This window comes from Parafrankia sp. FMc2 (assembly GCF_041008525.1).
In the GTDB taxonomy this organism is placed as follows: Bacteria; Actinomycetota; Actinomycetes; order Frankiales; family Frankiaceae; genus Parafrankia.
Window position 1 is genome coordinate 1 of record NZ_JBFLUG010000050.1, and the last position, 54,162, is coordinate 54,162.

General features: G+C 72.3%; 38 protein-coding genes and 3 tRNA genes. 8 read left to right on the forward strand and 33 right to left on the reverse strand.

What is annotated here, in order from left to right:
* Window positions 1–120 precede the first annotated feature (120 nt).
* Window positions 121–3,039, reverse strand: a complete 2,919-nt coding sequence (mbhE, locus tag AB1460_RS18375; protein ID WP_368962781.1) for a hydrogen gas-evolving membrane-bound hydrogenase subunit E — start codon at window positions 3,037–3,039, stop codon at window positions 121–123.
* A gap of 810 nt (window positions 3,040–3,849) precedes the next feature.
* On the opposite strand from mbhE, the gene AB1460_RS18380 reads away from it, so the two are divergent.
* Window positions 3,850–4,572 carry a hypothetical protein gene (locus AB1460_RS18380; RefSeq protein ID WP_368962783.1) on the forward strand — a complete coding sequence of 241 codons (723 nt, stop codon included), beginning with the start codon at window positions 3,850–3,852 and terminating at the stop codon, window positions 4,570–4,572.
* 250 nt (window positions 4,573–4,822) lie between these two features.
* Window positions 4,823–6,631: a serine/threonine-protein kinase gene (locus AB1460_RS18385; protein WP_368962784.1), complete on the forward strand. Its 1,809-nt coding sequence runs from the start codon at window positions 4,823–4,825 to the stop codon at window positions 6,629–6,631.
* A gap of 48 nt (window positions 6,632–6,679) precedes the next feature.
* On the opposite strand, the gene AB1460_RS18390 is transcribed toward AB1460_RS18385, so the two are convergent.
* From AB1460_RS18390 to AB1460_RS18405, 4 genes are all read right to left on the reverse strand, one after another.
* Complete coding sequence (locus AB1460_RS18390; protein ID WP_368962786.1) at window positions 6,680–7,942, reverse strand: nucleotide disphospho-sugar-binding domain-containing protein; 1,263 nt, start codon at window positions 7,940–7,942, stop codon at window positions 6,680–6,682.
* A 141-nt stretch (window positions 7,943–8,083) separates the two neighbouring features.
* Window positions 8,084–8,746: a TetR/AcrR family transcriptional regulator gene (locus tag AB1460_RS18395; RefSeq protein ID WP_368962787.1), complete on the reverse strand. Its 663-nt coding sequence runs from the start codon at window positions 8,744–8,746 to the stop codon at window positions 8,084–8,086.
* Between the two features lie 118 nt (window positions 8,747–8,864).
* Window positions 8,865–9,389, reverse strand: a complete 525-nt coding sequence (locus tag AB1460_RS18400; protein WP_368962789.1) for a DinB family protein — start codon at window positions 9,387–9,389, stop codon at window positions 8,865–8,867.
* Window positions 9,390–9,551: 162 nt separating this feature from the next.
* On the reverse strand, window positions 9,552–12,119 hold the full coding sequence (locus AB1460_RS18405; protein ID WP_368962790.1) for a SulP family inorganic anion transporter: 2,568 nt from the start codon (window positions 12,117–12,119) through the stop codon (window positions 9,552–9,554).
* A gap of 747 nt (window positions 12,120–12,866) precedes the next feature.
* Between AB1460_RS18405 and AB1460_RS18410 the strand changes: the two genes are divergently transcribed.
* Window positions 12,867–15,167, forward strand: coding sequence for an MMPL family transporter (locus tag AB1460_RS18410; protein ID WP_368962792.1), 2,301 nt, complete (start codon window positions 12,867–12,869; stop codon window positions 15,165–15,167).
* A gap of 245 nt (window positions 15,168–15,412) precedes the next feature.
* Here AB1460_RS18410 and AB1460_RS18415 read toward each other — a convergent pair whose 3' ends face one another.
* On the reverse strand, window positions 15,413–16,210 hold the full coding sequence (locus tag AB1460_RS18415; RefSeq protein ID WP_368962793.1) for a hypothetical protein: 798 nt from the start codon (window positions 16,208–16,210) through the stop codon (window positions 15,413–15,415).
* Between the two features lie 260 nt (window positions 16,211–16,470).
* On the opposite strand from AB1460_RS18415, the gene AB1460_RS18420 reads away from it, so the two are divergent.
* Window positions 16,471–17,376, forward strand: a complete 906-nt coding sequence (locus tag AB1460_RS18420; RefSeq protein WP_368962795.1) for an MBL fold metallo-hydrolase — start codon at window positions 16,471–16,473, stop codon at window positions 17,374–17,376.
* Window positions 17,377–17,566: 190 nt separating this feature from the next.
* Window positions 17,567–17,836, forward strand: coding sequence for a hypothetical protein (locus AB1460_RS18425; RefSeq protein ID WP_368962796.1), 270 nt, complete (start codon window positions 17,567–17,569; stop codon window positions 17,834–17,836).
* A 202-nt stretch (window positions 17,837–18,038) separates the two neighbouring features.
* On the opposite strand, the gene AB1460_RS18430 is transcribed toward AB1460_RS18425, so the two are convergent.
* The 4 genes from AB1460_RS18430 to nadD all read right to left on the reverse strand — a co-directional run bounded on the left by AB1460_RS18430 (window position 18,039) and on the right by nadD (window position 20,163).
* A tRNA-Ala gene (locus AB1460_RS18430) sits at window positions 18,039–18,112 on the reverse strand.
* A 51-nt stretch (window positions 18,113–18,163) separates the two neighbouring features.
* Window positions 18,164–18,931 (reverse strand): histidine phosphatase family protein, encoded by a 768-nt coding sequence (locus AB1460_RS18435; protein WP_368962798.1) that lies wholly within the window; start codon window positions 18,929–18,931, stop codon window positions 18,164–18,166.
* On the reverse strand, window positions 18,928–19,323 hold the full coding sequence (gene rsfS, locus AB1460_RS18440; RefSeq protein ID WP_071084534.1) for a ribosome silencing factor: 396 nt from the start codon (window positions 19,321–19,323) through the stop codon (window positions 18,928–18,930). The genes AB1460_RS18435 and rsfS overlap by 4 nt, the downstream gene beginning before the upstream one ends.
* A gap of 237 nt (window positions 19,324–19,560) precedes the next feature.
* Entirely contained in the window at window positions 19,561–20,163 is a 603-nt protein-coding gene (gene nadD / locus AB1460_RS18445) for a nicotinate-nucleotide adenylyltransferase (RefSeq protein ID WP_420497308.1), read from the reverse strand.
* Between the two features lie 282 nt (window positions 20,164–20,445).
* Here nadD and pgm point away from each other — a divergent pair, with 282 nt between their 5' ends.
* Complete coding sequence (gene pgm / locus AB1460_RS18450; RefSeq protein WP_368962800.1) at window positions 20,446–22,128, forward strand: phosphoglucomutase (alpha-D-glucose-1,6-bisphosphate-dependent); 1,683 nt, start codon at window positions 20,446–20,448, stop codon at window positions 22,126–22,128.
* A 25-nt stretch (window positions 22,129–22,153) separates the two neighbouring features.
* Here pgm and AB1460_RS18455 read toward each other — a convergent pair whose 3' ends face one another.
* The 8 genes from AB1460_RS18455 to rplU all read right to left on the reverse strand — a co-directional run bounded on the left by AB1460_RS18455 (window position 22,154) and on the right by rplU (window position 31,470).
* A complete protein-coding gene (locus AB1460_RS18455) occupies window positions 22,154–23,521 on the reverse strand; it encodes a DUF4349 domain-containing protein (protein ID WP_368962801.1) in 1,368 nt (455 codons plus the stop codon).
* 153 nt (window positions 23,522–23,674) lie between these two features.
* Complete coding sequence (locus tag AB1460_RS18460; RefSeq protein WP_368962803.1) at window positions 23,675–25,102, reverse strand: vWA domain-containing protein; 1,428 nt, start codon at window positions 25,100–25,102, stop codon at window positions 23,675–23,677.
* A 174-nt stretch (window positions 25,103–25,276) separates the two neighbouring features.
* Complete coding sequence (locus tag AB1460_RS18465; RefSeq protein WP_368962804.1) at window positions 25,277–26,209, reverse strand: AAA family ATPase; 933 nt, start codon at window positions 26,207–26,209, stop codon at window positions 25,277–25,279.
* A gap of 212 nt (window positions 26,210–26,421) precedes the next feature.
* Window positions 26,422–27,678, reverse strand: coding sequence for a glutamate-5-semialdehyde dehydrogenase (locus AB1460_RS18470; protein WP_368962805.1), 1,257 nt, complete (start codon window positions 27,676–27,678; stop codon window positions 26,422–26,424).
* Between the two features lie 141 nt (window positions 27,679–27,819).
* The gene (gene proB, locus AB1460_RS18475) at window positions 27,820–28,935 is read right to left on the reverse strand and encodes a glutamate 5-kinase (RefSeq protein ID WP_368962806.1); all 1,116 of its coding nucleotides are present in this window, start codon (window positions 28,933–28,935) and stop codon (window positions 27,820–27,822) included.
* Window positions 28,936–28,938: 3 nt separating this feature from the next.
* Entirely contained in the window at window positions 28,939–30,606 is a 1,668-nt protein-coding gene (gene obgE, locus AB1460_RS18480) for a GTPase ObgE (RefSeq protein ID WP_368962807.1), read from the reverse strand.
* Window positions 30,607–30,851: 245 nt separating this feature from the next.
* Complete coding sequence (gene rpmA, locus AB1460_RS18485) at window positions 30,852–31,148, reverse strand: 50S ribosomal protein L27 (RefSeq protein WP_071084547.1); 297 nt, start codon at window positions 31,146–31,148, stop codon at window positions 30,852–30,854.
* A 4-nt stretch (window positions 31,149–31,152) separates the two neighbouring features.
* Window positions 31,153–31,470, reverse strand: coding sequence for a 50S ribosomal protein L21 (gene rplU / locus AB1460_RS18490; protein ID WP_018634864.1), 318 nt, complete (start codon window positions 31,468–31,470; stop codon window positions 31,153–31,155).
* A gap of 559 nt (window positions 31,471–32,029) precedes the next feature.
* Between rplU and AB1460_RS18495 the strand changes: the two genes are divergently transcribed.
* Window positions 32,030–32,668 carry an MFS transporter gene (locus AB1460_RS18495; protein ID WP_368962808.1) on the forward strand — a complete coding sequence of 213 codons (639 nt, stop codon included), beginning with the start codon at window positions 32,030–32,032 and terminating at the stop codon, window positions 32,666–32,668.
* A gap of 205 nt (window positions 32,669–32,873) precedes the next feature.
* Here the strand turns inward: AB1460_RS18495 and AB1460_RS18500 are convergent, their stop codons facing one another.
* From AB1460_RS18500 to AB1460_RS18570, 15 genes are all read right to left on the reverse strand, one after another.
* Window positions 32,874–36,368, reverse strand: coding sequence for an Rne/Rng family ribonuclease (locus AB1460_RS18500; RefSeq protein ID WP_420497307.1), 3,495 nt, complete (start codon window positions 36,366–36,368; stop codon window positions 32,874–32,876).
* 442 nt (window positions 36,369–36,810) lie between these two features.
* Window positions 36,811–37,524, reverse strand: a complete 714-nt coding sequence (locus tag AB1460_RS18505) for a TIGR03936 family radical SAM-associated protein (protein WP_420497309.1) — start codon at window positions 37,522–37,524, stop codon at window positions 36,811–36,813.
* Window positions 37,525–37,555: 31 nt separating this feature from the next.
* Window positions 37,556–39,688, reverse strand: a complete 2,133-nt coding sequence (locus AB1460_RS18510; RefSeq protein WP_368962811.1) for a TIGR03960 family B12-binding radical SAM protein — start codon at window positions 39,686–39,688, stop codon at window positions 37,556–37,558.
* Window positions 39,689–39,748: 60 nt separating this feature from the next.
* Entirely contained in the window at window positions 39,749–40,984 is a 1,236-nt protein-coding gene (gene rodA, locus AB1460_RS18515) for a rod shape-determining protein RodA (RefSeq protein WP_368962812.1), read from the reverse strand.
* Window positions 40,985–41,130: 146 nt separating this feature from the next.
* On the reverse strand, window positions 41,131–43,488 hold the full coding sequence (gene mrdA, locus AB1460_RS18520) for a penicillin-binding protein 2 (protein WP_368962814.1): 2,358 nt from the start codon (window positions 43,486–43,488) through the stop codon (window positions 41,131–41,133).
* Complete coding sequence (gene mreD / locus AB1460_RS18525) at window positions 43,485–44,021, reverse strand: rod shape-determining protein MreD (protein ID WP_368962815.1); 537 nt, start codon at window positions 44,019–44,021, stop codon at window positions 43,485–43,487. Before mreD ends, mrdA begins: the two co-directional genes overlap by 4 nt.
* A gap of 6 nt (window positions 44,022–44,027) precedes the next feature.
* A complete protein-coding gene (gene mreC, locus AB1460_RS18530; protein WP_368962816.1) occupies window positions 44,028–45,077 on the reverse strand; it encodes a rod shape-determining protein MreC in 1,050 nt (349 codons plus the stop codon).
* Window positions 45,078–45,239: 162 nt separating this feature from the next.
* A complete protein-coding gene (locus tag AB1460_RS18535) occupies window positions 45,240–46,271 on the reverse strand; it encodes a rod shape-determining protein (RefSeq protein ID WP_020462738.1) in 1,032 nt (343 codons plus the stop codon).
* Window positions 46,272–46,832: 561 nt separating this feature from the next.
* On the reverse strand, window positions 46,833–47,246 hold the full coding sequence (ndk, locus tag AB1460_RS18540; protein WP_018634853.1) for a nucleoside-diphosphate kinase: 414 nt from the start codon (window positions 47,244–47,246) through the stop codon (window positions 46,833–46,835).
* Between the two features lie 209 nt (window positions 47,247–47,455).
* On the reverse strand, window positions 47,456–48,805 hold the full coding sequence (locus AB1460_RS18545; protein ID WP_368962818.1) for a bifunctional folylpolyglutamate synthase/dihydrofolate synthase: 1,350 nt from the start codon (window positions 48,803–48,805) through the stop codon (window positions 47,456–47,458).
* A 100-nt stretch (window positions 48,806–48,905) separates the two neighbouring features.
* Window positions 48,906–50,198 (reverse strand): ATP-dependent Clp protease ATP-binding subunit ClpX, encoded by a 1,293-nt coding sequence (gene clpX / locus AB1460_RS18550; RefSeq protein ID WP_018634851.1) that lies wholly within the window; start codon window positions 50,196–50,198, stop codon window positions 48,906–48,908.
* Between the two features lie 485 nt (window positions 50,199–50,683).
* A complete protein-coding gene (locus tag AB1460_RS18555; protein ID WP_018634850.1) occupies window positions 50,684–51,328 on the reverse strand; it encodes an ATP-dependent Clp protease proteolytic subunit in 645 nt (214 codons plus the stop codon).
* 62 nt (window positions 51,329–51,390) lie between these two features.
* On the reverse strand, window positions 51,391–52,032 hold the full coding sequence (locus AB1460_RS18560) for an ATP-dependent Clp protease proteolytic subunit (RefSeq protein WP_026310572.1): 642 nt from the start codon (window positions 52,030–52,032) through the stop codon (window positions 51,391–51,393).
* Between the two features lie 308 nt (window positions 52,033–52,340).
* On the reverse strand, window positions 52,341–53,837 hold the full coding sequence (gene tig, locus AB1460_RS18565; RefSeq protein ID WP_368962819.1) for a trigger factor: 1,497 nt from the start codon (window positions 53,835–53,837) through the stop codon (window positions 52,341–52,343).
* A gap of 55 nt (window positions 53,838–53,892) precedes the next feature.
* Window positions 53,893–53,965 (reverse strand) — tRNA-Pro (locus AB1460_RS18570).
* Window positions 53,966–54,013: 48 nt separating this feature from the next.
* On the opposite strand from AB1460_RS18570, the gene AB1460_RS18575 reads away from it, so the two are divergent.
* Window positions 54,014–54,084 (forward strand) — tRNA-Gly (locus AB1460_RS18575).
* Window positions 54,085–54,162: the final 78 nt, after the last annotated feature.

The following is a 54,162-nucleotide window of genomic DNA, read 5'->3' on the forward strand; positions in this document are numbered from 1 at the left end:
CTGGCAGGACGGCGTCCCCTACGACCCCACCGCCCACGGCGCACTCCAGACAGTCCTCAAACAAGACCAAAGAACGGTCGCCGATCAAGCTCGGCAAGTGGCGGCTTGACACAGGGCAACTCATGCCACCTCACTGCCCGCGGCCCGGCCGGATCCGGCCATCTGCGGCGGTGACGTCCGGGCCGCGCGCTCGGCGTCGGCCTCCTTGTCCACAGCGGTTCCCAGCGTGCGCAACAGCTCCAGCACCACCCCGATGATCAGAAGATAGACACCCATGTCGAAGAACACGCTGGTCACGAGCTCAACATGGCCCAGGATCGGCAGGTCCCCCTTGAACACGAAGCTGTCCAGCGCGGGATCGCCGGCGAGGGCCGGGGCCAGGCCCGCGGTGGCCGCCACCACCAGTCCGGTGCCGATGACCGCCGTCGGGACCACCGGCACGGCGGCGCCCACCTTGCGCCGGCGCCCGGCCACATACCGCAGCACGAAGGCGAGCCCGGCGACCAGCCCGCCGGAGAACCCGCCGCCGGTCCGGGTGTGCCCGGCGAACAGCAGGTAGGCGGAGAAGACCAGGACGACCGGGAAGACGGCCCGGGTGGTGACCTCCAGCAGCACGGACCGCGGGGGCATCGGGCCGGGGTCGACGCCGGGCGCGCTGTCGCCGGGCGGGTCGGCCGCACTTCCCGCGGGCGGGCGGGCGAGGAGCAACAGCGAGGCGACGCCGAGCGCCGCGACGGCGAGCACCGCGATCTCGCCGAGGGTGTCGAAGGCCCGGAAATCCACCACGATCGCGTTCACCACGTTCGTCGCCCCGGTCTCCTCCGGCGAGCGCGCGATGTACTCGCGGCTGACCTCCACCGAGGCGGCCCGTGAGCCGCTCGTCGCGATCGCCAGGCCCGCGACGAACGCGCCGACCGACAGTGCCGCGGCGATCCGCGCCAGCCGCAGCGGCGCGGAGCGGTCGGCCGTCGAGAAGCGGGCGGGCATCCGGCGCAGCACGAACACGAACGCGACCAGCGAGAGCGTCTCGACGAGGAACTGGGCGAGAGCGAGGTCCGGGGCGCCCTCCACGACGTACAGCGCACCGATGCCGTACCCGACCGCGCCCAGCAGCAGGGTCGCGGTGAGCCGGCCCGATGCCCGTACCACCGCCAGCGAGGCCAGGACGACGCCGGCCGCGAGCGGAAGCTGGATCCGGTAGTCCCACCAGGGCAGGTGCTCGGGCCACGAGGACGCCGTGACCAGCGCGCCACCCGGCACGGCCAGCACCGTGACCAGGATGACGCCCAGATAGACGGGCAGCGAGCCCGCCTGCAGCCGGCCGGTGACGGCCACCGACAGCCGGTCCAGCGCCCAGACTCCACGCTCGTACGCCCGCTGGGCGTCCAGGGCGCGGGGCAGCTGCGGGACCGGCGGCCAGGGCCGAAGTCCCGCTGCGAACACCAGTAGTCCCCCGGCGAGCGCGACCCCGGCAGCCGCGAGCGGCCAGCCCACGCCGTGCCAGAGCGCCAGGTGGTAGGCCTCGCCGTGCACCGGGAACCCGTCGGCGTAGGCGGCGACGAGCCGGTCGACGGCCGGGTAGGCGATGCCGAGCACGAGCCCGGCGATCGCCGGTACCGCCGCCGGCGCCACGAACACCGCCGCGGGCCTGGCCACCGCCCGCGGCGACGCCCCCCGCCGGGTACCGAAGCCACCCCACAGGAACCTCAGGGTGTACGCGGTCGTCAGCACCGCCCCCACCACGAGGACGGCGAGCAGTACCAGGTCGGCGACCCCGCCGTCGAGGAGCGCCTCGAAGGCCGCCTCCTTGCCGAGGAACCCCAGGAACGGCGGCAGACCGATCATGGACGCCGCCGCGAGCGCGGCGACCGCGCAGGTGCCGGGCAGGGCGCGCCACAGGCCCGACAGCTCGCGGACGTCCCGGGTACCGGCCTGGTGGTCGATGATGCCGACCACCATGAACAGCGCCGACTTGAAGAGCGCGTGCGCGATGATCAGCGTGGCGCCGGCGATCGCCGCCGTCCGCGACCCGAAGCCCACCAGCGCGGTGAGGAAACCGAGCTGGCTGATCGTGCCGAAGGCCAGCAGGCGTTTGAGATCGGTCTGGACCAGCGCGCGGATTCCGCCGAGAAGCATCGTCGCCGTCCCGAGGAGCACCGCCGGCACGCGCCAGCCCGCCACCTCGGCGAACGCCGGGGTGATGGTGGCGACGAGAAAGACGCCGGCCTTCACCATCGCCGCCGCGTGCAGATACGCGCTCACCGGCGTGGGCGCGACCATCGCGGACGGCAGCCAGGAATGGAAGGGAATCTGCGCCGACTTCGCCAGCGCGCCGACGAGAACGAGAACGAGAGCGACCACCACGGCCGGGCCCTCGGGAGGCGCCGCCAGAATGGCCGAGATCCGGTAGGTGCCGGCGGCCTGGCCGAGCAGCACGAACCCGAGGAGCATCGGCAGGCCGCCGGTCGAGGTCATCAGCAGGGCCTGCACCGCGGAACGCCGGTCGGCCGCACCCGCCCCACGCTGCCCGATCAGCAGAAACGACAGAACGGTCGTGAGTTCCCAGAAAACATAAAGGGTGAGCAGGTCATCGGACAGGACGAGGCCGAGCATCGCCCCCGCGAAGGCCAGCAGGGCGGCGCTCGGCCCGCCGTGCGGCGAGGCCGGCCCGTCCTCGTGGTTGTGATGGTGATAGGTGAACGAATAGAGCATCACCATGGCGCCGACGCCGGTGACAAGCAGCGCCATCAGCAGCGCCAGCGGCGACAGCCGGAGCGCCAGCTCCAGGTCGACCGTGCTCGCCCAGGTGACGACCTCGGAGAACCCGTTCTGGGCTGCCGAGGCCGCGTTCGCCGCTGTGGCACCTTCGGCGTGGGCGGCGCCCGCGCCGTCGAGGACCGCGGGAACGCGACTGGCCAGCCATCCGAAGGTGGCAGCCGGCGCCAGGGCGGCGATCAGGTAGGTGGCGCGCCCCAGCCGGGCGCCCAGCGCGGGCAGGGCCGCGGCGAGGACGATATGGGCGACTAGGGCGACGAACACACAGCACTCCGCTCATGCCGGCTCTCGGACCGTGTCATCGATCTGGCCATCGGTTCGCATCCCCAGATGTCGAGTTGTCAAGGTGTCACGTTGTGCCTGGCAGAGCTCCGCCAGCACGCCGGCCGCCGGAGCGTCTCGTACGTGCGGCGGCGGCGGCTGCAGGCCCCCGCCCGGACGTCCGGACGGGGCACGCCCAGAGGCGGACCAGGGCACTGATGCCCTGCCCGGCAGGCTCGGGCACGCGGCGCCTGCCGCATCCGCGTTGGCGCGGCGACCCGTGGACGGAGCAGCCGACCCGGTACGTCGGCATCGCCGCGGCCCCCCACAGCCCCCGCACGCCGCGGCGCCGCCGGGCGACTGGCCAGGGCTCGGACGCCCCGAGAGCCGCGCCACAATTCTCACGCACAGTGAGCAACCTGGGGTGGACCTTGAGCGTCTTACCTGCCGAAACCGCCTCGACGTGCTGCCATCCGACCATACACGAACGTATCCACCGATTACAGCGATAACAGTGCGTAACAGGCGGACCGCCGCGACGGGCGTCCACACCCGGCGTACACCGCGGACCGGACCACCGACACGGCTCTCTCCGCACCCTGCCAGGAATTTGCCCGCCAGCAAGAATCGGACAGATGAAATGCGCAGCAACCGAAAAGATTACGATCTTGGCACCGACGGGCTACCATCCCACCAGGTAATGCGATGTATTGTGATTCCCGCCCAACTGGGGTACCCGGGCGGTACGGGGCCATGCGGGCACTGCGCGACGACACCATTCGGTCTGTCCCACCGACCCCCGGAGCCGCAGGCATGACCGCGACCGCGATCGCATCCGCCAAAGCCGTCAGGAAACCACGACGGCGGGTCACCCGTCAGCTCCTGCTCACCGCCCACGTACTCGTGAGTGTCGGATGGAACGGCGTCGCGCTCGGCCAGCTGGCTCTCGCCGTGACCGCCGCGCTCGAGAGCGAGATCAGGCATCCGGCCTACGAGCTCATGCACGTGTTCGACCGGGCGCTCAACATCCCGCTCGCCCTGCTCACCCTGGTGACCGGAATTCTGATCTCCGTCCGCACTCCATGGGGCCTGTTACGCCACTGGTGGGTGGTGGCGAAGCTGGCAATCACCGTCATCGCGGTCATCTTCGCCGCCGCCTTCATGCGCACACTGATCGTGCGTGCCGGCCACGCGACCGCGGACGGAGAAGTCCATTACGGCGGCCCGGCAGCTGCCATCATCACGGGCGCGTGCCTGATGAACGCGCTGTTCATCACCGCCACGTTCCTGTCGACCCTGAAGCCCTGGGGACGCACCCGGCGTGGGCTGCGGGCCGTCCGCGCCCCGTCCCCCTCCAGCCAGCCGGCGGCGGGCACACGGGGTCCCGCGCACCCGACCGCGGTCGGCGGTACCAGCAGCGACAGCGAGCCGGCGGCAGCGACGGCAGCCCGGAACGCACCGCCTTCTCCGGAAGCTCCTACGGCGACCGATCAGGCAGTGACCGATCAGGCAGCGGAGGTCGCGCGCCTGCCATAGCAGGGCAGCCCGGGCAGGCATTCGCCGCCCGTTGTCGCTGTCAGAAACACGCCAACTCCGATGCGCAACATTCCGGCGGCGTAACGCCCACCTGCTGGCAGGATCCCGGCCAGCACCGACGGCGCCGTCCGGTCAACCGCGCCCGCGCGCCCGCGCACCGGAGGAGGACCGACAGACCGTGCGAGGACACGACGACTCCGCGGGTCCGCCGGGTCCACCAGGCTCACCGGGTCCACCAGGCTCACCGGGTGTGGTCACGCCCGGGCCGACCCGGGCGCCGGCCCCGGAGGAGTTCCTCTCCCCGCTGTGGTCCGACGACCCCTGTCGGGTCGGGCCGTTCCTGCTGCGCGGGCGCCTCGGCGCCGGCGGCATGGGCACGGTGTACCTCGGCCACGCGCACGACCGGCAACCCGTCGCGGTCAAGGTCATCCGTGCGGACATGGCCTCCGATCCCGACTTCCGCCGCCGCTTCGAACGCGAGGTGGCCGCGATGCGGCGGGTCGAGAGCCGGTTCACCGCGCCCCTGATCACCGCGGACGTCGGCGCGCCCCGGCCCTGGCTCGCCACCGCCTACGTGCACGGTCCGACGCTGCGCGCGAGCGTGGAGCGAAACGGGCCGCTTCCGGCCGAGAGTGTGCTCATGCTGGCCGCCGGGGTCGCGGAGGCGTTGCTCGCCATCCACGGCGCAGGCGTCATCCACCGTGATCTGAAACCGGCGAACGTCCTCCTGACGCTGGACGGCCCGCGGGTGATCGACTTCGGGATCGCACGGGCGGCCGACCACTCCGGCAGCACGACGACCGGACGGATCATCGGCTCACCCGCCTACATGTCGCCCGAGCAGGCCCGCGGCGAACGGGTGGATGCCGCCTCCGACGTCTTCGCCCTCGGCTCGGTCCTCGCCTTCGCCGCCACCGGGCGCAACGCCTTCGGCGAGGGCAACACCGCCGATGTCATCTACCGGATTGTCCGCGAGAAACCGGTCCTCACCGGCGTCGGCGGCGACCTGCGCGGGCTGATCGAGGCCTGTCTGGCCAAGGTCGCGGACCAGCGGCCAGGGCCCGCCGAGGTTCTCGCCCGCTGCCTGGCCGAGCCGTCCACCGTCGCGCAGACGACAACCTGGCTCCCGGTACCCGTGCTGGCAGAGATCAGCCAACGACAAAGGCACCCGGATGTCGCCGTCACGCCCCCGGCCCTCCCTGCGCCCAGGGCGCCGACGGGTCCCGGAACGCCCGAGAAGCCTGCACCGGCGGCGGCGTTCGTAACGCCGCCCCCACCGCCCGCACCGCCCGTGACGGCGGCGCGGCGTCCACCGCGGACTGCCGTCGCCGCGGTCTGCGTGCTGGCGGCCTGCGCGCTGGCCGGCGCGCTCACGGCGACTCCGGCGCGCACGATCCTCCGGCCCTGGGAGCTACTGCCCGGACGCGGCGACGGAAGCGAGGCACCGGCCGACCCGTCCTCCCCGTTCTCGCCTGCCGGATCAGGCAGCACGGCCGTGCCGGAGCGGCTCCCCGGCGCAGGCCCCGACCCCCGACCGGCCGACGGTGCCACCGCCGGAGCGCCCACGTCGTCGCCCGACCCGGCCGCGGGCGGCCCGGCCCCGGCCCCAAACGCGGGCGCGGACGCGGACACGGACGACCGGGACGACCGGGACGGCCTCCCTGCTGACGGAGACCGCCAGCCTCCCCCGGAGGGTCAGCGCCAGACCGCGCCGCCGGGCCATCAGGACCAGCCCTCGGCCTTTCCCTGGCCCCAGGTTCCGAGCCCGGACCGCGATCCGGACCCTCCGGCAGAGAATCCGAGCCCGCGTCCCACCACAGCGGCGCCCACCGCCGTTCAGGTCTCACCGACGCCGGAGGAAGGCTCCGGGACGGCCCCGCCCCAGCCTTCGCCTCCGCCGTCATCGCATCCGGCACCGTCACGGTCCGCCGCCCCGGCGGAGCCGACCGAGCTGCCGGCACCGACCACGGCCCCGGACGATGGTGACAGTGGCGGCGGCGATCCGCCGTCCCAGGACATCCCGCCCGATCCGTCAGCGCACGCCGGCCCGCAGCCCTGAGCTGACCGGACAGCCGGGCCCGGCCACCCGGCTGCCCGGCTGCCCGGATCAGGCCGCGTGGCGGCTGGCCGCCGCGCCGGAAGCCCGCTGAGCGGCCAGTTCCTCCGCCACCGCCGCGAAGCTCTCCCCGCCGCCGTGCTCATGGATGCGGCGCGAGGCGCTCAACGCCCCGGCACGCCCGTCCATCGCGGTGCGGACGGCGGCCCGGAGGCGCTCGGCGGTCAGCCGCTTCGCCGGCAGCAGCACACCTGCGCCGGCCTCCGCCACGCGCCGGGCGACCTCCGGCTGGTCCCTCCCGAACGGCACCGCGACGATCGGCACCCCGGCGGCGACCGCCTTCTGCACGATCCCCATCCCGCTGTGGCAGACGACGGCGGCCGCGCGTTCGAGGACCGGCCCGTGCGGGACGAACCGCTCCACCCGGACGTTCGCCGCCGCCGGCAGCTCGACCCGCCCGTAGGCGTCGGCCAGGGTGACCACCACGCGGACCGGCTCGTCCCGCAGCGCCTCGACCGCCGCCTGGGCGAGACGCTCGTCCCCCTGGTAGTCCGTCGACGTCGTGACGAGCACCCAGGGGTCGCCGTCCTCCGTCAGCCAGGACGGAGTCTCCCCCGGCGGGTCGTAGATCTGGGCGCCGACAAACCGCACCTGCGGGGGCGCGTCCGAACGCGGGTACTCCAGCGGCGCGCCGGTGAGCACCAGGAGACGGTCGGCTTCCTGGAAGTAGTCGAGGGGGCTGGTCAGCGGGGCGAGCCCGGCGTCGGCCCGCATCGCGTTCAGGCCGGGCAGCATCGCCGCGCCGAACTGGCGGATGACCAGCGGCCACAGCACTCGGTCCCGCAGCCGGCCCACGGGGCCGCGGGCCGGTGCGAGCCCGATCCCGTACGGCGGTATGCCCTTGCCGCGCAGCGGGACAAGGGACGGGAGGAGGATCCCCCATGGCCGGCCAGAGGCCCGTGCGGCGACCGCGGCGCCGTATGCGTTGGTGTCGACGAGGATCACGTCCGGGTCGACCTCCGCGACCGCCCGCTCGAGGTCGGCCCCTTCCAGGGGGCCGCGCGCCATCAGCCCGGACAGTGCGCGCCGCAGCTGGGCGGGGCCCGTCCCGGTCGCGTCCGCCTTGACCTCGATCTCGTCGATCCGCGGATCCGTGGGCGCTGTGCGCAGGCCTTCGGCCCAGGGGCCGTCCACCAGCCTGGCTCCGATCCTTACGTGGACCTCGTGGCCGCGGTCCCGCAGGGCGCGAAGACCCGGGACGAGCGGGAACAGGTGACCGGGCGCGGTGGTGCAGTAGACGAGAAAGCGGGCCATGGGTGCGCTCCTTGGGCAGGGCGAATCACCACCCGGCACCGGTGGCGCGGGCGGGACACAGCGGGTCCGAACAGTCGGACGAGAGACGAGACACGCCGAGACGAGACGAGACGCGCCGGGACGGGACGGCGCCGGCAGCGGTCAGAAGGTCGCCGCGGGCGCCGCACCCGCACCGTCGGTCGAGCCCGCGGGAGAGGCGGCAGGCGAGACAGCGGCCGCAAGGCACGCCGCGATGAGATCGGCGACCGCGGCCTGCGCGGCCGCCACGGACAGCCCCTGGTCGCGGCGCAGCACCAGCCACAGCTCGACGCCGCACACCGCGGTGAGCCGGCCGAGGAGATCATGGCGGCGCGCCGGTGGCAGGCGGTCGAGGTCGGTGGCGAAGGCGGTGGCCGTCCAGTCGCGGTGGGATCGCCGGCCGGCGTCCGCCACCTCCGCCAGGGCCGGCGATGTGTCGCGCTCGCGGATCGCGCGGTCGGTCACCGTCCCCCACCGCTCGTACTGCTGGGCGATGCGCGCCGCGACCGCGGCCGGGTCCGACGTGGTCGGCGCTCCGCGGGTCGCCTCGATCTGCGGAGCCAGCCAGGCACCGACGGCACGGATCAGGCCGTCCTTCGTACCGACCCTCCTGATGACCGTCTGCACGCCGACGCCGGCGCGTTCCGCCACCGCGGCGAGGGTGATCTGGTCGATCGACCGCCCGGCGAACATCTCGGCGCCGGCTTCGAGAATGCGCTCGGTGTTCGCGTCGGCGGCCTGTGCCCGCTGACGCTGCTGGTAGCCGCGCACCGTGTCCGCTTTCACGGTATTTACGTTACCGCGAAATGGAGGGTGCGGACGGCGCGCCCGCTGTCGCCCGCCCGACCGCCGCGAGCCGGCACAGCGCCCTGCCGGCGCCGGCATCACGGTGGTCCGACCGGCGTCAGCCCATGGTGCGGCTGCCGTCCAGGGCCTCGCGGATGATGTCGGCGTGGCCGGCGTGCTGCGACGTCTCGGCGATCAGGTGGAGCAGGACCCGGCGGTACGACCAGCGCGCACCGGGCTCGAACCACGGCGCTTCCGGCAGCGGCCGCGACTCGCTGAGCTCCGGCAGCGCGCTGAAGACCGCGGTGGTCCGCTCGGCGGTCTGGTCGTAGGCGGCGAGCAGCCCGGCCAGGGTCTCGCCGGGCAGGACCTCGAACTGCCCGGCCCACTGTTCGGGCGAGGCCTCCTTCTGGTCGCCCAGGACGAAGGCGACCCACGACTGCTCGACCGCCGTCACATGCTTGATCAGCCCGCCCAGGCACAGCGCACTGACGGTGGTGCGCTCGGCCGCCTGCCCGTCAGTGAGGTCGCGGGTCGTGTAGCGCAGGAAGTGCCGGTGCTGCGCCAGGGTCGCCAGCAGGTCGTCCTGCTCGGTGACCGTCTGCGTCCCGGCGCTGTCCGCGATGTCGACCGTGCTGCTCATGGTGCTGCCTCCGAGGTCCGGGACCCGCCGCCGCGCACTCGTGAGGTGCGGGCTCGGCGGGTCGCTGTGGACGTCACGGTAGGCACGATTGCGGACAGGTCCGTTCCGCAATGACCGGAGCGGGCAGGCGGTGTCGCCCGCTCCGGGGCCGCGCTCAGGCGCTCAGTGCCCGACGGCGTCCGCCAGGCGCTGGCCGCTCTCCAGCGCGGGCAGCAGGCTGCCCGGCGGGATCTCGAACCGGTCGGTGGCCTCGTCCAGGACGATGGCGCGGGCCGTCGCGATGTCGAACCACATGCCGACCAGGTGCAGCTGGCCGGCGGCCTCGGCGCGGCGCACCACGGAGAGCCCGCGCAGGGCGACCAGCTGCTGGGCGACGCTGATCCGGCTGAGCTCGTCGGCATCTGCCGGCAGGCCGCCCGTCTCCCGTTCGGCGCGGGCGAGGGCCGGCTCGCCGTGGCGCAGCCATGCCTCCAGATGGCGCAGCGGGGCGGGGCCCCGCCCCGAACCGTGGCCCTTGCCGTGGTCCGGATCGTGGCTGTGCTCGCTCCGGGTGAACAGCGCGTTCACGGCACCGCATCCGGAGTGCCCGCAGACGGCGATCGTGCGCACGCCGAGGATCTCGACCGCGTACTCGATCGCGGCCAGCGTCGAGTCGCCGACCGCGTGCGGGCCGGGAACGAACGCACCCGGCGTCCGCACCGTGAACAGGTCGCCCGGGCCGCTGCTGGTGATGACATTCGGCACCAGCCGGGAGTCGCTGCAGGTGATGAACAGGGTGGACGGGCGCTGACCCGCCTGCAGCTCGGTCAGGTAGGGCTCGAGCATCGGCGCGGTCCGGCGGTGGAACTCGTCCACACCGTTGAGCAGCCGCTGCTGGTCGTGGAGCTGATCGTGCTGCCAGGACGACCAGGGCGCCAGCCAGCGCGGCGTCCGCGGCGGGCGGGCGTGGTGGCGGCCGGACCGACCGCCGAGCAGGTTCGCCAGGACCCGCTGGTTCCGCGGCCGGGTCGGCGCGGACGGCAACGCCATCGGGACGTAACCGACCGGGTCGACGGTCACCGTGACGCCGGCCCGGAGCCGCTCGGCGATCCAGTCGTCCAGCATCTTGTGCGCGCCGTGGTCGAGGTAGTCGACCGCCAGGTCGAGCCGGACGGGCGCTCCCGGCGGCACCTCGGCCAGCCGGCGTGCGAGCCGGGGCAGCGAGAGGAAGGTCAGCGCCCCCTCGACGACCACCCGCCACGGCGAGCCCGGCCCGGTCGGGGGGTGGACGTTGACGGGCGCGACCAGCGTGCGGCGCAACGCGAGCAGCAGTGCCGTCGCGATGCCGATCAGGACGCCTTCCAGCAGGTTGAGCAGCACCACGCCGATGACGGTCGTCAGGTAGATGGCGAGCTCGCCGTGGCGGGCGATGGCGCGGATGTGCGCCAGGTCGACCAGCCGGAGACCTATGACGACGAGCAGCCCGGCGAGCACCGCCAGCGGGATCTTCCCGACCAGGGGCGCCATCAGCAGCGCGAAGCCGGCCATCCACAGGCCGTGCAGGATCGCGGACCGCCGGCTGCGCGCGCCCGCCCGGACGTTGGTCGAGCTGCGCACGATGACACCGGTGACGGGCAGGCCGCCCAGCAGGCCGGAGACGGTGTTGGCCGCACCCTGCCCGAGCAGCTCGCGGTCCAGGTCGCCGCGCGGCCCGGAGTGCATCGCCTCCACGGCGACCGCGGACAGCAGCGACTCGATGCTCGCGACGAGGGCGACAGTCAGCACCGCCAGCGCGACGGCTCCCCACTCCCCGCTCGCCGGCACCGCCGGCAGCGCGATCGCGCCCAGCAGGTCGTCCGGCAGGGCGACCCGCGGGACGTCGAAGGCCAGCGAGGCGACGGTCGCGGCGGACACCGCCGCCAGCGGCGCCGGGACGGCGGACAGCGGCCGCGGCAGCCGCGGCCACAGCACGGTGAGCGCGATCGTGATCAGGCCGAGCAGCGCGGCGGCGGGCACCGCCGGCGAGGCCAGCTCACCGGGCAGAACCACGAGGTTGTCCCAGGCCGCCGAACCGGCGGTACCGCCCAGCACGACGTGGACCTGGCCGATGACGATCGTCAGCCCGATGCCGGCGAGCATGCCGTGCACGACGGCGGGTGAGATCGCGAGGGCTGCCCGGGCGACCCGGCTCAGCCCGAACAGGATCTGCACGACGCCCGCGGCGGCGGTGACAAAACAGGCCACCCGCCAGCCATGGGTGATGACGATCTCCGCCACGACCGCGGTGAGGCCGGCCGCGGGCCCGGACACCTGCAGCGGGACCCCGCCGAGCGCACCAGCCACGACACCGCCGACGACCGCGGCGATGATGCCGGCGACCACCGGTGCGCCCGAGGCGACAGCAATACCCAGCGAGAGCGGAAGCGCCACGAGGAAGACCACGACGGACGCTTCGAGATCGTGACGCCAGACCCCGCGGGGCGCACCGTCGGTCGGCCCACCGGCGGAATCGCCGGTGGGGTCGTCGGTCGGGCCCGCGGCGGGGTCGGCGCTGTCGGGAGTTGGGTCCGGCGCGCCCGCGCCTCGGCGGGCTCGGCGCCATGGGGCACGCGGAAGTGCCCGGCGCGGCCCAGTTTCGGTGGGGACGGCAGTACCGACCCCGGTGGCGGTCTCGGACGGATATGGCAGCGCGGTCGGGAAGGGCGTCACCGACGGCGGCCGGCTTCTTGGCTCGTGGTGCTCGGCGTGCACGATCGTCTCCTCGGCGAGGGCGCAACGTCAGCGTCAGGCCATCAGATCTCGATGTTGAGTAGTACAGGTTCGAACACGTTACGTGATGTGAAGTGGTAACTCCCGCCTTGACCACTACTCCGTGGTAGGCGCGATGTAGCTACCCGGCAAGATACCCAGTCGGGCAACCAGAAATGGACGCTGAGAGCGTCCTCCCAAAATCTTAGGGTAGCCATCTCAGGCAACCTGGGAGTAAAGGTCTCAGCGCCTGGCTACCTGCGTCCCGCCCGCGTCCGGGGCTTTCGGCCCGCCCCACCCCGCCAGGTGACGACGAGCACTGCCCGGGATACAGAAAGCGCTGGTCCGGGCGCCACGGGCTCCACGAAGCGGGCAGGTCGATCATTATGTGGGCATGCCGGATCACCGTGCGTTGCCGGGACCTGCCGAAGCGGCGGCTTCTGCCGAGGCGGCGGTCTGCGCCGGGCGACGCGCAGCGGGCCGCAGCTGGCAGACCGGGGGGATCCGTACCCCGCCCCGCGACTGTTCCCCGGACGGGCCGACCAGTGCGCGACAGGGGAGTCAGCGATGCGACGCGCGGTGCCGGTCTGCCCGTCACCGGCCCGACAGATCCCGACGGAGATCGGTGTCAGTGTCGGACAGGCCGCGAACGCAGTGGTCCGGCCAGCCGGCCGAGCGCTGCGGGACCGCAGCGCACCGCCGTGTGATCGGCACGAGGTGGCCGCCGTGGCCACGCATCGAGGAGGAGTGATGTCCGGGTTCCTGTACCGGGTGGGGTGGCTGGCTGCGGGCCGGCCGTGGCGTGTGATCGCCGTCTGGGTCGCCGGGCTGGTGGTGGCGACCGGGCTTGCCATGGCCCTCGGCGGTGAGCCCCACGACAACTACGACGCCCCGGGGACGCCCTCCCAGCGCGGCACCGACCTGCTGCGCGCCGAGTTCCCGGCGCTCGCCGAGGCCCAGGCCCGGGTGGTGCTGCACGATCCCGACGGCGCCCGCGTCGGGACGGACATCACGACCGAGGTCGCCCGGCGGCTGGGTGAGGTCCCGTCCGTCGCCATCGTCAGCCCGCCGCGGCTGTCCACCGACGGCGACACCGCGCTGTTCACACTGAACTACGACCAGCCGGTCACCGACCTCGGCGGCGCCGAGGCGATCGACCATCTCGTCGAGGCCGCCTCCCCCGCGGAGCGGGCGGGCCTGACCACCGAGTTCGGCGGCCAGGTCGCCGAGAACATCCAGGAGGTCAACGGCCGCGCCGAGGCGGTCGGCATCGGGTTCGCGCTGATCATCCTGCTCGTCGCCTTCGGCTCCATCACGGCCGCCGGTGTGCCGCTGGCCGTCGCCCTCGTCGGCCTGGGGATCGGCACCGCCGGCATCACCCTCATCGCGGCCGGCACCGACGTCAGCACGATCGCGCCGACCCTCGCCTCGATGGTCGGCATCGGCGTCGGCATCGACTACGCCCTCCTGCTCGTCACCCGGCACGTCGAGGGCCTGCGGAGCGGGCTGACCGTGCGGGAGGCCGCCGCCCGTGCCAACAGCACCGCCGGTGTGTCCGTGCTGTTCGCCGGCGTGACCGTCGTGCTGTCGCTGATGGGCCTGCGACTGGTCGGCCTGAACACCTACGTCACCACCGGTTTCACCACGGCGGCGGTCGTCGTGACCATCGTGATCACCGCGCTCACGCTGGTCCCGGCGCTGTGCGGCCTGGCGGGCACCCGGCTGCTCGGCCGCCGCGCCCGGGCTGCCCTGACCACGGGCGGGGACACCGCGGGCGCACCCGACACGGGCGCCGTGCCGGTGGCGGCCGGTGCGCGCCCGGAGCCTCGGCAGACTCTGACCGCCGTCTGGGCCGGGCGCATCGGCCGTCGGCCGCTGCCGTGGGCGATCGGCGCCCTGCTGCTCCTGCTGCTGCTCGCCGCGCCCGTCCTCGGCATGCGCACCTGGCCGCAGGACGCGGGAAGCCAGCCGGACTCCACCTACCAGCGGCGCGCCTACGACCTGATCGCCGCCGAGTACGGCCCTGGCGCCAACGGCCCACTGATCATCGCCGCTGACCTGCAGAAGGTCGCCGCCGCCGACCTCGAGGGCATCGTCAACCGCATCAGGGCGACCCCGGACGTCGCCGCCGTCCAGCCGCCGATCGTCGCGCCGAGCGGCAACGCCGCGGTCATCATCGTCACGCCCACCGTCGCCCCGAGCGACGCGCGCGCCGCCGAGCTGGTGCACCACCTGCGCGAGGACGTCCTGCCCGCGGGCGTCGAGATCACCGGCCTGACCGCCGTCTTCACCGACCTGGCCAGCTGGATGTCGGACCGGTTGTGGTGGGTGGTCGGCTTCGTCGTCGGTGTGTCGCTGCTGCTGCTGACCCTGGTGTTCCGCTCGCCGGTGGTCGCTCTGAAGGCCGCGGTGATGAACCTGCTCTCGATCGCGGCCGCCTACGGTGTCGTCACCGCGGTCTTCCAGTGGGGCTGGGGCACCGAGCTGCTCGGCCTGCCACACAGCATCCCGATGTCGAGCTGGCTGCCCGTGCTGATGTTCACCGTCCTGTTCGGCCTGAGCATGGACTACGAGGTGTTCCTCCTCTCGCGCATCCGCGAGGACTACCTTGCGACCGGCGACGCGCACGGCAGCGTCGTGCGCGGGCTCGCCGCCACCGGCCGGGTGATCAGCTCCGCCGCCCTGATCATGATCGCGGTGTTCGCCGGCTTCGCCCTCGACCCGGACGTCACGGTCAAGATGGTCGGCGTCGGCATGGCGGTCGCGGTCCTGGTCGACGCCACGATCATCCGCATGGTCCTGGTACCGGCCACGATGGCACTGCTCGGCCGGGCGAACTGGTGGCTTCCCGGCTGGCTCGACCGGATCATGCCCCACGTGGACGTCCATGGTGCCGCGGTGGCCACGCCCGCCACGATCACGACCCCGACGGTTCCCCCGACCACGGATGCCGTCGTGGCCACGACGGCCCCGGGCACGGCGACCACCCCGAGTACCGCGGACGCTTTGGCCGAGCCCAGGACCGCGGAAGGAACAACCCAGCCCGTCTGACTCATCCACCGGCAGCGCAGCACACCCACCGGCGCCGCCACCGCCACCGGCGCCGCCACCGCCACCGGCGCCGGGCCGCGGAACGCGGGCACGGCGTCACGGGAACCGGCTCGACCAGCTGGCGCCGGGACGCCCTGCCGTGCCTGTCAACGTGTTCCTGCCGCTCAACGTGCTCCTGCCGCGGCGTGCAGGGCGGCGACCCGGTTCGCCGCCCGCAGGAGGAGACGATCCGCGGATCTGGCGGGTCAGATCTCCCGGCCGCGGAGCCGCAGGGTGACGGTGCCGGCGGCGAGCAGCCAGACCGGGGCGAGGATCCCGGCCGAGTAGGGCAGGCCGACGGCCACCGTCGCCGTGATGGAGATGCCGGCGAGAACAGCGCTGACGATGCCGAACCAGGTCGGCAGAACCCGGTGCCGGAGCGACACCACCGCGACGCAGGCTGCCGCCGCGATGACGCCCCACCAGGCGGCGTACTGCATCTGGCTGACCACCACGGCGAGCACCTCGACGTCCGTCTTCGTGTAGAAGGAGTTGTCGATGCCGCCCGGGACACCGCCGGCCAGAACGTGCTTGAGGCCGAAGCTGAACATCAGCCCGCCGAGCGCTGCCGCAAAGGCGAGTTTCGCGGCCGGTACCGCGAGACTGTCCGGCGCTCGGCGCTCCAGAAGGCGTGTCAGCCCGGCCGCGAAGCCGAGCAGCAGCAGAACGGCGACGAAGCCGATCGAGCCGCCCAGCCAGAGGGCGACGCGGTGGTCACCGGCGGCCTGGTAGATCGCGTCGGTGCCGTCCCGGGTGATCGACTCGTCCGGGTCCCAGCCGAGTATGAACGAGCCGACGGGTGCCAGCACGGCCGCGGCGAGGCCGGCCAGTGGCCACCGCGAGCGGGCCGGTCTGCCGGCGTCCTCGGCGCTCGGGCCGGGGCCGGTGCCGGGCCGGGCGTCAGGCGTGTGGCGCGCGTCAGGGCTGTGGCGGTGCCGGGCCTGCACCGGCCGGTTATCGGCGCCCGAGTAGCCGTAGGCGTCGTAGGAACCGGTAACAGTCATCTGGGCTCTCCTGTTCGTGGCCAGGAGGCTGCCTTGCGGGCCGGCAGCACTCGGCGATGACCGAAACAATGCGGCGCGACGCCATGAACCAGCCACGGTGGCACCCGGCGCTTTCACGGGGAGGGCACCACCACCACCACCGCCGCGGACGGGTCAGCCTGTACACGCGCCCCGTCCGGTGCGCAGGTCCGGCACGGCTGCGCATCGTCGCCCCATCGTTTCTAGAGCCGGGCTTGAGCGCGGACCGTGACCGTCTGCGCATGCCGACATTCACGGGCGACCCGCGCCTCGACGAAGTGGCCGATGGCGTGCACGCGTTCCTGCAGCCCGACGGGGGATGGTGCCTGAACAACGCCGGGGTCCTGGCGGGGCGGGGAAAGTCGCTGCTCATCGACACTGCGGCGACCGAGAAACGGGCCAGGTTGCTGCGCGCGTTCACCGACAGGTTCGCCCCGCCGCGGGCGATCGTCACCACCCACGCGCACGGTGACCACACGTTCGGGAACTTCGTCTTCCCGGAGGCACTCGTGATCGGCCACGAGCGGACCAGACGGGAGGCGGAACGGGCCGGCCTGCACCTGACCACGCTGTGGCCGGAGGTCGACTGGGGCGGCATCGAGCTGATGCTGCCGGAGCTGACCTTCACCGAGCCGGTGGCGATGTCGCTCGGCGGGCACGACATCGAGCTGCACTCGTTCGGGCCGGCCCACAGCGGCTGCGACACGGTCGTCTGGCTGCCCCGCCAGCGCGTTCTTTTCGCGGGCGACCTGCTCATGTCCGGCGTGACGCCGTTCGTGCTGACCGGGTCGGTGCGCGGGCTGCAGAGCGCTGTGGCGCGACTGCGGTCGTTCGGCGCGGAGACCATCATCCCGGGGCACGGGCCGGTCGGCGGGCCGGAGCTGCTCGACGTGAGCGAGGGGTACCTCACCTGGCTCACCGACCTGGCACGGGCCGGCCTGGCGCAGGGAGTCCCCCCGTTGCAGGCCGCCCGGGACGCCGACCTGGGAAGGTTCGCGGGCCTTCTCGACAGTGAGCGACTGGCGCCGAACCTGTACCGTGCCTACGACGAGTTCCGCGGCGAGAGCCATGACGGTATCTCGGACGTCGACCAGCTTTTCGCCGCGATGGTGGAGCTGCACGGCGGGATTCCCACCTGCCGTGCCTGACGCACCCCGCCTTCCACCACCTCGATGCCCGAGTCCTCTCATCGGGATTCGATGCGGAGGCGATTCCGGGACCGTCCGGGATACCCGCACGGACGGCCACCGAAAGCCGTAGCAGACCCGCAGGGGCGCACCCCGCGGACAGGATCCGCAGGGTGCGCAGGCGAGCGGAACGCGGGTGCCGGTGGCCTGGTTGTCGGATTCAGCCAGCTGCTCGCGCGGTGCCGAGAGCGCTGGCTCCTCTCCCGGCAGCGGGCCGTTTCGCGCGGCCGGGCAGGGAACGGATCGTCACGCCACCGGCCGCCCGATCTCCCCCGCACCTGCCCTGCGCGGCACCACATCCGCGGGCAGGGCAGTGGATCACGCCGCGCTGCGCAACGCGATCGTCATGGTCATCCCCGACCCGGAAAGCACACTCGTCACGACCTGGCCCGAGGACGCCCGACCCCGAGAACCTCCGTGATCGACCCACAAGGACGACAACCGCACTTGTCCCGACAGATTCGCGAGGTGGAGGAGGAAGCCCCTGAGCCGGATAAAAGCCCGACCCCACAACAAGAAAAAACCAAACCCGGATACAACTCCCGGGGGGTCTCGGAGGGCTCGACCCCCCGGAAAAACAACAAACAATCAAACCGGCGAAGCAAGCAAAGCCAGATTGTTTGTGGAGCTGAGGGGATTCGAACCCCTGACCCTCACACTGCCAGTGTGATGCGCTACCAGACTGCGCCACAGCCCCATATTAAGTTCAGCTGCCCGTACTGTACCGGACGAACTCTGATCATGCTGTTCAGCCGCTTGTCGGCCGCGTCTGCAAGTGTACAGGTTCCGTGTCAGCTGTTGTCGGCCCGTCCTGCGTCGGCAACAAGGCCTCCGACAGTGGGTTCGGGGCTGAGCGCCTTGATCCGACGCTGCGCTCCGGCCCGACGTTGTCGACCTTATCAGGCGCCGGGACGGCCGTGGTGAGGGGGCCACTGTTGTGCTCCGCAAGTCGGAAGCCGCCGTGCTCCCGCCGGAGCACGGACCACCGACAGTTGCGCAGGGGCCCGAACACCCACCAGTTCTCCGGGGGTACGCCGAGCACCCGCCCGATGAGCGCCCGCGCGGTGCCGCCGTGCAGCACGAAGACGATCAGGCCGGCGGGGTCGGCCGGTCCGCCCTCGCCCAGGATCTCCTGCAGGAGCGCGTACGCCCGCTCCGCGACCTCCTCGTAGGTCTCACCGCCGCCGCGGCGGATGTCCTCACCGCGGCGCCAGGCGGCGTCCTCGGCGGGGAACCGCACCGCCGCCTCGGCCCCGGTCAGGCCGGACCAGGCACCGAGGTCGATCTCACGCAGCCGGGGGTCGGTCCGCACGGGCAGCCCGATCCGGGCGGCGGTCTGCTGACAGCGCAGCAGATCCGAAGAGACCACGAGCTCGGGGCGCAGCGCCCTGATCACCGGCCCGACCGCGTCGGCCTGCCGGGCGCCGGTCTCGTCCAGGGGCACGTCCGCCTGCCCCTGGAAGCGGCCGGCGTTGTTCCAGGACGTCTGGCCGTGGCGCCAGAGGAGCAGCCTCACCGGGTTTCTGCCGCACCGACACCGACAGCTGCGTCGGCGTCGGTGAAGGGGATGACCGGGCAGTCCTTCCAGAGCCGCTCGAGGCTGTAGTAGGTGCGCTCCTCGGCGCGCTGCACGTGCACGACGATGTCGGCGAAGTCGAGGAGGACCCAGCGGCCGTCACGTTCGCCCTCGCGGCGCAGGGGCTTCGCGCCCATGGCCCGCAGCTTCTCCTCGACCTCGTCGACGATGCCCTTCACCTGGCGCTCGTTCTCGGCCGACGCGATGACGAAGCAGTCGGTGATCGTGAGTCGCTCGCTGACGTCGAGGACGAGGATGTCCTGGCCGATCTTGTCTGCGGCGGCCTGGGCGGCGGCGAGGGCGAGCTCGGTGGCTCGCGGCGAAGCGGTCACGCTCGTGGGTCTCCAGAAGGTTCGGGGCCACGCGGCCGCCGGCTGCCCGCCGCGCGCCGGTGCCGCTGTCGGTGCCGGCACCACGTGCTCGGGGCATCCCGCAGGACGCGCCGGCCACCCGCGGATCGGGCGACCGTATCCAGCGTGACACACCGACGCGCGGATCGGCGACCATGTTCTCCGCCATCGGGTCGAATGTTCTCCCGCGCCGGACCCGCCGGGGCAGCGCCGCCCGGACTACCCGCTCCCGCCCGGCTCCCGCTCGAGGGGCGGGAGCGGGTCGTACAGCCCCCGTTTCACGATGTAGCGGACGACGCCGTCCGGAGTCAGATACCAGATGGGCGCGGCCCTGGCGACCCGCAGGCGGATGTCGGACGAGGAGATCGCCAACGCGGGCACCTCGAGCAGGCTGACCGCCTCGTCGGGCAGGCTGGCATGGCGGCGCAGGTGATAGCCCGGGCGGGTCACGCCGATGAAGTGGGCCAGGCCGAAGAGCTCGGTGTGGTCCCGCCAGGTGAAGATCTGCGCGAGCGCGTCGGCGCCGGTGATGAAGAACAGCTCGTCGGCGGGCCGCAGCCGGCGCAGGTGCCGCAGCGTGTCGATGGTGTAGGTCGGGCCGCTGCGTTCGATGTCGATCCGGCTGACGGTGAACCGGGGGTTCTCGGCCGTGGCGAGGAAGGTCATCAGATAGCGGTCCTCGGCGGCGGAGACCTCGCGGTCGACCTTCTGCCACGGTTGCCCGCTGGGCACGAAGACGACCTCGTCCAGGTCGAACAGCGCCGCGACCTCGCTGGCCGCGACCAGGTGCCCGTTGTGGACGGGATCGAACGTCCCACCCATCACGCCCAGTCGCACGTGGGGACCCTAACCCCCCGCAAACGCCTCGCGCCCCCGTCACGGCACCGCCCGCGGGATGTCCTTCGTCACGAGACCCGAGGGCGGGGCGGCCCGGACGGCTGTCGCCGGGCGGCAAGGCGGCCCAGCGGCCGGCTGCGCGTGCCGGCCGGGCCGAAACCTGTCGGTCACGGCACTAGGCTGGCCGGGAGCCGGACGACATCACGGACGACACCACGGACGGCATCCCAGGACACGCCGTGGGACGACATCCAGGGGGATCAGCCCATGCCGACCAGCCCGCGCGCGGGGCAGCCCGCCGCTCCCGACGAGCTCGTAGATGTGGGCGCGCTGCTGGACGCCTACCAGGACGTCCATCCCGACCCGGCCGACCCGGCGCAGCTGGTCGCGTTCGGGACGTCCGGCCACCGCGGCAGCGCGCTGCGCGCCTCCTTCAACGAGGACCACATCCTGGCCACCACCCAGGCGATCTGCGAGTACCGGGCGGCCGCAGGCACGACCGGCCCCCTGTTCATCGGGATGGACACCCACGCCCTGTCGGCGCCCGCCCTGGCGAGCGCGCTCGAGGTGCTGGTCGCGAACGGGGTGGACGTGCGGGTGGCTCCCGCCGGTGAGGCGACACCCACCCCGGTGGTCTCGCACGCCATCCTCGGCCACAACGGCCGCGGCGCGGGGGCGAGAGCGGGCGCGGCACCGGCCCCGACCGCGGTGGCCGGTGGGGTCGCCGACGGGATCGTCGTGACGCCGTCGCACAACCCGCCGGCCGACGGCGGCTTCAAGTACAACCCACCGCACGGCGGCCCGGCGGACACCGCCGCGACGACGGCGATCCAGAACCGGGCGAACGACCTGCTCCGGGCGGGCCTCGCCGGCGTCGCCCGCGTCCCCTACCACCAGGCGCTGACAGCGGCGACCGTGCACGACTTCGTCGGCGCCTACGTGGCGGACCTGCCGAACGTCGTCGATCTCGACGCGATCCGCGCGGCAGGCGTCCGGATCGGCGTCGACCCGCTCGGCGGCGCGAGCGTCCGCTACTGGCAGGAGATCGCCGAGCGACACAAGCTCGACATCGAGGTGGTCAACCCCGCCGTCGACCCGGCGTTCGGGTTCATGACCCTGGACTGGGACGGCCGGATCCGGATGGACCCGTCCTCGCCGTACGCGATGGCCTCCCTGCTGCGGCTGGCGGCCTCGTTCGACGTCGCGCTGGCGAACGACGCCGACGCCGACCGGCACGGCATTGTCACTCCGGGCGCCGGGCTGCTCAACCCGAACCACTTCCTCGCCGCCGCGATCTCCTACCTGTTCGCGCACCGCCCGGGCTGGCCCGCCGGCGCCGCCATCGGCAAGACACTGGTCAGTTCGGCGATGATCGACCGCGTCGCCGTCGGCGTCGGGCGCCGGCTGCACGAGGTGCCCGTCGGTTTCAAGTGGTTCGTCGACGGGCTGCTCGACGGCTCCCTCGGCTTCGGCGGCGAGGAGAGCGCGGGCGCCTCGTTCCTGCGCCGTGACGGCGGTGTCTGGACCACCGACAAGGACGGCATCATCGCCTGCCTGCTCGCCGCCGAGATGACGGCGAGCACCGGACGCGATCCCGGACAGCTCTACGCGGCACTGACCGAACGCCACGGCTCTCCCGCCTACCGCCGGGTGGACGCCGCGGCGACACCGGCGCAGAAGAAGGTTCTCGCCGCGCTGACCCCGGCGGCGCTCGGCGCCACCGCACTCGCCGGAAGCCCGGTCACGGCGGCGATGACGACCGCGCCGGGCAACGGCGCGCCGATCGGGGGCGCCAAGGTGGCGACGGCGGACGCCTGGTTCGCCGCCCGCCCCTCCGGCACCGAGGACGTCTACAAGATCTACGCCGAGAGCTTCCTCGGCGCCGACCATCTCACCGAGGTGCTCGGCGAGGCCCAGACGATCGTCGACGCCGCGCTGGCCCGCGGGTAGCCGGGCCCCGCGCGGCGGGGGTCGGTCATCGGGTCGGGCCGTCTGCGTCTGCTGCTCCGTTCCCGCCCGACGGAGCCGGCGGTGCCCCCGATCCGGTCTCCCGCGGGTCGACGGCCGGCGCCGCGGGGCGGCGTAGCCGGCGGGCGAGGCGCACCGCCGCGTAGGTGACACCGGCGAGCAGGCCGACGAGCACCAGCGGACCGACCAACGCGATGATCACCTCGATACCGCGGACGAACCGGTCCCAGGAGCGGCTGGCGGCATCGCCCAACCCGGACGACTCGTCGTCGGGAGCGGGGCCGGAGCCGGCGTCGGCCTCCGTGATCCGCACACTGAGCGTCGCCAGATCGCTGGCGTCGGCGAGCACCATCCGCTGGCCCTCGAGCTGCTCGATCTGGATCTGCACCCCGTCAATCGCCTGCTGCACGGAGAGTGTCTCCCCCACCGTCGTCGCCTTGGCGAGCAGCCCCAGGTAGGCGGCGCGGGACGCCTCCAGCGCACGCTTGCGGGCCTCGATGTCGACGTACTCACCCGTGACATCCCGCGAGGAGGTCGTGGCGGACGAGATCTCACCCAGCTCACCCAGTCCGGAGCGGAGCCGCTCGAACGAGGCGGTCGGCACGCGGAGGTTCACGGTGGCGTACTGGTAGTCGTCATCGGTCGTGGACGAGGTGCCGCTGACCTCGCTCGACTCGACGTAGCCGTCGAGCCCGGTGACCGTCGCCGAAAGTTCCTGGACGGTTCGGTCCACCTGCCCGACCGGCACGAGCAGGGTGGTCGTGCCGTTGCGGACGATGCGTGGCTCGACGCCCGCCGGCCGCGCCGGCTCACCGCCGGCGCCTCCCGGCTGCCCCGGAACGGTCGAGCTCCGCGCGGGGGTGTCACGGGCCACACCCGGGCTGGGCGGCGCCGCTCCCACGCCGGATGACAGGTCGGAATCCGTCTCCCGCAGGCCTCTCCCCTGGGGCAGGCCCGCGCCGGACGAGCCGGCCGAGTCCGCCTGGACCGCGGCCGGAGCGGGCTCGGCCGCCCCGAAGGACGATGTGTCGATCGACCCGTCGTCCAACTCGTCGACGACGGCACCGAGAGCCACCCCGCCGAGCAACACCCCGGCCAGGACGAGGGCGCCGACGATGATCCGCCGGCGGCGGCGTGCCGCCGGCGCCAACACCGGACCCGTCTCCCCCGTCCCGCCCGTTTCGGTCGACCCGCCGGCCCGGTCCTCGCCGGCGGCGGCCCGGTCCTCGTCACCGGTGGTCCGGTCGCGGGCGGCGTCGGTCTCGGCGTCGGCGCGCGGGCGGGCGGCGTCCAGGCGATCCGGCGTGGTCCTCCCGGGGGACGTCGGTTCCCCGGTATCCCGGGTCGCCCCGGGGGTCGTCGTACTGGTCGCCATGCGGCACCCCTGTCGTCCGACCACCCTGGTGAACCCCACGGACGTCCCGCCGGGCCACTGGTGGATGACACGGCGGACGCACCGCGCGTCAGCCGTCGAAGGGTTGGACGCAGCCACCCGGCAAACGGTTCACTCTGGAACAGAGCGGATTTCTCAGGTGGGCAGCAGCCGCTCGATGAAGTGCTGGAGCTGCTCGACGTTGCGGCACTCGACCATCTCGTCGACGAAGTCGGCATAGGCGCCGGTGGCGGAGTCGCCCGAGCCCCAGTAGCTGCGCGGCTCCGGGTTCAGCCAGTAGGAGTGCCGGGCCTGCGCGCACAGCCGGCGGAACACCGCCGCCGAGGTCGCCCGGTAGTTGTTCCGGGCGTCGCCGAGCACGAGCAGCGAGGTCCGCGGGCCGACGGCGTCGGGGTACCTCTCGGCGAAGACGTCGATGGCGTGGCCGTAGTCGCTGTGGCCGTCGAACCAGACCAGGTCGGCCTCGGTGGCGATGCGGGCCATCATGTCGCCCAGGTCGAGGCCACGCAGGAAGCGGGTGACCTCGTCCGTCGTGTCGATGAAGGCGAAGGCGCGGACCTTGGAGAACTGCTCGCGCAGCGCGTGGGTGAGCATGAGGGTGAAGTGGGCGAAGGAGGACACCGATCCGGACACGTCGCACAGCACGACCAGTTCGGGCTTGTGCGGCTTGTGCGGCCGGTGCTTCGTCTCCATCGGGACGCCGCCGGTGGCCAGCGAGGCCCGTACCGTGCGGCGGAAGTCCAGCCGCCCGGACCGGCCGAGGCGGCGTCGCGCGGTCAGCCTGGTCGCGAGCCGGCGGGCCAGCGGGTAGACCTGCCGACGCAGCTCGACGAGATCGCGCTGGGAGGCGCGGAGGAAGTCGACCTGGTCCGCGAGCGGCTTGACCGCGGACTTCTCGACGGCCTCGATGCCGCGCTCCTCCGCCATCCGGCGGCGCACCTCGGAGGACACCATGTCCTCGAAGGCCTTGATCCGGTCGGCGATCGTCTGGCGGGCGATCCGCTCGCCGAGGCCGCCGCGCTCGTCCTCCCCGAGCATGGCCGCGAGCAGGTCGGCGATGAGCGTCTCCGGGGACATGGCCCGCAGCACCCGGTAGATGAAGTAGCTGCGCTGCCCCGGCCCGTTCTGCGCGGCGCCGAACGCGCTGACCGACCGGCGGGCCAGGTCACGGAGCCGTTCGTCGTCACCGTCGAGCAGGGCGTCGCGAAGCATGTCGCGCATGGCGCGGCGCAGCTCCTCCAGCTCCTGCGGGGTCAGCTCGGGAGCGTCGCCGGCCGGCCCGTCGGAGGCGAGCGCCGGGCCGCCGACGCCGTCCGCGTCCGCCAGCGCGACACCGTCGCCGATGCGCGGCGGGAAGTAGAGGTCGAACAGCGAGTCGAACGCGTTCCGGTACAGCGGCCGCTTGCACATGGTGGCGGCGAACGCGGACCGGACAGCGTTCCGGTCGGCCCACCCGACGGCGCCGACCGCGCGGACGGCGTCCACCGTCTCGGCGCTGCTCACCGGGACGTTCGCACGGCGCAGCGCGGCCGTGAACGCCACGGTGCGGTCAAGCAGGTTCATCGGGACCTCCGGGTCCTGGGCCTGGGCCTGGGGCTCGCCTGGCCTTGCCTCGGGCGGGCCGAGGCCGGGCGGGGCGGGGCCCGCCGGGCCCGGCCGGCTCTCGGCCCGGCAGCCGCCGGCTCCGTGCCGGCGCCGTGGGGTGGCGCCGGCAGCCGGCGCCGGTGGTTCGTGCCGTCAGTTGGCGCCGAGCTTGAGCTGGCTGATCGCGCGGGCCTGGTCACTGGCGTGCTTGAGGACCACGCCGAGGGTCGAGGTGACGGCCGCGTCGTCCATCGAGTCGAAGCCCAGCGCGAGGACCGTCTGGCCCCAGTCGATGGTTTCGGCGATCGACGGCGCCTTCTTCAGCTCCATCGCCCGCAGCGCCCGGACGATCCGTACCAGCGACTCCGCCATCTTCTCGGGGAGCTCCGGCACCCGGGACAGGACGATCTCCTTCTCCCGGGCCGCGGAAGGGTAGTCGAGATTGAGATAGAGGCAGCGGCGCTTGAGCGCCTCCGACAGCTCCCGGGTGGCGTTCGAGGTGAGGATGACGAACGGGCGGCGGGTCGCCTTCACCGTGCCCAGCTCGGGAATCGTCACCTGGAAGTCCGACAGCACCTCCAGGAGCAGGCCCTCCACCTCGACGTCGGCCTTGTCGGTCTCGTCGATGAGCAGGACGGTCGGCTCGTCACGCCGGATCGCGGTGAGCAGCGGCCGGGAGAGGAGGAACTCCTCGCTGAAGATGTCGTCGTGGGTCTGCTGCCAGGTGCCCGCGCCCGCTGGCGCGCTCCCGGCCACGCCCTCGGGACCGGTGGCGGCCTCGGGGGCCGCGCCGGCTGCCTGGATCCGCAGCAGCTGCTTCTTGTAGTTCCACTCGTAGAGGGCGCGGGCCTCGTCCAGCCCCTCGTAGCACTGCAGCCGGATCAGCTCGGCACCGACCGCGCTGGTCAGTGCCTTGGCCAGTTCGGTCTTGCCGACACCGGCCGGCCCTTCGACCAGCAGCGGCTTACCGAGCCGGTCCGCGAGGAAGACCGTGGTGGCGATCGCCTCGTCGGCGAGATAACCCGTCTCCCGGAGCCGCTCCCGCACATCCGCGACATCAGCGAACGCGTATCCCTGCGACGACATGGCCACCTTCCGATCCGGTGCCTGGTAGTACCCCACCGTCCATAGTGCCAGTGGTTGGCAGCACATGACGGATTGACGAGGAATGAGGGCCTCGCGGAATGCTCCGCACCGCACCCACGGGCCACCTTTGCGCCAGCGCCACCCGCATTGTCACCAGCGGAAACAACCAGGTCACCGGCCGTCGCGCAATCCGCGAGGTACCAGCCCCGGTTCTACACCAGATGACCGTCCCCGATACCGAGCCAGGTCGTCGATGTCAGCTCGGCAAGCCCCATCGGCCCACGGGCGTGCAGCTTCTGGGTGGAAATCCCGATCTCGGCGCCCATCCCGAAACGCTCGCCGTCGGTGAAGCGCGTCGAGGCGTTCACCATCACCGCGGCGCTGTCGCAGGATGAGGTGAACCGGCGGCTCGCCGCCAGCGAACGGGTGATGATCGCCTCGGTGTGGCCGCTGCTCCAGCGCCGGATGTGCTCGACCGCCTCGTCCAGGGAGCCGACGACCCCGACCGCCATGTCCAGCGACAGGTACTCGGTGGCCCAGTCCTCGTCGGTGACCGGCACCGCTGACGGGTCGACGGCCCGCACGGTCTCGTCGCCGTGGATGGTCACGCCCGCGTCCCGCAGCGCGGCCAGCACCCGGGGCAGGAACTCCGCGGCGACACCGGCGTGGACGAGCAACGTCTCCGCGGAGTTGCAGACCGAGACCTTCTGGGTCTTCGCGTTCACCGTGACGGCCAGCGCGATGTCCAGGTCGGCGTCGGCGTCCACGTACACGTGGCAGTTACCCACCCCGGTCTCGATCACCGGCACCGTCGACTCCTCGACGACCGTGCGGATCAGGCCGGCGCCACCGCGCGGGATGAGCACGTCGACCAGCCCGCGCAGCCGCATGAGGTGCTTCACCGACTCGTGGTCTGCCCCCGGCACGAGCTGCACGGCATCCGCCGGCAGCCCGGCCGCCTCCGCGGCCTCCCGCAGCACGTCGACCAGCACCCGGTTGGAGTGCAGCGCGGACGCGCTGCCACGCAGCAGCACCGCGTTCCCGCTCTTCAGGCACAGGCCCGCCGCGTCCACCGTGACGTTGGGCCGCGCCTCGTAGATGATCCCGACGACGCCGAGCGGCACCCGCACCTGGCGCAGCTCCAGCCCGTTGGCGAGAACCCGGCCGCGGACGACCTCGCCGACCGGATCCTCGAGCGCCGCCACCTGGCGCAGCCCACCGGCCATCGCCTCGATCCGGGCCGGGGTCAGCGTCAGCCGGTCGACCAGTGCGTCGGACATGCCGCCTGCCCGGGCGGCTGCGGTGTCGACCGCGTTCGCGGCGAGGATGTCGGCCGTCCGGTCGAGGAGCGCCGTGGCCATGCCGAGCAGGGCGGTGTCCTTCGCCGCCCGCGGCAGCGGCGCGAGCACACCGGCGGCTCGCCGGGCTCGCACCGCGCTGGCTCGGACGTCCTCCGCCGACGTGTTCATGACCGCAATCCCTCCGACTGTCCGCGACCTCCGGCGCGGGCCCCGGGCCGGCATCGCCGGCGCGGTCGCGCCGCGCACGACCTTCTCGAGGCTACCGGCGTCCGGTACCCGCGGGCCCGCGACCGGAGCAACTCGCCCCGTTCAGCGGCGGGTGAGCAGCAGGACGAGGTCGTCCCGATGGACGACCTCACGCTCGTAGAACGGGCCGCGCTCGGCCGCCAGCTCCATCGTCGACCGGCCGAGCATGCCCGGAAGCTCGGCCGAGTCGAACTCGACCAGGCCACGGGCCACCGGCCGGCCCCGCGGGTCGACCAGGTCGACCGGGTCGCCGGCGGAGAACTCCCCCTCGATCCGGGTCACGCCGGCGGGCAGCAGGGAGGCACGGCGGTCGACGACAGCGGTGACCGCGCCGTCGTCCAGGTACAGCCGCCCCTCGGGGGCGGTCGCGTAGGCGAGCCACAGCAGACGGGACGCCCGTCGCGGATCGGTCGGGTGGAACACCGTCCCGACCTCGTCACCGGCGAGTGCCGCCGCCGCGAGCGACGCCGAGGTCACGACGGTGGGGACGCCACCCGCCGCCGCGATCCGCGCCGCGTCGATCTTCGTCGCCATGCCGCCGACGCCGACACCGGCCGCACCGGTGCCGCGGGCGGTGAGCCCGTCGAGGTCGGCGTCCGACCGGACGTCCCGCAGCATCCGGGCCGGGCCGAGGCGCGGGTTCGACTCATAGACACCGTCGACGTCCGAGAGCAGCACGAGCAGGTCCGCGGACACCAGATGGGCCACGATCGCGGCGAGCCGGTCGTTGTCACCGAACCGGATCTCCTGGGTGGCGACCGCGTCGTTCTCGTTCACGACCGGCACCACGCCCAGGGCCAGCAGCCGCTCCAGCGTCGTGCGTGCGTTGCGGTAGTGGGTCCGGCGGATCACATCGGTCTCGGTCAGCAGGACCTGGCCGACCCGGTGCCCAGCCCGACCGAACGCCTCGGCGTAGCGGTGGACGAGCTCGCTCTGCCCGACACTCGCCGCGGCCTGCAGCGTGGCCAGGTCGCGGGGCCGCCGGGCCAGGCCGAGCGGGGCGAGCCCGGCGGCGATCGCCCCGGACGACACCAGCACCAGCCCACCTGCCCGGCTGACCACCGCGGCGACGAGTGCCTCGACCCGCGCGGTGTCCAGCCCGCCGGCGGCGCTGGTCAGCGAAGAGGAACCGACCTTGACGACGACGCGGGTCGCCTCGGTGACGAAGGACCGTGCCACGGGCTAGCCACGCTCACCCGGGCTGCCACCGGTGGCGTCGCCGCCAGCAGCGGGCTCGTCGTGGCCGTCGAACTCGTCGAAGCCGCCCACACCGTCGCGGCGTGCCGCCCGCTCCGCCCGGGTCGGTCGCCTGGACGTCCGGAACCGCTGGTCGGTGCCCCGCGGACCCATCGGGATGTCCGCCACGGCCCCGGCCCGGATGCCGGACCGGCCGGCTCCCGGCATCCCACCGGACCCGCCGACGGTCGCGACCGTCGGCAGGGGCACCGGACGGACCACGCCGTAGCCGTCCCCGTCGCCCTCCCCGCCGGCTCCGTTGCCGCCCGAACCGTTCCCGCTCCCGCTGCCGTGGGCGGCTTCGAGGATCAGGGCGTCGCGGCCTGACAGGGTCGGCTCCCAGTCGAAGGTCACGGCGCCGATGGTGACCTCCACGCCGGGGACGGCGCCTTGGCGCGCCAGCTCCTTCTCCACCCCGAGCCGGGCGAGCCGGTCGGCCAGGTAGCCGATCGCCTCCTCGTTGGCGAAGTCGGTCTGGCGCACCCACCGCAGCGGCTTCGGCCCGCCGACGACGAATCCCTCCCCCTCCGGCCGCACCGTGAAGTCAGGTTCGTTGACCGCCCGCGGGCGCAGAACCACCCGCGGGACGCTCCGGCTCGGTGCCGCGGCCCGCAGGTTCGCGACCAGCTCGGCCAAGGCGAGCGACAGGGCGCGCACCCCCTGATGGCTGGCCGTGCTCACCGCGTGGACGGGCAGCCCGCGGGCCAGCAGGTCCGCGGTGACCAGCTCGGCGAGCTCGGCGGCGTCCGGAACGTCGATCTTGTTCAGCACGACGAGGCGGGGCCGGTCGGACAGGTCGGTCGTGTAGGCCGCCAGCTCCGCCTCGATCACGTCGAGGTCGGTCAGCGGGTCACGGCCCGGTTCGAGCGTGGCGCAGTCCAGCACGTGCACGATCAGCGAGCAGCGCTCGATGTGGCGCAGGAACTCCAGGCCCAGCCCGCGCCCCTGGCTCGCTCCCGGGATCAGCCCCGGCACATCCGCCACCGTGTAGGGCGGATGATCGCCGGCCCGGACGACCCCCAGGTTCGGCACCAGCGTCGTGAACGGGTAGTCGGCGATCTTGGGGCGGGCGGCGCTGAGTACCGAGACCAGCGACGACTTGCCCGCGCTGGGGAAGCCGACGAGGGCGACGTCGGCGACGCTCTTCAGCTCCAGGACGGCGTCCAGCTGCTCCCCCGGCTCGCCGAGCTCGGCGAAACCGGGCGCCTTGCGGCGGGTGGAGGCCAGCGACGCGTTGCCGCGCCCGCCACGGCCGCCGTGCGCGAGGACGTAGGTGGTGCCCGGACCGATCAGATCGACGATCTCCTCGCCGTCCGGCGAGATCACGACCGTCCCGTCCGGGACGGCGAGGACCAGGTCGTCCCCGTCGGCGCCGTGCCGGTTGGAGCCCTGGCCGGGCCGGCCGCTGCCGGCCTTCTGATGAGGATGGAAGTGGAAGTCGAGCAGGGTCGTGACCCCGTTGTCGACGCGCAGCAGCACATCGCCGCCACGCCCGCCGTTGCCGCCGTCCGGGCCGCCGAGGGGCTTGAACTTCTCCCGGTGGATCGAGCAGCAGCCGTGGCCGCCATCGCCTGCAGCGGCGTGCAGAACCACCCTGTCGACGAACGTCGCCATGGTCGGCCACCTCTTTCCTGCTCGTGTCGTGCCGCGCCTACCTGGCACGCACCTGCCCGGGCCCAGCCCAGCTCCCCGGCCCCGCCGCCGCGGTCCGCGGCCGACGGCAGGGGACACACAAGAGCGCCGCGCATGCCACCGGCCGGGATTCGGCGGTGGCTCACGCGGCGCCCAGTGAACGAACTACCAACTACATCCGGCTACCAGGCGGACCAGCGGCCCGCTCTGGCGCCTGACGGCGAGCGTCAGGCGCTGACCGCGACCTTCTCCGAGGACTCGGCCTGCCCGTTCTGCACCGCGACGATGTTCACGACGCGGCGACCCCGCTTGCGGCCGAACTCGACGTGGCCGGGAGCCAGCGCGAACAGGGTGTCGTCACCGCCGCGGCCGACCAGGTCGCCCGGGTGGAAGTGGGTGCCACGCTGGCGGACGATGATCTCGCCGGCCTTGACGAGCTGGCCGCCGAACCGCTTGACGCCGAGCCGCTGCGCGTTCGAGTCGCGCCCGTTACGCGAGGAACTCGCGCCCTTCTTATGCGCCATGTCGTCAGGCCTTCCCCGTCTCGATCCCGGTCACCTTGAGGCGCGTGAACTTCTGGCGATGCCCCTGGCGCTTGTGGTAACCGGTCTTGTTCTTGAACTTGTGGATCCGGATCTTCGGACCCTTGACGACCCCGACGACCTCGGCGGTGACCTCGACGGACGCAAGCGCGTCAGCGTCGTGCGTGACCGACTCACCGTCGACCAGGAGCACCGCCGGAAGGTTCACGGCCGCGCCCGGCTCTCCGGAGAGGAGCTCGACGTCGACGACATCGCCGACGGCGACCCTGTGCTGCTTGCCGCCGCTGGCAACGACCGCGTACACCAGATCTCCCTGCTGTTGGATCTTGCATGGGCCGCGCTGGCGGCCCTTTACGTCTGCCCACGTGGTTGACGCCCGCGCCGGCCATCCGATGGAGAACCATCCTGATGGCACCGCGCCGCACCTCTGCAAGCAGCCCCCCGAAAGAAGCCTGGTTGCGAAGAAGCCTGGTTGCGGCATCGAGCGCGCGCCTGTCCCGTGTGCGTCCCACCTTACAGGTCATCTGCGCAAGCGTGAGAAAGGCCTGCCGCCAGCGACCGGTCCGCTCGCCCGACACGGCTCTCACGCCGGATATGGCCGGCAGTTCTCAACCAGTCCTGACAGTTCTCAACCAGACAACGACCGGAGGACACAGAGAGAACCACCGGGATGGGGACACGGGCGATAGGCAGACACCGACAGGGTCATCCTGGCTATGACCCGGACGGGCCATGGTCGGACGCGACGCGCCCGGCAAGCATGTGGGGTCCTCCTCGGCCCGGCGGGATGTCGGCGCAGGTGGGGGCCGCGCCACCCGAGCGGTGGCCGTGGCCAACCAGACGGCGCGTAAGGGGACGATCCGGTGAACTGGCAGTACGTGACCTGGGCGGCCGGCGCGGCCACCGTCGCCGCCCTGATGGTCGCCTGTCGCCCGCTGCTCGCGGCCGCCGCCGGCCGCACATCCGCCGCGGTCGGCCGTGGTGCGTCCGCGCCAGGCCGGCAGGCACGTCTCCCGGCGCCGTCGGCGATCAGGGTTCTCGGCGTGCTGGTCGTTCTCGTCGCCCTGGTCACCGCCGAGCTGACCTTCGACGACCTGATCAGTCCCCCTGCCTGGGCACGGGCCGGCTGGGCGTTCCTGACCGCCGCCGCGGCGATCTGGCTGGCCGCGCACGGCCGCGAGCTGACCAGGGCGACCGGCCTCGAGGTTGTCGCCACCCCGGCGGGAACCGCGTCGGGATCGTCACCGCAGCAGGGCTCCGGGCGGATGGCCGATCCGCTCTCCGAACAGGATGATCTGGTGCAGACGCTGGTGGTCGCGTCCTACGCGCTGCAGATGGGCGACGAGCCACGCGCACGCCAGGCACTGGACGGCGCGCTGCGGCGTTCCCGTGCCACTCTCGACGAGCTGATGCGCCAGCGCGGCGGCCACGGCTTCGTCCGGGCGGCCCCCGCGGCTCCCTCGTCGGTCGTCAGCAGGAACGTCTCCGGCCTGTCGTCCTGACCAGGAACGTCTCCGGCCTGTCCTGACGGGGTCCGCGCCCCGTCCTGCCCGGGCGTCGCCCATGGCAGTGCAGCGGGGGCAGTTTCAGCGGGTCCAGCGGGGGCAGTTCAGCCGGCCATGGCAGTGCAGCGGGGCACGGCCCGTCCGGCCCGGGTGCGCAGGCCCGGCGATCACCGGCTGCGCACCCGAGCGCCTGGTCAGGGCCTCAGTTCCCGGCCACGTCTGACGGCTGGAGTGTCTCGGCCGGCTTCGACACCGGTCGGGATGCCCGCCGACGGCGGGCCCGGGCCGGCTTCTCGGCGACGGCCGCGGGGCCGGCCCCGTTCGTCCCCGCGTGCAGGACGCTGTCCGGGTCGTCGGTGTTCGCGAAGACCGCGTTCTCCGTGCTGTCCGACGCGGGAAGCCCTGCCGACTGGCCGGCCGCGACGAGTTCCCGGGCGGCGGTCGCCACCGGGTCACTCAGGCTGCCGGCCTGCCGGGCCGTCTCGACGCCCCGCACACCCCGGACACCGGAGATGGCTGCGACCGCTTCGCCACCCGCGCCAGGAGCGACACCGCCGGAGATGCCGGCGGCACCGTCCTCGCCGACGGCGGACTCCCCGTCCGGTGACGCCGCCTGCACGTCGCCCTCCGCGGCCACCTCCGGCACCGACGCCGCGGCGACCAGGGACGGGCTGGCGCTCTTCGCCGCCTGCCGAGCCCTGCGCCCGGTCGGGCCGGCCTGCTGGGCGGGCGGCGCGGGGAGCGGCGGCGCGCTCGCGTGCGTCCCGTCCAGATGGATCGTCACCCCGCGGCCGTTGCAGTGTGCGCACGGCTCGCTGTAGGCCTCGAGCAGCCCCTGCCCGACCCGCTTACGGGTCATCTGGACCAGGCCGAGGCTGGTGACCTCGGCGACCTGGTGCCGGGTCCGGTCCCGGCCGAGGCATTCGGTGAGCCGGCGCAGGACCAGCTCGCGGTTGCTCTCCAGCACCATGTCGATGAAGTCGATGACGATGATGCCACCGATGTCACGCAGCCGAAGCTGGCGGACGATCTCCTCCGCCGCCTCCAGGTTGTTCTTGGTGACCGTCTCCTCGAGGTTGCCGCCCTTGCCGGTGAACTTGCCGGTGTTGACGTCGATGACGGTCATCGCCTCGGTGCGGTCGATCACCAGCGAGCCGCCCGACGGCAACCAGACCTTGCGGTCGAGCGCCTTCGCGAGCTGCTCGTCCACCCGGTACTCGGCGAAGACGTCCCCGGTGCCGACGTAGCGGCGGACCCGGTCCCGCAGGTCGGGAGCCACCGTGTCGACGTAGCCCTCGACGGTCGCGGCCTCGCCCGCGCCCTGGACCACGAGCTCGGTGAAGTCCTCGTTGAAGATGTCCCGGATGACCCGGACGACCAGGTCGGGCTCGCCGTAGAGCAGCGAGGGAGCGCTGGCCTTCTCGGCCTTGCGCTGGATGTCCTCCCACTGGGCGACGAGTCGCTCGACGTCACGCTCCAGCTCGGCCTCGCTGGCGCCCTCGGCCGCGGTGCGCACGATCACGCCGCCGTTCTCCGGCGTGATCTTCTTCAGGATGCTCTTGAGTCGGGCCCGCTCGGTGTCCGGCAGCTTGCGGCTGATGCCGGCGTTCTGCCCGTCCGGCACGTACACCAGATAGCGGCCGGGCAGGCTGACCTGGCTGGTCAGCCGGGCGCCCTTGTGCCCGATCGGGTCCTTGGAGACCTGCACGAGCACCGACTGGCCGGACTTGAGCACCTGCTCGATCTTGCGGGGGCGCCCGTCGAGGCCCGAGGCGTCGTAGTTCACCTCGCCGGCGTAGAGGACCGCGTTGCGGCCCTTGCCGATGTCGACGAAGGCGGCCTCCATGCTCGCCAGCACGTTCTGCACCCGGCCCAGGTACACGTTGCCCGCGTAGGACGCCGAGCTCGCCCGGGTGACGAAGTGCTCGACCAGGACGCCGTCCTCGAGGACGGCGATCTGGGTCCGGTCACCGTTGTTCTTGACGATCATCCGCCGCTCGACCGACTCGCGCCGGGCGAGGAACTCGGCCTCGGTGACGATCGGAGCCCGACGGCGGCCGCTGTCCCGGCCCTCGCGTCGACGCTGCCGCTTGGCCTCCAGCCGGGTCGAGCCACTCACACCGCGAACGAGGTCGTCGTCCCGGCGGGTCTCGCGCACGTGCACGACGGTGTTCGGCGGGTCGTCGGACGTCGACACGCTCTCGCCGGTGCCAGACCGCCGGCGCCGGCGACGCCGGCGCCGGGACCCACCGGCCCGGTCATCGTCGGTGCCGTCGTCGGCGGAGTCCTCCGCGCCGTCGTCGAGGTCGGCGCCGTCGGCGCCGTCCTCGTCGGACTCGTCGGACTCCTGGTCGTGCTCGGCCCCGGGCTCCAGGTCGGCGTCGCCGTCGTCCTCATCCGGCTCGTCGAACACCTCCCGCACCTCGACGCGCCGGGACCGCCTACGGGCCGGCCGGGCCTCGGCCGCCTCGTGCTCCTCCGCGCCGGCCTCAGGCTCCCGGATCGGCTCCTCGGCCTCGCCGTCGTCATCGGTGAGGTCGGTGGTCTCGTCCTCGCCCCTGGCGCGGCCGCGGCCGCGACGGCCGCGGCGCCGACGGCGGGTGCCGCCCGCACCGGTGTCGTCACCGTCCGCATCCAGGTCGGCCTCGGCGCCGAAGGCACCGAGATCGGCGGCCTCCTGCCCGGCGTCGTCGGCGTCGAACTCCGCCTTCTCGTCCGCCGCCGAGTCCTCCAGATCGTCGACGGCAGCATCCGCCACCGGCTCGTCGACGGCGGAATCGGGCGCCGGCTCGTGGCGGCGAGGCCCCCACGGCTCAGGTGCCGCCGGCTCCGGCTGCTGGAACATGATCATGGCTACCGGGCGGCGAGCCGTGGGACGGGTCGCCGGGGCGACCGCCCCTGCCTCGGTGCCGCTCGTCCAGGTCGGGGTGAACGCCTTGGTGCGCCGCCGCGCCGGGCGTTCGCTCCGCTCGTCGACGGCGGGCGCTGCGCCGCTGGTCACGGACACCTCACCGGCCGCGACAGCCGCGTCACCGCTGGCGGTGCCAACCTTCGCCACGGACGCCGCCGGGGTCTCGTCGGCAACGACAGGCTCGTCGACAACCGCTGGCTCGTCGGCAACCGCAGTCGCCATGGTTGCCGACCGGGCCGGCGCCCCGGTCGGGGCAGAACCCTCAGCCGCGACGGATGTCTCGGCAGCAGGGCTCTTCCCGGCCTGGTCAGCCGGCACGGGAGCTGCGGACGGTCCGTCCGCCTGCGGCTCCGCAGCGGCGGGAGCGGCCGACGCACTCGACTCCACCGGCTCGGTCTTGGTGGCCGACCGACGAGCACGAGTACGACGCGGACGGGTGGTGGCGGGGGCCGCCTCGTTCTGCTCCGTAGTGTCTGCGGGCGCTGCGGAGACCTCCGCCGCCGTCGTGACCGGATCGGCCGGAGCGGGCGGAGCGGCGGTGGCGCTGCCGTCGCCGACGGAGGCCGGGGCCGCGGCACGGGCCGGGGCGGCGTTGGCCGCCGACCGGGTGGCCCGGCGCCGGGGAGTGGCCGGCTTCTCCGGCGCCACCACCGCTGCGGGCGAGGCCTCGCCGATCGGTGCCGCGTCCGCCGGCGGTACGGCATCGGCGGCCGGTGGAGCATCGGGGGTGGCGGGGACGGGCGCGGCAGCCGGCTCCGACCCGGCCGCGCTGGCGGCTCGGGACACCCGTCGCGGCCGGGTGGCGGTGCGCCGTGCCGGCCGAGTGGGTGTCGACGCGCTGTCGGTCGCCGGATCGGCACCGTCGGCGCCCGGCGCCGCGGGCGCGTCAGTGGAGGACGGTGTGCCGGCGGATGCCGTTACCGGCGCCGGACTCGGCGCCTTCTCTGCTCCGCTCTCAGAGCCGGCCTCGGTCTCGGCCGGATCGGGTGGCGGCCCGGAAGCCCCGGGCGGAGGCCCGGCCGGCCTTCCGGCGGCACGGCGACGACGGGGGGACCGCACGGCCGAGGTTTCCGGCGCGGTCTGCTGCTCTTCGGTGGTCTGGTCTTCGTCGGGCACGGGTTATGAAGCCTCTCGGGCTCCCGGGCGCGCTGCGTTAGCAGTCGCGACCGCTCAGAAGCCACTGTCTCGGTCCGGCGGTTGCGCCGCCGGCAATCCTGCGACGCCCTCGTCACGCTTCGAGTCGACCTACCGGCCGGGCAGCCTCATCGCGGTCCGGCGCCAGCGGGTCCGCCAGCGTTCCGTCCTCGCGCAGCCGGCCCTGTTCGAGTCGTGTTGGCTCGGGCGGCACCGGCACACTGAGAACGGCGACCGCGGAAAGGGCGGTCAGTACGTCGTCGGGTCGAACGGCGGGCGTCGTGTGCCGTACGACCACGTCCAGTATCGCACAGGTGTCGTTCTCTGCACGGCAAACGGCCCAGACCACAGCCCCGCGCACATCAACACCACGCTTGCCGTCCTTCGTGACCCGCTCTACCACAAGGGATTCCCGGGCCAACAGGACTGTGATGGCGGCATCCAGATCCGCTGTCACCACCCCTGGCAGGCGCACCTGCCAGCGGGACGCGTCGATCCGGTCGGGCAGCGAACGGCCACCGGCAGGAGCGCAGTCGAGGACGTCGAGCCCGGGCGGGAGAGCGGCGTCCAGCGCCTGGCGCACCTGCTCCGGGTCCACCGGTGCAGAGAAGGCGATCTCGACGTACTCGGCCTCGCTGGCGGCACCCGTGGGCGCCGCGCCGACCCATGACAGCCGCGGGTGTGGGCTGAAACCGGCCGAGAGGGCCACGGGCAGGCGGGCCCGGCGCAGGCCGCGTTCGAAGGTCCGGGCGATGTCCCGGTGGGAGAGGAAGCGCAGTCGCCCCCGCTTGCCGAACCGCAGGCGCATCCGGGCGACGACCGGCGGCGGGGGCGGCCCCTCAGGTTGACGAGGCACGTGCCGACACCAGGTCCGGGTCAGGGGCGACACCGCTGGCGGCGGCGTCAGGTCCGGCGGCGTCAGGTCCGGCGGCGTCAGGTCCGGCGGCGTCAGGTCCGGCGGCGTCAGGTCCGGCGGCGGAGTCAGGACCCACGGCGACACCCGGGGCTGCGGGCAGGCCCTGGTCGGAGGGGGCCCCCAGGGCCGGAGTGACGCCGACGGAGATCACGGGGAGCAGCGAGCGGCCCGTGGGGCCGATCTGGTTCTCGGTGCCGAATGTCGGGCAGACACCGCAGTCGTAGCAGGGGGTCCAGCGGCAGTCGTCCAGCTCCGTCCCGCGCAGCGCCTCCTGCCAGTCGGCCCACAGCCAGTCACGGTCCAGCCCGGCGTCGAGATGGTCCCAGGGCAGGACCTCGCGCTCGTCCCGCTCACGGGTGGTGAACCAGTCGAGTGAGACGCCGAGCGGGGGCAGCTCCGCCGCGCAGGCCGACTCCCAGCGCTCGAACGAGAAGTACTCGCTCCAGCCGTCGAAACGACCGCCATCGCGCCACACCCGCTCGATCGCCCGGCCGACCCGGCGGTCACCGCGGGCCAGCAGGCCCTCGATGATGCCCGGACGCCCGTCGTGGTACCGGAACCCCACCGCCCTGCCAACCTCCCGGTCAGCGCGCACCGTGTCACGGAGCAGCTTCAGTCGGTGGTCGGTGACCTCGTGGGAGGCCTGCCCGGCCCACTGGAACGGCGTGTGCGCCTTGGGGACGAACCCGCCGATGGACACGGTGCAGCGAATGTCGCGGTGCCCGCTGGCCCGCCGGCCCGCCCGAATGACCTCACGGGCGAGGTCGGCGATCTCCAGAACGTCCTCGTCGGTCTCGGTGGGCAGGCCACACATGAAGTACAGCTTCACCTGCCGCCAGCCGTTGCCGTAGGCAGTGCTGACGGTGCGCACCAGATCCTCGGCGCTGACCGTCTTGTTGATGACCTTGCGCAGCCGCTCGGAACCGCCCTCGGGCGCGAAGGTGAGGCCGCTGCGGCGCCCGTTGCGGGAGAACTCGTTGGCCAGGGTGACGTTGAAGGCGTCGACTCGCGTCGAGGGCAGGCTCAGCGAGGTGTTCGTGCCCTCGTAGCGGTCGGCGAGCTCCTTGGCGATCTCGCCTATCTCGCTGTGGTCCGCACTGGAGAGGGAGAGCAGCCCGACCTCGGAGAAACCCGTGGCGGTGAGGCCCGCGTCGACCATCGCGCCGACCGTCTCGATGCTGCGCTCCCGGACCGGCCGGGTGATCATTCCGGCCTGGCAGAATCGGCAGCCGCGGGTGCAGCCACGGAAGATCTCCACGCTCATCCGCTCGTGCACGGTCTCCGCCAGCGGGACCAGCGGTGCCTTCGGGTACGGCCACGAGTCGAGGTCGGTCAGCGTGTGCTTCGCGGGGCGGGCGGGGATGTCGTCCCGGTTCGGGGTGACGGCCTGGATCCGGCCGTCCGGCCGATAGCTGACGTCGAAGAAGCTCGGCACGTAGACGATCCCGAGACGCGCGAGGCGATGCAGCAGCTCGGTACGCCCGCCGGGGGAACCGGCTGCCTTCCACGCGCGCGTGACCTCGGTGATGCGCAGCACCGCCTGCTCGCCGTCACCGAGGACGACCGCGTCGACGAAGTCGGCGATCGGCTCGGGATTGAAGGCGGCGTGCCCCCCGGCGATGACCAGCGGTCCGCCGGTGCGGTCGGCGGCGTGCAGCGGAAGGCCGGCGAGGTCCAGTGCCGAGAGCAGGTTCGTGTAGCCGAGCTCGGTGGAGAAGCTGATGCCGAACAGGTCGAAGTCGCCGACGGCGCGATGGGCGTCCACGGTGAACTGCGGGATGCCGTTCTCGCGCATGAGCGCCTCGAGGTCCGGCCAGATCGAATAGGCGCGTTCGGCGAGAACGTCCGGCTGCTCGTTCAGGATCTCGTAGAGGATCTGGACGCCCTGGTTCGGCAGGCCGACCTCGTACGCGTCGGGGTACATCAGGCACCAGCGGACCGTGGCGCCGTCCCAGGGTTTGACGACCGAGTTCCCCTCGCCGCCCACGTACTGGACCGGCTTCCGGACCCGTGGGAGCAGTGGCTCCAGGAGAGGAAACAGCGACTGTCCGGACATGCCCGCGAGCCTACGGCACCCGGCAGGTGACCGACCCTGCCTGCTCACGCGAGCCTCCCGTCAAAGCGCATAGGGATCGGAGCGCGAACGCAGCCGGACGTTCTGCAGCAGCCCTACCGCGATCATGTTCGCGAACATCGAGGAGCCGCCGTAGGACAGGAAGGTCAGCGGCAGCCCTGTCACCGGCATGACGCCCAGACACATCCCGATGTTGACGAAGATCTGGAACGTGAACCAGCAGACCACGCCGGTGACGATCAGCGCGCCGAAGGAGTCCTGGGAGTTGAAGCCGATGGTGAGCGCGCGCCAGAGCACCACGCCGAGCAGGACGATCACCCCGCCGGCGCCGAGATAGCCCAGCTCCTCGCCCGCGACGCTGAAGACGAAGTCGGTCTGCTGCTCAGGCACGAACTGGCCCTGGGTCTGCTGGCCCTCGAACAGGCCCCGGCCGGTGACGCCGCCGTTGGCGATCGCGGTCATCGCCTGGTCGACGTTGTAGCCGGTCGAGGAGGACTCCTTGTTCTCCGAGACGAACGAGGTGAGCCGGGCCTCCTGGTAGGGCTTCAGCAGGTGGAACTGCAGAATCGCGCCGCCGAACAGCACCCCGCACAGGACCAGCCCGAGAACCCACCGGCGCGGAGCGCCGCTCACCCCGAGCATCCCGAGGGTGACGAAGACCAGCACCATGACCGTGCCGAAGTCGGGCTGGAGCATGATCAGCCCCATCGGGACGACGGCGAGCCCCAGCACGAGCAGGACGTCGCCGTGGCCCGGCGCACCCCGCCGGATACCGGTATGGCGGTCCTCGTGTTTCTCCCCCAGGATCATTGCCGCGCCGACGACGAGCGCGACCTTCGCGAACTCCGAGGGCTGCAGCTGGAACCCGGCGGGCAGGACGATCCAGGAGTGCGCGCCGTTGACGGTGGTGCCGACGAGGAGCACGGCCACCAGCCCGACCAGCGAACCCAGGTAGACGAACGGTGCGTAGGCCCGCAGGATCCGGTAGTCCACCAGGGTGGCGGCGGTACCGAGCAGCAGGCCGATCATGAGGTTCAGCAGGTGCCGCTTCAGGAACGTCTGCGGGTCGCCTCCCGACTCCTCCAGCCGCTGCCGGGTGGCCGACCAGACGAGCAGGGCACCGATCAGGGCCAGCGCGATCACGCTGGTCTGCAGGACCCAGTCGAGCCGGCGCAACGGCGAGTGCCGGCCGGAGGCTCGGTCCCGAAGCTGGCCGATCCGCCCTCGGACAAGAACCGGGGACGACCGCAGCGCGGTAGGACCGGGGTCCTGCGTCATCGTCCCTCCCCTGTCACACAGTCGGCATGGGGCCCTGTGGCCCTGGAGTTCAGCGGTTGCGCGGTTCTCGGCGAGCAGAAGTTCAGCGAGCAGGGTTCAGCGGCTCAGCGAACGGAGCCGCGCCGGAGGGCGGTGGTCTCGTGGTCTCAGGGCGGGGACCGGCCGCGGTCGTCGGGCGGGGGCTCCCGGGCGGCGGGAGGCGACCCGTCGGCATCCTGGGACGGCGCCGCTCCGTGTCCGCCGCCCGCGACGGTGGCCACGGTGCTCGGCGCCGCGGGCGTGAGCGCGGTGGGCTGCACCGCTCCGGTGACCGTCGTCGTGCCCGCTGTGGTCGCCCCGGGCGTGGGCTCCGCCGGGGCGGAAGCACCGCTTACTCCCGGCGCTCCGGCCTGGGGCGACGTGGCAGGGGTGTCGGACGTGGCGGGGCCGCCGGGGCCGCCGCCGAACGTTCCGTCGCGCCCCAGCTCGGGCAGGCTGGCGGGTGGCTTGCCTCCGGGCAGGGCCCCGGGCACGCCGACCCCGTAGATGGCCTGGTAGATCTCCTTCGCCACCGGCGCCGCGTACTCCGCTCCGGTACCGGATTCCGGGATGCTCACGACAACCGCGAACTGTGGGTCGTTCGCCGGGGCGAAGGAGGCGAACCACGAGGTGTCGTCCTTGCCCTCGACCTCGGCGGTGCCGGTCTTGCCCGCGACGGGCACCAGGTCGCTGGGCCAGTCGGCGAACGTCCCCGTAGCCGTGCCGCCCGCTTCGGTCGTCACCCCGGTCAGGCCGCCGCGGATGTAGGCGAGGTTCTCCGGCGAGATGGGCAGTCGACCGGTGACGGTCGGCTGGATCGGCGTCTGCTTCGTCCCGTCCGGCGAGATCGTCGCCCGGGCGAGGGTGGGCTTGTAGAGGGTTCCGCCGTTGGCGATGGCTGCGTAGGCGGACGCGAGCTGCAGCGGGCTGACCGAGAGGTACTGCCCCTGGCCGATGGAGAACTGCACGGCGGCGCCGGCGTTGTACAGGTAACCGTCCACGCAGGCCTCGGCCGCGTACTTGCGGAACCGCTCGGCCTTGACCGGGTCGGGTTCCTCCGGGTAGCCGCTCTGTGCCCGCCGGCAGTAGGAGTCCTTCAGTTCCTCCCAGATCCTGCGCGCGTCCGCGCGGTCGACCACGGCGCCCGAGGTCTCGCCGGGGAGGTCGATACCGGTGCGCCTGCCGAAGCCCATGCCCTCGGCCATGCGGACGAAGTGCTCCGCCGGCTCGGCGTAGGGACCACGGCCGTTGCGCAGCCCACCGTCGGCGACCCAGGCGTCGTAGGCGAACTTGTCGAAGATGACGTCGCAGGAGATGACCAGCGCCTGGTGCAGTGTGATGGGCCCGGCGGACGACCCGTCGAAGTTGTGGAAGACCTGGTCACCGACCTGCAGGGTCGGCGCGCAGTCGAATTTTTCATCGCCCTTCGCACCCATGTGCTCCATCGCGACCGCGGTGGAGACGACCTTGAACGTCGAGGCGGCGGCGGCGGAGCCCTGGTAGGCCCGTGACAGCAGCGGGGTGCCGTTCACCGGGTCGGACAGCGCGGAGTAGTCGGCCTGCGAGATCCCGCCGACGAACACGGAGGGGTCGTACGTGGGCAGGCTGGCGAGCGCCACGACACCGCCGGTCCGCACGTCCAGGACGACGGCGGACGCCGTCCGCGCGCCCCCGCCGAGCTTGTCGAGAGTCCGGGCCAGCGCCCCCTCGGCGGCGCGCTGGACGTCCAGGTCGAGGTTGAGCACCAGGTGGTCGCCACTGACCGGCGGGGTCGTGGACTCGGTTCCGGCGACCCGGCCGAAGCGGTCGACCTCGAGCCGCTCGACCCCGTCCGCACCGCGCAGCGCGTCGTCGTAGGTGTACTCCAGGCCGGCGACGCCGATCAGGCTGTTGAGGTGATAGCCTTTCTCGTCGCCCTGGCCGTCGAGCTGGTCCTGGGAGACGGGCGCGAGGTAGCCCAGCTCGTGCGCGGCGAGCGCGCCGTTGGGGTACTCGCGGACGGCCTGCAGGTCGGCCGACACACCGGGGAAGCGGTCAGGATGCTCGATCACCGCGAGCGCCTGGGCGGGGGTCACGTCCTTGGCCACGGGGACCGGCTGGTAGGGCGAGCCGTTCCAGCACGGGGCCTTCACGGTGGCCGAACAGAAACGGACTCGCTGTTCGAGCTCCGCCGGGGGAGCGCCGATCACGGTGGCCAGCCGGTCGAGGACGGCCCGGCCCTTGTCGTCCTGCCGGTCGATGGTCGACCGGTTCACCGAGATGACCAGCGAGGTGCGGTTGCGGACGAGGGGCTGGCCCTCGTCGTCGACGATCATGCCGCGGGTCGCCGGAGTGACCACCTCGCGGACCCGGTTCGTCTCGGCGACCTGGCGGTAGCGCTCGCCGTCGAGGATCTGCAGCACCCACAGCCTGGCGCCCAGCGTGACCAGCAGGGAAAGCACGAGGACCCGCAGGATGAGCAGGCGGATCCGCATCCGGTCGCTCACAGCCGGCCCCGCTCCCGGTGCAGCCTGCGTGCGGCGGCGAGGGCGAGCGGGAACAGGAACGGGGTGACCAGCAGCCCGTAGATACCGGCGGCAAGAGCCCGCAGAAGGGCCTGGCCACTGGTGAGAGCGGCGTCGCCAAGCAGGGCCGTCGCCGCGGCGTTACCCAGGGTGCCGAGGGCCGCCGCCGCGCCGACCGCCGCCAGCGGCACGGCGATCGACCGTTCGGCCGCGTTCATCACCAGGCCCGTGAGGTAGCCGACCAGGCACAGCACGAGTGCCGTCTGCCCGATCACGTGGCTGGAGAGCAGATCGGCCAGCAGACCCACCGCGAACCCGAGGACAGCACCGAGCAGCGGCCCCTCGATCAGCGCGACGACCGCCAGCAGGACGAGCACCAGATCGGGCCGGCCGAGCGGGGCGCCCAGCCGGGCGACCACGGACACCTGCAGGACCACGGCGACCAGCAGCAGGACGGCCGCGGCCGCGAACGCGCGCGGGTGCAGCCGCTCCTCAGAAAAACCGCTGTCCCACATGCGATCTCACCCGGCGCCCTGGGTCGACGCACCTGTGCCGGCCTGGTTCCGCCCCTGCGATGGCTGCCCGGCGCCCTGCTGCCCGGCGCCCTGCTGGCCGGCCTGCTGCTGCCCGCCAGCCGCATCCTGACCGGCAGGCGCGGTGCCGGCCGGCGCGGTCGACGCGGGGGCGTCGGCAGGTGGCTGTGTGCCGCCGGCCGGCGGCACCTCGCGCGGCGGCAGGACACGGTCGCCCGGGTCGCCCGGCGGGCCCCCGACGATGACGCCCACCAGGTCGAGGGTGCCGATCGAGACGAAGGGGCGCACCTCGGCGGTGCGCGAGAGACCGCCGACGTCGACCACCTTCGTCACCTCGCCGATCGGTACGCCCGCCACATAGTCGAGACTACCAAACGTAACCAATCGGTCACCCTCTTTTACCTGGTACGAGGCGTCATAGAGGGTGAAGGTCAGGTTCTTCGGTCCCTGCCCCCCGGCGACGGCGCCAAGGAGCTGCGTGGTTTCCAGCCGGGCGCCGATCCGGCTCGTCGGGTCACAGATCAGCTTGATGACGGCGGTCTGGTCGGTCACCGAGGCCACCGTCCCCACCAGGCCCGCGGTGTTCACCACGACCTTGTCGACGGCGAGCCCGTCGCGGCGTCCCGCGTTGATGGTGACCGTCCAGTCCATCCCGGTGACGTCGCCGACCGCGATGACCCGGGCCGGAACGATCGTGTACTGCCCCTTGTCGGCGAGCAGGCGCAGTGCGGAGAGCTCCCCGGCCAGGCGGTCGATCTCGGCGTCGTCCGCGATCGACCGGCGCAGCGTCGCGTTCTCCTCGGCGAGCCGGTCAGCGCGGTCGTGGTAGCGGTTGGGATGGGTCAGCGAGGAGACCGTCCGCCCGATGGGGCGGGTCACGGTGGTCACCGCGTTCTCCACACCGCCGACCACCGAGTGCAGCGCACCACGCACCCCGGTGGCGGAATCGCCCGTCCGGTAGTCGACTGTGATCAGCGTGAAGGCGAGGACGAGCAGGACGGCGATGACAAGGCGTGAGCGCCTGGTGTCACGTCCCACGTCGACCCTCCATCACCGCTGCCGTCCTCCTGCCGCACGGGCCGGCTGACGGCCGGGCCCAGCACTGCCACCGCCCACCACTCGCCGACCACCGGCCACCGGGCTGCCGCGGGCCGGCGAGCACCCCCGTTCACGGAACGCCCACCGGCCCGGGCCCGCGGGTCAGCGCTTCGGTTCGGAGATCAGAACCTGCTGCAGGGCCTCGAACTCCTCGACGCACTTGCCCGACCCCATCGCCACCGAGTGCAGCGGGTTCTCCGCGATGTGGATCGGCATGCCGGTCTCGTGCCGCAGCCGTTCGTCCAGCCCACGCAGCAGCGCGCCGCCGCCGGTCAGGACGATGCCGCGGTCCATGATGTCGCCGGACAGCTCCGGCGGGCACCGGTCGAGGGTCACCTTGACCGCGTCGATCACCGCGTTCACCGGCTCCTCGATCGCCTTGCGGATCTCCTCGGCGGTCACCACGATCGTCTTGGGCAGCCCCGTGACGAGGTCGCGGCCGCGGATCTCCGCACTCGGCTCGTCCGGGATCTTGTGCGCCGAGCCGATCGCCATCTTGATCTCCTCGGCGGTCCGCTCGCCGAGCATCAGCGAGTACTCCTTCTTGACGTAGGAGATGATCGCCGTGTCCAGCTCGTCACCGGCGGTGCGGATCGACTGGCTCGTGACGATGCCACCGAGCGAGATGACCGCGACCTCCGTCGTGCCGCCGCCGATGTCGACGACCATGTTGCCGGTCGGCTCGTGCACGGGCAGGCCCGCGCCGATCGCCGCCGCCATCGGCTCCTCGATGATGTAGACCTTGCGCGCGCCCGCCTGGTAGCCGGCGTCCTTGACAGCCCGCTGCTCCACACCGGTGATGCCGGACGGAACACACACCACCAGCCGGGGCTTGGCGAAGTGCCTGCGGCGGTGCACCTTCTGGATGAAGTAGCGCAGCATCCGCTCCGTCGTCTCGAAGTCGGCGATGACGCCGTCCTTCAACGGGCGGACCGCCACGACATTGCCCGGGGTGCGGCCGATCATCCTCTTCGCGTCGGTTCCGACCGCGAGGATTCCGGAGGTGGTCGTGTTGATCGCGACCACACTGGGCTCGTTGAGAACGATGCCCCTGCCACGGACGTAGACGAGCGTGTTGGCGGTACCGAGGTCGACGGCCATGTCACGACCGAGGAACGACAGCGAACTGGACATCGTCGGGTGCCGGCCTTCCCGAGGGGCGCGAGAGGGGACAAGTCCGGACGGCGCGCGCGAGCGGCACCGACCGGCTCATCCCCGACCAACGCGCGAAACACGTACAGAGTTCGTCGAGCGGGCGGGACGGCCCGGATGCGCCTCGCGTGGAAACGTTCGCCACAACCGACTGGGAGGACGGTCACGGCGACCTGTCGGGCACGCTCCGGGCAGTTGAAAGCGTAGACCGCCCCCGGCGGCGTCGCCGGGCCGACCGGGAAGCGTGTCACCCCATGCGAAGCGGGGCGCGCACGGCACGCCGGCCGAATCCGCACCGGCCGTGGACGCAAGCCCACGAGAAGGCGCTCCGGTACCGATCGGGCGACCGGGCCTGGACGCCGACCACCCCAGGTGGGGACGGAGTACCCGCCACCATCCGGGCGGCGCGGGCCCCGCCGGGCCGAGGCGGCGCGGCGGCGCCGCCATCGGCCCTGGACTCACCCTGCGTGGCGCCGGTCGACCACCCGCATCAGGTGAGGCCGGCGGCCTGGCAGCGGGCGAGACGGCCGGCCTGCCGGCCGGTCAGCTCAGGCCGGGGAAGAACAGGTCGATCTCACGCTTGGCCGACTCCGGCGAGTCCGACCCGTGGACCAGGTTCTCGCCGATCTCCAGGGCGAAGTCGCCCCGCAGCGAGCCGGGAGCGGCCTTCACCGGGTCGGTGGCGCCGATGAGGCCGCGCGCCGCCTCCGTCGCACGCGGACCCTCGGCGACCAGCGCGACCAGCGGGCCGGAGGTGATGAAGTCGACCAGCTCGCCAAAGAACGGCTTGCTGGAGTGCTCGCCGTAGTGGGTCTCGGCAACCGAGCGCTCGAGCGTGCGCAGCTGCAGAGCCACGATCTTCAGCCCCTTGCGCTCGAGGCGGCCGATGACCTCACCGACGAGGCCGCGGCTGACGCCATCGGGCTTGACCAGGATGAGGGTGCGCTCGGCGGACACGGGACTCCTTCAGACTCGTTTCGTCATCTTCGACGCGGGCGGGCGACCGGTCCCTCGCGCGGCGAGGGCGACCGGGTTGGCCCTGGGCAAACTTACAGGGTCAGCGATCGTGCCCGGTGCGGGCACTCCCCCGACCCACCCGTCGGAGTGCCCGCGGTGGCCGCACGGACGGAGCGATCAACAGCGGCGCAAACAAGCAGCGCAGCGGGTCAACGGCGGAGGAGGTGGCGGGCCTCGCCGACGGTCACCAGCGAGCCGGTGACCAGGACACCGGTCCCGCCAAGCTCGCCCTCCTCCTCGGCAAGCCGAACGGCGGCCTCCAGCGCGTCGTCAAGCCGGGGGGCGACCTCGACCCGGTCCGGGTCGAAGATGTCCACGGCGACCGCGGCCAGGTCGTCCGCGCCCATGGCCCGTGGCGAGCTGCTCTGCGTGATCACAATGCTGCTCAGGACGGGCTCCAGCGCGGCGAGGATGCCCTCCGCGTCCTTGTCGCTCAGCATCCCGACGACACCGACCAGCGTGTCGAAGCCGAACGCCTCGCCGACGGCCGCGGCCAGGGCCTGGGCACCGGCGACGTTGTGCGCACCGTCCAGCACGATGGTCGGCGAACGCCGTACCACCTCCAGCCGCCCGGGCGAGTCGGCCTGCGCGAAACCGGCGAGGACGGCGTCGGCGTCCAGCTGGTTCTGCCCGCCGCCGAGGAACGCCTCGACCGCGGCCAGGGCCACCGCCGCGTTGTGCGCCTGGTGCACGCCGTGCAGGGGCAGGAAGACCTCCTCGTAGGTCCCGCCCAGGGCGCGCAGGGTCAGCATCTGGCCACCGACGGCCGGACGCCGGCCGACCACTCCGAACTCCAGACCCTCGCGGGCCACGGTCGCACCGACCTCGGAGGCCCGACGCAGCAGCACCTCCGCGGCCGGCAGCGTCTGCTGGGCCAGTACGACGAGTGCGTCGGGCCGGATGATCCCGGCCTTCTCCGCGGCGACGGCCTCGACGGTGGAGCCCAGCTCCGGGTGGTCCAGCGAGACGGGGGTGATCACCGAGACACCGGCGTCGACGACGTTCGTGGCGTCCCAGGTACCGCCCATGCCGACCTCGATGACGCCGACGTCGACCGGTGCGTCCGCGAAGGCGGCGAAGGCCATCGCGGTGAGCAGTTCGAAGAAGGTCACCCGATCGGGATGCCGGGTGTCGATCAGCTCGGCGTACGGGATCACGTCGTCGTAGGCCCGGGCGAACACCTCCGCGCTGGCGGGGGCACCGTTGATGCTGATCCGCTCGGTGACGGTCTCCAGATGCGGCGAGGTGTACCGGCCCGGCCGCAGGCCGAACGCCCGCAGCAGCGCGTCGATCATCCGAGCGGTGGACGTCTTGCCGTTCGTGCCGGTGATGTGGATCGTCGGGAACGACTGCTCGGGATGGCCCAGCAGGTCGACGAGGTCCCGCATCCGTTCCAGGTCGGGAAGCATCCGGTGCGGGAACCGACCGGCGAGCGCCTTCTCCACTCGGGCGAGGCCGGCGACGTCGTCCGGCGTGCTCCCCGTGCGTGCGTCTGTCACGAGGCCGAGGTTATGGCATCAGCGGACGGGCCCCGCGGCGGCGATCGCCATGGGGCCCGAACCGGTCCAGATCGTGCGGCCATCGCGCCGGCCGCGGGCGTCAGGCTGACTTCTCCTGGCGTGGTGTGCGCTTGGACGCCGCGACGTCCCGAGGGACCAGCGTGGGGTTGACGTGCTCCAACACGACCTCGCGGGTGATCACCGCACGGGCGACGTCCTTGCGGCTCGGGATGTCGTACATCACCGAGAGCAGGACCTCCTCCATGATCGCCCGCAGGCCGCGGGCTCCCGTCCCGCGCAGGATCGCCTGGTCGGCGATGGCCTCGAGGGCGTCGGTGGTGAAGTCGAGGTCGACACCGTCCAGCTCGAACAGCCGCTTGTACTGGCGAACCAGTGCGTTCTTCGGCTCGGTGAGGATCCGGATCAGCGCCTCGCGGTCCAGGTTGGACACGCTGGTGATGATCGGCAGACGGCCGATGAACTCCGGGATCATCCCGTACTTGAGCAGGTCCTCCGGCATGATGTCGCCGAAGACGTTCGAGGAGTCCGGGTCGTCCTTGCCGTGCAGCACGGCGCGGAAGCCGAGCGACTTCTTCCCGATGCGGGATTCGATGATGCGGTCGAGCCCGGCAAACGCCCCGCCCACGATGAACAGCACGTTCGTCGTGTCGATCTGGATGAACTCCTGATGCGGGTGTTTCCGGCCGCCCTGCGGCGGCACGCTCGCGGTGGTTCCCTCGAGAATCTTCAGCAGCGCCTGCTGCACGCCCTCACCCGAGACGTCCCGCGTGATGCTGGGGTTCTCCGACTTTCGGGCGATCTTGTCGACCTCGTCGATGTAGATGATGCCCGTCTCGGCCTTTTTGACGTCGTAGTCGGCGGCCTGGATGAGTTTGAGAAGAATGTTCTCAACATCCTCGCCGACATAGCCGGCCTCGGTGAGAGCCGTGGCGTCCGCGATGGCGAACGGCACATTGAGCATCCGGGCCAGGGTCTGGGCGAGGAGTGTCTTGCCGCATCCGGTCGGACCGAGCAGGAGAATGTTGCTCTTGGCGAGCTCGACCTCGCTCTTCGCAGCGTCACCGCCGGACGCGCCGCCCGCCTGCACCCGCTTGTAGTGGTTGTAGACGGCCACCGAGAGCGTCTTCTTCGCCGTCTCCTGGCCCACCACGTACCCGTCGAGGAACTCGTAGATCTCCCGGGGCTTGGGGAGTTCCTCCCACTTCAGCTCCGAGGACTCGGAGAGCTCCTCCTCGATGATCTCGTTGCAGAGATCGATGCACTCATCGCAGATGTAGACGCCTGGGCCGGCGATCAGCTTCTTCACCTGCTTCTGCGACTTACCGCAGAAGGAGCACTTGAGCAGGTCACCGCCATCACCGATGCGTGCCACCGAGGACTCAGTCCCTTCGTCCAGACGATGGTGTCGCCTGCGTGTCGGGGGCGGTGCACACCGCCCGGTCGTCGCGTGTCTGCCTCTATCCGTCCCCGTGGGGACGGTACCCCGCGGGGACGTCCCGTGAGAGCCCAATCGATGGGCTCATACCGGTCAGCCTACGGTCATCAGGCCCGTCCCCGCTCGTCCACACAGCCCGTTCAGCGCTACAGCCGGCCCGGGTGTCCGATATGAGAGGTGGTGATGCCAGCCCGTCGCATCCGACCCGCCACCGATGAGCCTGACGGACCCGCTGACAGGCACTCGGAGACCACAGCCTGGCCTGTCCGCAGCCCGTCGACCGGGCTTGCCAGGCCGGTCCGGGCACCCGTGTCGGGGCGTCCGGACCCACCGGGCTCCAGTGCTTCCGCCGGCAGCTCCCGAGGTGCTCTCGCCGAGATCCGGCCGCAGCCGCTCCACTGCCCGGAAGGTGCCAGGCTCGGTCAGCGCGAGGCGGCGAGCCGCGAGGACTTCCGGGTCTTGATGACCTCGTCGATGATGCCGTACTCCTTGGCCTCGTCGGAGCTGAGGATCTTGTCGCGCTCGATGTCCTTGCGGACGTCCTCCTCGTTGCGGCCGGTGTGCTCGGCGAGCATCCGCTCCAGCAGCGTGCGCATCCGCAGGATCTCGCGCGCCTGGATCTCGATGTCGCTCGACTGGCCCTCACCCTGCGCCGACGGCTGGTGGATGAGGATCCGGCTGTTCTGCAGCGCGAACCGCTTGCCGGGTGTGCCCGCCGCCAGCAGCACCGCTGCCGCGGACGCCGCCTGGCCCATGCAGATCGTCTGGATGTCCGGCCGCACGAACTGCATCGTGTCGTAGATGGCGGTCAGCGAGGTGAACGATCCACCCGGCGAGTTGATGTAGATCGAGATGTCCCGGTCCGGGTCCTCGGACTCCAGGAACAGCAGCTGCGCCATCACGTCGTTCGCGGACGTGTCGTCGATCGGCGCGCCGAGGAAGACGATCCGCTCCTTGAGGAGCTTCGAGTACGGGTCCATCCCGTACTCACCGCGGGACGTCTTCTCGATGATGTTGGGGAGGACGTAACGGCTCTGCGTTCCGTAGTAGCCCTGTGATCCGTGCATGGTGACTGCCTCCGAGGAGAGCGGGTGACGAGGGTCGGGACGGCTCGCGGCCGCGGCGGACGTCAGCTCACCGGGCCTTCGCTGGGAACCTGGCGGGCCCGCTGGACGACGTGGTCCACGAAGCCGTAGTCCTTCGCTTCCTCCGCGGTGAACCAGCGGTCGCGGTCGGAGTCGCGCTCGATCTGCTCGACGGGCTGACCGGTGTGGAACGCGATGCGCTCCTGCATCATCCGCTTCGTGTAGAGCATCTGCTCGGCCTGGATCGCGATGTCGGAGGCCGTGCCGCCGATGCCGCCGGAGGGCTGGTGCATCATGATCCGCGCGTGCGGCAGCGAGTAGCGCTTGCCCGGCGCGCCCGCGCAGAGCAGGAACTGCCCCATCGACGCGGCCAGGCCGAGGGACACCGTGGCGACGTCGTTCTCGACGTACTGCATCGTGTCGTAGATCGCCATACCGGCGCTGACCGAGCCGCCGGGCGAGTTGATGTACAGGAAGATGTCCCGGTTGGGGTCCTCGGCGTTGAGCAGCAGCAGCTGCGCGCAGATCGCGTTGGCGATCGAGTCCTCCACCACCGAGCCCAGGAAGATGATCCGCTCACGGAGCAGACGGTTGAACACCTGCTCGTCGAAGCCGGGGCCGCTCTGTCCGGGAGAACGGAGACTCGGGCCCGGGACAGCCAGGCGAGGGGCGGCGATGTCACTCACGGTCGGATCCTCGGCTTCCTTTGGCGGCATCTGATTGACCGGCTCGACACTATCTGTGACCCGAGCCGGTTCCGGTGCTTCTCCTTCGATGTTCGCGCTGGGCGTGAGGCTGGGCCAGTCCGGCATCGGCGCCTGGCCGGTCGCGGCCCGGGAGGCGCCCCGCCCGCGCCGGGCCGACAGCGTGCCTCCCGGTGTCCACCAGTGGCCCCCGGACACGCGGACGGCCTCCGGAGCCAAGGCCCACAGGGCCAGCCTCCGGAGGCCGTCCAGACGACATCCGCACGCCCGGCACCTGCCGGGCCACACCGCTACTTCGCGTCGGACCCCGGTGCGGCGTCCGCCGCCGACGTGTCCTCCGCGGCAGCCGACTCCGCTGCCACCTCGGCCGCGTCATCGCCCTGCGACACCGTCGCGGAGCCACCGATCGCCAGCTCCTCGGCGTCCAGCTCGTCCGAGATGTCCTCGACGTCGTCCTCGGCGTCAGCCGCCGGACGGCGCGGCAGGTTCAGCTCGACCGGGTTGCCCTCGGTATCCGCAACCTTCGCGTTCTCCAACAGCAGGAAGAGCGCCTTCGTACGGAGCACATCCGCCATCAGCGCCGTCAGGCCCTCGCCCTGCGCCAGCTGCTGGGCGTACTGGTCCGGCTGCACACCGGCCCGCTGCGCCCGCATCAGGATCTGCTCCATCAGCTCACCCTGGTCCAGCCCGATCGACTCGGCGTCGATCACCGCGTCCAGGATGAACTGCGAACGGATGGCCTTGTCCGCGGACTTCCGGACCTCGGCGTCGAACTCCTCCTCCGACTGGCCGAGCGTCTCCAGGTACGTGGCCCGATCCGTACCGATGTGCTCCAGCTCGTGGCCCAGCCGGTGCTCCCGCGCCTCCAGCTCACCCGCCAGCACCGACTCCGGCACCGGCACCTCGACGAGCTCCACCAGCTTGTCCAACAGCTTGTCGCGGGCCTCGCCGAGCTGCTCGGCCTTCCGGCTCGTCTCGAGCCGCCCCCGGACGTCGGTCCGCAGCTCCTCCAGCGTGTCGAACTCGCTCGCCGTGGTCGCGAAGTCGTCGTCGAGCGCCGGGAGCTCCTTCTCCTTCACCCCACGGACGACAGCCGTCACCTGTGCCGTCCGCCCGGCGTACTCGCCGGCCATCAGCTCGGTGTCGAACGTGCGCTCGTCGCCGTCCGCGGCGCCGGTGATCGCCTCGTCGATGCCGTCGATCAGGTTGCCGCTGCCCACCTCGTAGGACATCCCGGTCGCGGTCGCATCCTCGATCGCCTCACCGTCGACCGACGCCGACAGGTCCAGTGAGACGAAGTCGCCCTCCTGCACCGGACGCTCCACCGGCTTCAGCACGGCAAACCGGTCACGCAGCGTGCCGAGGTACTCGTCGACCTTCTCATCCGACACGACAGCCGGCTCGACGACCAGTTCCAGATCACCAAACTCCGGCAGTGTCACCTGCGGACGGACATCCACCTCGGCGGTGAACACGAGCTGCGACCCGTCGGCGAACTCGGTGATGTCCACCTCCGGTCGCGACAGGACATCCACCTCCTCGGCCTGCACAGCCTCCGAGTAGAACTGCGGCAGCGCCTCCTGGATCGCCTCGTCGAGGATCACGCCCCGCCCCAGGCGCTGGTCAAGGATGCGCGGCGGCACCTTGCCCGGGCGGAAACCGCTGACACGCACCTGGCGCGCCAGCTTGCGATAGGTGGCATCGACGGACGGCTTGAGCTCGTCGAAGGGCACCTCGACAGTGAGCTTGACCCGGGTCGGACTGAGGGTCTCCTTGGTGGCCTTCACGGCGCGGCGGTCTCCTGGTACGACGTTGGACGGGGTGACGCGCCGAGAGTATCGGTCGGGGCGGGGAGACTCGAACTCCCGATCTCCTGCACCCAAAGCAGGCGCGCTGGCCACTACGCTACGCCCCGAGGCGTTGCTTCCACATCCTACGGGGTAAGCTCGTCCCGATCACCAACGCGGGTGTAGCTCAATGGCAGAGCCCCAGCCTTCCAAGCTGACCATGCGGGTTCGATTCCCGTCACCCGCTCGCGGCGGGATTCGTGTGCCCAACGGGGTTGGGCGGGGGCCCGTTATGTCGTTGGGGGGGCGGTGCCCCCCCAACGAC

Excerpts from the sequence above, each read along its gene's own strand:
- AB1460_RS18470 (WP_368962805.1), bottom strand. The coding sequence starts at position 27,678 with ATGAACACGTCGGCGGAGGACGTCCGAGCCAGCGCGGTGCGAGCCCGG.
- AB1460_RS18505 (WP_420497309.1), bottom strand. The coding sequence starts at position 37,524 with ATGCGCCTGCGGTTCGGCAAGCGGGGGCGACTGCGCTTCCTCTCCCAC.
- AB1460_RS18535 (WP_020462738.1), bottom strand. The coding sequence starts at position 46,271 with ATGTCCAGTTCGCTGTCGTTCCTCGGTCGTGACATGGCCGTCGACCTC.
- pgm (WP_368962800.1), top strand. The coding sequence starts at position 20,446 with ATGCCGACCAGCCCGCGCGCGGGGCAGCCCGCCGCTCCCGACGAGCTC.
- AB1460_RS18420 (WP_368962795.1), top strand. The coding sequence starts at position 16,471 with ATGCCGACATTCACGGGCGACCCGCGCCTCGACGAAGTGGCCGATGGC.
- rpmA (WP_071084547.1), bottom strand. The coding sequence starts at position 31,148 with ATGGCGCATAAGAAGGGCGCGAGTTCCTCGCGTAACGGGCGCGACTCG.
- AB1460_RS18380 (WP_368962783.1), top strand. The coding sequence starts at position 3,850 with ATGACCGCGACCGCGATCGCATCCGCCAAAGCCGTCAGGAAACCACGA.
- rodA (WP_368962812.1), bottom strand. The coding sequence starts at position 40,984 with ATGACGCAGGACCCCGGTCCTACCGCGCTGCGGTCGTCCCCGGTTCTT.
- AB1460_RS18400 (WP_368962789.1), bottom strand. The coding sequence starts at position 9,389 with ATGAGCAGCACGGTCGACATCGCGGACAGCGCCGGGACGCAGACGGTC.
- AB1460_RS18460 (WP_368962803.1), bottom strand. The coding sequence starts at position 25,102 with ATGAACCTGCTTGACCGCACCGTGGCGTTCACGGCCGCGCTGCGCCGT.
- AB1460_RS18415 (WP_368962793.1), bottom strand. The coding sequence starts at position 16,210 with ATGACTGTTACCGGTTCCTACGACGCCTACGGCTACTCGGGCGCCGAT.
- obgE (WP_368962807.1), bottom strand. The coding sequence starts at position 30,606 with ATGGCGACGTTCGTCGACAGGGTGGTTCTGCACGCCGCTGCAGGCGAT.
- nadD (WP_420497308.1), bottom strand. The coding sequence starts at position 20,163 with ATGGGTGGGACGTTCGATCCCGTCCACAACGGGCACCTGGTCGCGGCC.
- AB1460_RS18465 (WP_368962804.1), bottom strand. The coding sequence starts at position 26,209 with ATGTCGTCGCAGGGATACGCGTTCGCTGATGTCGCGGATGTGCGGGAG.
- AB1460_RS18390 (WP_368962786.1), bottom strand. The coding sequence starts at position 7,942 with ATGGCCCGCTTTCTCGTCTACTGCACCACCGCGCCCGGTCACCTGTTC.
- AB1460_RS18410 (WP_368962792.1), top strand. The coding sequence starts at position 12,867 with ATGTCCGGGTTCCTGTACCGGGTGGGGTGGCTGGCTGCGGGCCGGCCG.
- AB1460_RS18455 (WP_368962801.1), bottom strand. The coding sequence starts at position 23,521 with ATGGCGACCAGTACGACGACCCCCGGGGCGACCCGGGATACCGGGGAA.
- mreD (WP_368962815.1), bottom strand. The coding sequence starts at position 44,021 with ATGTGGGACAGCGGTTTTTCTGAGGAGCGGCTGCACCCGCGCGCGTTC.
- AB1460_RS18555 (WP_018634850.1), bottom strand. The coding sequence starts at position 51,328 with ATGCACGGATCACAGGGCTACTACGGAACGCAGAGCCGTTACGTCCTC.
- AB1460_RS18510 (WP_368962811.1), bottom strand. The coding sequence starts at position 39,688 with ATGTCCGGACAGTCGCTGTTTCCTCTCCTGGAGCCACTGCTCCCACGG.